The sequence below is a fragment of the Kitasatospora sp. SUK 42 genome, from assembly GCF_015776785.2.
Taxonomy (GTDB): domain Bacteria; phylum Actinomycetota; class Actinomycetes; order Streptomycetales; family Streptomycetaceae; genus Kitasatospora.
Genome location: NZ_LFMD02000003.1, coordinates 1129746 through 1176016, shown reverse-complemented (window position 1 = coordinate 1176016; position 46271 = coordinate 1129746). Strand labels below are relative to the sequence as shown.

The 46271-nt window shown below is 71.5% G+C and carries 48 protein-coding genes (1 of these 48 only partly in view); 29 read left to right on the top strand and 19 right to left on the bottom strand.

Translation table 11 applies throughout. From position 1 onward, the window contains the following. Positions 1 to 282: 282 nt before the first annotated feature. Positions 283 to 1452: a winged helix DNA-binding domain-containing protein gene (locus tag RZ50_RS14960; RefSeq protein WP_196951078.1), complete on the top strand. Its 1170-nt coding sequence runs from the start codon at positions 283 to 285 to the stop codon at positions 1450 to 1452. 67 nt (positions 1453 to 1519) lie between these two features. On the opposite strand, the gene RZ50_RS14955 is transcribed toward RZ50_RS14960, so the two are convergent. Further along, positions 1520 to 3850, bottom strand: coding sequence for a transglycosylase domain-containing protein (locus RZ50_RS14955; RefSeq protein ID WP_217680542.1), 2331 nt, complete (start codon positions 3848 to 3850; stop codon positions 1520 to 1522). Between the two features lie 269 nt (positions 3851 to 4119). Between RZ50_RS14955 and RZ50_RS14950 the strand changes: the two genes are divergently transcribed. The 11 genes from RZ50_RS14950 to RZ50_RS14900 all read left to right on the top strand — a co-directional run bounded on the left by RZ50_RS14950 (position 4120) and on the right by RZ50_RS14900 (position 15201). Then, positions 4120 to 4983, top strand: a complete 864-nt coding sequence (locus tag RZ50_RS14950) for an ABC-2 family transporter protein (protein ID WP_196950066.1) — start codon at positions 4120 to 4122, stop codon at positions 4981 to 4983. Beyond that, complete coding sequence (locus RZ50_RS14945) at positions 4976 to 5803, top strand: ABC-2 family transporter protein (RefSeq protein ID WP_308271641.1); 828 nt, start codon at positions 4976 to 4978, stop codon at positions 5801 to 5803. Before RZ50_RS14950 ends, RZ50_RS14945 begins: the two co-directional genes overlap by 8 nt. 26 nt (positions 5804 to 5829) lie before the next feature. Next, a complete protein-coding gene (locus tag RZ50_RS14940; RefSeq protein WP_374199918.1) occupies positions 5830 to 6789 on the top strand; it encodes an ATP-binding cassette domain-containing protein in 960 nt (319 codons plus the stop codon). Between the two features lie 214 nt (positions 6790 to 7003). After that, a complete protein-coding gene (locus RZ50_RS14935) occupies positions 7004 to 8230 on the top strand; it encodes a glycosyltransferase (RefSeq protein ID WP_196950067.1) in 1227 nt (408 codons plus the stop codon). A gap of 194 nt (positions 8231 to 8424) precedes the next feature. After that, complete coding sequence (locus RZ50_RS14930; RefSeq protein WP_308271640.1) at positions 8425 to 9720, top strand: DUF445 domain-containing protein; 1296 nt, start codon at positions 8425 to 8427, stop codon at positions 9718 to 9720. 241 nt (positions 9721 to 9961) lie between these two features. Further along, complete coding sequence (locus RZ50_RS14925) at positions 9962 to 10978, top strand: adenosine deaminase (protein ID WP_374199948.1); 1017 nt, start codon at positions 9962 to 9964, stop codon at positions 10976 to 10978. A gap of 155 nt (positions 10979 to 11133) precedes the next feature. After that, a complete protein-coding gene (locus RZ50_RS14920; protein ID WP_196950069.1) occupies positions 11134 to 11715 on the top strand; it encodes a toxin-antitoxin system HicB family antitoxin in 582 nt (193 codons plus the stop codon). A gap of 92 nt (positions 11716 to 11807) precedes the next feature. Continuing rightward, positions 11808 to 12647 carry a DUF4097 family beta strand repeat-containing protein gene (locus RZ50_RS14915; protein WP_196950070.1) on the top strand — a complete coding sequence of 280 codons (840 nt, stop codon included), beginning with the start codon at positions 11808 to 11810 and terminating at the stop codon, positions 12645 to 12647. Next, the gene (locus RZ50_RS14910; RefSeq protein ID WP_196950071.1) at positions 12647 to 13573 is read left to right on the top strand and encodes an ATP-binding cassette domain-containing protein; all 927 of its coding nucleotides are present in this window, start codon (positions 12647 to 12649) and stop codon (positions 13571 to 13573) included. Before RZ50_RS14915 ends, RZ50_RS14910 begins: the two co-directional genes overlap by 1 nt. Continuing rightward, positions 13570 to 14337 carry an ABC transporter permease gene (locus RZ50_RS14905; protein WP_196950072.1) on the top strand — a complete coding sequence of 256 codons (768 nt, stop codon included), beginning with the start codon at positions 13570 to 13572 and terminating at the stop codon, positions 14335 to 14337. The genes RZ50_RS14910 and RZ50_RS14905 overlap by 4 nt, the downstream gene beginning before the upstream one ends. Positions 14338 to 14607: 270 nt before the next feature. Then, the gene (locus tag RZ50_RS14900; protein ID WP_196950073.1) at positions 14608 to 15201 is read left to right on the top strand and encodes a hypothetical protein; all 594 of its coding nucleotides are present in this window, start codon (positions 14608 to 14610) and stop codon (positions 15199 to 15201) included. Between the two features lie 72 nt (positions 15202 to 15273). On the opposite strand, the gene RZ50_RS14895 is transcribed toward RZ50_RS14900, so the two are convergent. From RZ50_RS14895 to RZ50_RS14885, 3 genes are all read right to left on the bottom strand, one after another. Beyond that, complete coding sequence (locus RZ50_RS14895) at positions 15274 to 15657, bottom strand: VOC family protein (protein WP_196950074.1); 384 nt, start codon at positions 15655 to 15657, stop codon at positions 15274 to 15276. Positions 15658 to 15747: 90 nt separating this feature from the next. After that, complete coding sequence (locus RZ50_RS14890) at positions 15748 to 16920, bottom strand: serine hydrolase (protein ID WP_196950075.1); 1173 nt, start codon at positions 16918 to 16920, stop codon at positions 15748 to 15750. Between the two features lie 106 nt (positions 16921 to 17026). After that, entirely contained in the window at positions 17027 to 17428 is a 402-nt protein-coding gene (locus tag RZ50_RS14885; RefSeq protein ID WP_196950076.1) for a hypothetical protein, read from the bottom strand. Positions 17429 to 17773: 345 nt separating this feature from the next. Between RZ50_RS14885 and RZ50_RS14880 the strand changes: the two genes are divergently transcribed. Next, on the top strand, positions 17774 to 18271 hold the full coding sequence (locus RZ50_RS14880; RefSeq protein WP_196950077.1) for a ricin-type beta-trefoil lectin domain protein: 498 nt from the start codon (positions 17774 to 17776) through the stop codon (positions 18269 to 18271). 57 nt (positions 18272 to 18328) lie between these two features. Here RZ50_RS14880 and RZ50_RS29150 read toward each other — a convergent pair whose 3' ends face one another. After that, positions 18329 to 18514, bottom strand: a complete 186-nt coding sequence (locus tag RZ50_RS29150) for a DUF397 domain-containing protein (protein WP_196950078.1) — start codon at positions 18512 to 18514, stop codon at positions 18329 to 18331. Positions 18515 to 18517: 3 nt separating this feature from the next. Next, entirely contained in the window at positions 18518 to 19330 is an 813-nt protein-coding gene (locus tag RZ50_RS14870) for a DUF5753 domain-containing protein (RefSeq protein WP_196950079.1), read from the bottom strand. A 267-nt stretch (positions 19331 to 19597) separates the two neighbouring features. On the opposite strand from RZ50_RS14870, the gene RZ50_RS30130 reads away from it, so the two are divergent. The 4 genes from RZ50_RS30130 (at position 19598) to RZ50_RS14850 (ending at position 23584) form a co-directional block, all read left to right on the top strand. Beyond that, entirely contained in the window at positions 19598 to 19960 is a 363-nt protein-coding gene (locus tag RZ50_RS30130; protein WP_196950080.1) for an ATP-binding protein, read from the top strand. Continuing rightward, complete coding sequence (locus RZ50_RS14860; RefSeq protein ID WP_196950081.1) at positions 19957 to 20229, top strand: hypothetical protein; 273 nt, start codon at positions 19957 to 19959, stop codon at positions 20227 to 20229. The genes RZ50_RS30130 and RZ50_RS14860 overlap by 4 nt, the downstream gene beginning before the upstream one ends. 539 nt (positions 20230 to 20768) lie before the next feature. Then, the gene (locus tag RZ50_RS14855) at positions 20769 to 22607 is read left to right on the top strand and encodes an ABC transporter ATP-binding protein (RefSeq protein ID WP_196950082.1); all 1839 of its coding nucleotides are present in this window, start codon (positions 20769 to 20771) and stop codon (positions 22605 to 22607) included. 134 nt (positions 22608 to 22741) lie between these two features. Further along, entirely contained in the window at positions 22742 to 23584 is an 843-nt protein-coding gene (locus tag RZ50_RS14850; RefSeq protein ID WP_196950083.1) for a helix-turn-helix transcriptional regulator, read from the top strand. 103 nt (positions 23585 to 23687) lie between these two features. On the opposite strand, the gene RZ50_RS14845 is transcribed toward RZ50_RS14850, so the two are convergent. The 5 genes from RZ50_RS14845 to RZ50_RS14825 all read right to left on the bottom strand — a co-directional run bounded on the left by RZ50_RS14845 (position 23688) and on the right by RZ50_RS14825 (position 27029). Then, on the bottom strand, positions 23688 to 24239 hold the full coding sequence (locus RZ50_RS14845) for a YceI family protein (RefSeq protein ID WP_196950084.1): 552 nt from the start codon (positions 24237 to 24239) through the stop codon (positions 23688 to 23690). A 312-nt stretch (positions 24240 to 24551) separates the two neighbouring features. Then, the gene (locus RZ50_RS14840) at positions 24552 to 25388 is read right to left on the bottom strand and encodes an SDR family oxidoreductase (RefSeq protein WP_196950085.1); all 837 of its coding nucleotides are present in this window, start codon (positions 25386 to 25388) and stop codon (positions 24552 to 24554) included. A gap of 74 nt (positions 25389 to 25462) precedes the next feature. Continuing rightward, on the bottom strand, positions 25463 to 25756 hold the full coding sequence (locus tag RZ50_RS14835) for a hypothetical protein (RefSeq protein WP_196950086.1): 294 nt from the start codon (positions 25754 to 25756) through the stop codon (positions 25463 to 25465). A gap of 72 nt (positions 25757 to 25828) precedes the next feature. After that, positions 25829 to 26164, bottom strand: coding sequence for an alcohol dehydrogenase catalytic domain-containing protein (locus tag RZ50_RS29715; protein WP_308271639.1), 336 nt, complete (start codon positions 26162 to 26164; stop codon positions 25829 to 25831). Between the two features lie 97 nt (positions 26165 to 26261). Continuing rightward, on the bottom strand, positions 26262 to 27029 hold the full coding sequence (locus RZ50_RS14825) for a CDP-alcohol phosphatidyltransferase family protein (protein WP_196950087.1): 768 nt from the start codon (positions 27027 to 27029) through the stop codon (positions 26262 to 26264). A 265-nt stretch (positions 27030 to 27294) separates the two neighbouring features. On the opposite strand from RZ50_RS14825, the gene RZ50_RS14820 reads away from it, so the two are divergent. Together RZ50_RS14820 and RZ50_RS14815 are read left to right on the top strand one after the other, a co-directional pair. Continuing rightward, positions 27295 to 27861, top strand: a complete 567-nt coding sequence (locus tag RZ50_RS14820; protein ID WP_196950088.1) for an NUDIX hydrolase — start codon at positions 27295 to 27297, stop codon at positions 27859 to 27861. Between the two features lie 38 nt (positions 27862 to 27899). Then, positions 27900 to 28589: an HAD family hydrolase gene (locus tag RZ50_RS14815; RefSeq protein ID WP_196950089.1), complete on the top strand. Its 690-nt coding sequence runs from the start codon at positions 27900 to 27902 to the stop codon at positions 28587 to 28589. A gap of 29 nt (positions 28590 to 28618) precedes the next feature. Here the strand turns inward: RZ50_RS14815 and RZ50_RS14810 are convergent, their stop codons facing one another. Both RZ50_RS14810 and RZ50_RS14805 read right to left on the bottom strand, forming a co-directional pair. Next, positions 28619 to 29308 carry a YidC/Oxa1 family membrane protein insertase gene (locus RZ50_RS14810; RefSeq protein WP_196950090.1) on the bottom strand — a complete coding sequence of 230 codons (690 nt, stop codon included), beginning with the start codon at positions 29306 to 29308 and terminating at the stop codon, positions 28619 to 28621. A gap of 108 nt (positions 29309 to 29416) precedes the next feature. Then, positions 29417 to 29710: a DUF6412 domain-containing protein gene (locus RZ50_RS14805; protein WP_308271638.1), complete on the bottom strand. Its 294-nt coding sequence runs from the start codon at positions 29708 to 29710 to the stop codon at positions 29417 to 29419. Positions 29711 to 29904: 194 nt separating this feature from the next. On the opposite strand from RZ50_RS14805, the gene RZ50_RS14800 reads away from it, so the two are divergent. After that, on the top strand, positions 29905 to 30189 hold the full coding sequence (locus RZ50_RS14800; protein WP_196950091.1) for a type II toxin-antitoxin system Phd/YefM family antitoxin: 285 nt from the start codon (positions 29905 to 29907) through the stop codon (positions 30187 to 30189). After that, positions 30182 to 30604 carry a type II toxin-antitoxin system VapC family toxin gene (locus RZ50_RS14795; RefSeq protein ID WP_308271637.1) on the top strand — a complete coding sequence of 141 codons (423 nt, stop codon included), beginning with the start codon at positions 30182 to 30184 and terminating at the stop codon, positions 30602 to 30604. The genes RZ50_RS14800 and RZ50_RS14795 overlap by 8 nt, the downstream gene beginning before the upstream one ends. Before the next feature lie 16 nt (positions 30605 to 30620). Here RZ50_RS14795 and RZ50_RS14790 read toward each other — a convergent pair whose 3' ends face one another. Together RZ50_RS14790 and RZ50_RS14785 are read right to left on the bottom strand one after the other, a co-directional pair. Then, a complete protein-coding gene (locus RZ50_RS14790; protein WP_196950092.1) occupies positions 30621 to 31202 on the bottom strand; it encodes a hypothetical protein in 582 nt (193 codons plus the stop codon). 56 nt (positions 31203 to 31258) lie between these two features. After that, the gene (locus RZ50_RS14785) at positions 31259 to 32335 is read right to left on the bottom strand and encodes a Gfo/Idh/MocA family oxidoreductase (RefSeq protein ID WP_196950093.1); all 1077 of its coding nucleotides are present in this window, start codon (positions 32333 to 32335) and stop codon (positions 31259 to 31261) included. A gap of 161 nt (positions 32336 to 32496) precedes the next feature. Between RZ50_RS14785 and RZ50_RS14780 the strand changes: the two genes are divergently transcribed. The 3 genes from RZ50_RS14780 to RZ50_RS14770 all read left to right on the top strand — a co-directional run bounded on the left by RZ50_RS14780 (position 32497) and on the right by RZ50_RS14770 (position 35553). After that, positions 32497 to 33276: an HAD-IIA family hydrolase gene (locus RZ50_RS14780; protein WP_196950094.1), complete on the top strand. Its 780-nt coding sequence runs from the start codon at positions 32497 to 32499 to the stop codon at positions 33274 to 33276. 276 nt (positions 33277 to 33552) lie between these two features. Next, complete coding sequence (locus tag RZ50_RS14775; RefSeq protein ID WP_308271636.1) at positions 33553 to 34281, top strand: uracil-DNA glycosylase; 729 nt, start codon at positions 33553 to 33555, stop codon at positions 34279 to 34281. A gap of 231 nt (positions 34282 to 34512) precedes the next feature. Then, the gene (locus tag RZ50_RS14770; RefSeq protein ID WP_196950095.1) at positions 34513 to 35553 is read left to right on the top strand and encodes a glycoside hydrolase family 6 protein; all 1041 of its coding nucleotides are present in this window, start codon (positions 34513 to 34515) and stop codon (positions 35551 to 35553) included. Positions 35554 to 35602: 49 nt separating this feature from the next. Here the strand turns inward: RZ50_RS14770 and RZ50_RS14765 are convergent, their stop codons facing one another. The 4 genes from RZ50_RS14765 to RZ50_RS14750 all read right to left on the bottom strand — a co-directional run bounded on the left by RZ50_RS14765 (position 35603) and on the right by RZ50_RS14750 (position 41847). Next, a complete protein-coding gene (locus tag RZ50_RS14765; protein WP_374199917.1) occupies positions 35603 to 37534 on the bottom strand; it encodes a galactose oxidase-like domain-containing protein in 1932 nt (643 codons plus the stop codon). Between the two features lie 114 nt (positions 37535 to 37648). Then, positions 37649 to 39844, bottom strand: a complete 2196-nt coding sequence (locus tag RZ50_RS14760) for a glycosyltransferase family 2 protein (RefSeq protein ID WP_196950096.1) — start codon at positions 39842 to 39844, stop codon at positions 37649 to 37651. Between the two features lie 553 nt (positions 39845 to 40397). Continuing rightward, positions 40398 to 41081, bottom strand: coding sequence for a 3-oxoacid CoA-transferase subunit B (locus tag RZ50_RS14755; RefSeq protein ID WP_196950097.1), 684 nt, complete (start codon positions 41079 to 41081; stop codon positions 40398 to 40400). 4 nt (positions 41082 to 41085) lie between these two features. Next, positions 41086 to 41847 (bottom strand): CoA transferase subunit A, encoded by a 762-nt coding sequence (locus RZ50_RS14750; protein WP_196950098.1) that lies wholly within the window; start codon positions 41845 to 41847, stop codon positions 41086 to 41088. A 295-nt stretch (positions 41848 to 42142) separates the two neighbouring features. Between RZ50_RS14750 and RZ50_RS14745 the strand changes: the two genes are divergently transcribed. The 5 genes from RZ50_RS14745 to RZ50_RS14725 all read left to right on the top strand — a co-directional run. Next, the gene (locus tag RZ50_RS14745) at positions 42143 to 43417 is read left to right on the top strand and encodes a substrate-binding domain-containing protein (RefSeq protein WP_196950099.1); all 1275 of its coding nucleotides are present in this window, start codon (positions 42143 to 42145) and stop codon (positions 43415 to 43417) included. A gap of 95 nt (positions 43418 to 43512) precedes the next feature. Then, the gene (locus tag RZ50_RS14740; RefSeq protein ID WP_308271635.1) at positions 43513 to 44253 is read left to right on the top strand and encodes an ABC transporter ATP-binding protein; all 741 of its coding nucleotides are present in this window, start codon (positions 43513 to 43515) and stop codon (positions 44251 to 44253) included. 95 nt (positions 44254 to 44348) lie between these two features. Further along, on the top strand, positions 44349 to 45113 hold the full coding sequence (locus tag RZ50_RS14735; RefSeq protein ID WP_254802721.1) for an ABC transporter ATP-binding protein: 765 nt from the start codon (positions 44349 to 44351) through the stop codon (positions 45111 to 45113). Then, positions 45113 to 45979: a branched-chain amino acid ABC transporter permease gene (locus RZ50_RS14730; protein ID WP_196950101.1), complete on the top strand. Its 867-nt coding sequence runs from the start codon at positions 45113 to 45115 to the stop codon at positions 45977 to 45979. The genes RZ50_RS14735 and RZ50_RS14730 overlap by 1 nt, the downstream gene beginning before the upstream one ends. A gap of 209 nt (positions 45980 to 46188) precedes the next feature. Beyond that, on the top strand, positions 46189 to 46271 hold the beginning of the coding sequence (locus RZ50_RS14725) for a branched-chain amino acid ABC transporter permease (RefSeq protein WP_374199947.1). The gene runs 1045 nt beyond the window's last position; the window shows 83 of its 1128 coding nt (coding positions 1–83); the start codon lies at positions 46189 to 46191; its stop codon lies off the right edge, out of view.

Here is a 46271-nt window from a genome sequence, read left to right as displayed (position 1 = left end):
TGGCCCGCGGTGTGTCCGACGACCGCTGCTGTCATGCTGATGATGCCTTCCCTAGCCGGAGGTCGGCGCCGGCCGGGTGGAGCAGACAGGACATTGAAGGGGCTTCTGGACCAAGCTCCTATCAGGTCATGTTCCGCCCGGCCGGTGCCGTGAGAACAGGTCCCGGCGGCCGGACAGAACAACCCGAGGACAGTCCAGCAGGACGTCAGTCAGTGGCCGAGCCACGACCACCGGAACCTGAGTACCAGCATCAATGTCAGTGGTGGGCGCTAGGGTCCCGGCATGAGTGTGCCGGTGATCGGTGATGGGGAACGGCGGGCCCGGTTGGGCCGGCGGCAGCTGCTGGCGCCGTCGGTGCGGGCGGCGCGGGTGGAGGACGTGGCGGACGCGGTGGTCGGGCTGCACGCCACGGACGCGGGGACGGTGTACCTGTCGGCCTGCGCGCGGCTTGCGGTGCCTTCGGCGAAGGAGGTGGACCGGGCGCTGTACGAGGACGTCTCGCTGGTGAAGCTGCTGTCGATGCGGCGGACGATCTTCGCGGTGACGGAGGGCCTCGCCCCGTACGTGAGTTCGGCGGCGGCGCGGGCGATCGCGGCCAAGGAGCGGGCGACGCTGCTCAAGCACCTGCGGGACCACGCCGAGGGCTGGGACGAGGCCCGGCTGGCGGCGACCGAGCGGGAGGTGCTGGCCGCGCTGGCGGTGCGCAGGGAGGCGACGACCAGGGAACTGGCCGAGGACGTCCCGCAGTTGCGCGAGACGATGCTGATGTCGGCGGGCAAGGCGTACGAGAACCGGCAGAGCGTGGGCAGTCGGCTGCTGCGGCTGCTGGCGTCGGACGGGCACGTGCGGCGCTGCCGTCCGCGCGGTTCCTGGTTGAGCAGCAGCTATCCGTGGGCGCCGGTGCCGCAGTGGCCGGAGGTGCCGGTGCGGGAGGCGAAGGCGGAGGTGGTGCGGCGCTGGCTGGCCGGGTTCGGTCCGGCGACGGTCGAGGACGTGAAGTGGTGGACGGGCTGGACGCTGGGGGACGTCCGCAGGGCGCTGGCGGACGTGGACGCGCGGGAGGTGGCGTTGGCGGGCGGGGTGGCCGCCGTGGTGCTGCCGGGGGACGAGGCGCCGGTGGAGCAGCCGGAGCCGTGGGCGGCGCTGCTGCCGGCGCTGGATCCGGCGGTGATGGGCTGGCGCGGTCGGGACTGGTACCTGCGGCCGGAGGACGTGCCGGCGCTGTTCGACCGGGCGGGCAATGCCGGGCCGACGGTGTGGTGGTGCGGTGAGGTGGTCGGCGGTTGGGCGCAGCGCGCGGACGGTGAGGTGGTGTGGCGGCTGTTGCGGGACGTCGGGGCGGAGGCGGAGCGGGCGGTGGCGGCGGAGGCCGAGCGGTTGGCGGGCTGGCTGGGGGAGGTGCGGGTGACGCCGCGCTTCCGTACGCCGCTGGAGCGGGAGCTGGCGGTCTAGGACGGGCCCCCGGCCAGCCGGTCCAGCCTGTCCAACCAGTCCAACCAGCCCAGCCGGTCCAGCCGGTCTAACCCGTCGGCGCGGTGGCCGAGTTGGTGGGCCCGGCGCTGGCGGTGGGCTGGCTGGTGGGCCGGGTGGGCTTGGTCTGGGTGGGTTGGGCGGTGGGGCTGGGCTGTTCCTGGCTGGGGGTGGGCTGGGGGTTCTGGGGGCTGGGGCTGTCGGGGCCGGGGCCCGGGGCGGTGGGGGTGTTGGTGGCGGCGGGCCTGGTGGGGGCCTGGGTGGGGGCGTCGGGTTCGGTGGTGCTGGTGGCGGGGCCGCCGCCGGTGGGGGTGGCGGTGGCACTGGGGGTGGTGGTGCCGGTGGAGGTGGGCCAGTTGCCGGTGCCGGGGTTGTCGTGGCCGGTCTGGAGGTCGAACTCCTGGGTGGGGGTGCCGTCGAGGGCGGCGGTCATGTAGCTGGTCCAGATCCTGGTGGGGAAGGCGCCGCCGTTGATGCGGGTGAGGCCCGCGGTGCCGGCCAGGGGTTCCTTGGCGTGGGTTTTCGGGTTCTCGCGGAACAGGCCGACGGCGGTGGTGAGTTCGGGGGTGTATCCGGCGAACCAGGCGGAGAGGTTGGAGTCGGTGGTGCCGGTCTTGCCGGCGGCGGGGCGGTCGAGGTCGAGGGCGGCGGCGCCGGTGCCGCGGGGGCTGACGACGTCGCGCAGGACGTCGGTGACGGAGTCGGCGATGCCGCGGTCGACGGCTTCGGTGGCCTTGTGTTCGGGGGTCTTGGGGACGTCGACGGCGCCGCCGGCGTTGGCGCGTTCGAGTTTCAGGACGGACCAGGGGGTGTGCGCCTGGCCGTGGTTGGCGAGGGTGGCGTAGGCGCCGGCCAGGTCGAGAGCGCTGGGGGTGGCGGTGCCGAGGGTCATCGAGGTGTTGGCGGGGTCCATGCCGCGGACGCTGTCGGGGATGCCGAGTTTGACGGCGGTCTCGCGGACGCGGTCGAGTCCGGCGTCGACGCCTTCCTGGGCGTACACGGAGTTGACGGATTTGACCATGGCGTAGCGCAGGGTGATGTTGCCGTAGTCGATGTCGTCCTCGTTGGGCGGGGCGTAGGGGGTGGGGCCGCCGGTGACGGGGCGTTCGCTGGTGCCGTCGTAGCGGCTCTCGGTGGTGATCGGGCGGCCGTCGACGGTGTGCTGGGCGAGCAGGCCGGCGGCGAGGTCGATCGGTTTGAAGGTGGAGCCGATCTGGTTGTCCTGGCGGAGGGCGTCGTTGAAGGGCTGCTTGGCGTAGTCGGGGCCGCCGTAGACGGCGACGACGCGGCCGGTGGCGGGTTCGACGGAGGCGCCGGCGACGCGGACGTCGGTGTCGGTGGTGGGGCGGGCCTTGGGGTCGAGCTCGTCGGTGAGTTCGGTCTGGACGGCCTTGACGAAGGCGTCCTGTTTGGGCTTGTCGAAGGTGGTGGTGATGCGCCAGCCGCCGGCCTTGAGGGTGGGGGCGTCGAGGGTGCCGGAGGAGATGAGGTAGTCGTCGGCGACGCCGACCAGGTAGCCGGCCTGGCCGGCGAGGCCGGTGGCGGGCTGCGGGTCGATGGGGTCGGGGAAGGTGGTGGCGGCGCGGTCGGTGGCGGTGAGGAAGCCGAGCTGGACCATGCCGTCGAGGGCGTAGTTCCAGCGGGCGAGGGCCTTCTCGCGGTTGGCGGGGGTGGCGGTCTTGACGTCGTAGAGGCTGGGGGCCTGGAGGAGCGAGGCGAGGTAGGCGCCCTGGCCGAGGGTGAGCTGGGAGACGTCGACGCCGTAGTAGGCGTGGGCGGCGCTCTGGATGCCGTAGGCGCCGCGGCCGTAGTAGCTGCTGTTGAGGTAGCCGGCGAGGATCTCCCGCTTGTCGCGCTGCTGGTCGACCTTGAGGGCGATGAGGAGTTCGCGGCCCTTGCGCTCGATGGTCTGGTCCTGGGTCAGGTAGTAGTTCTTGACGTACTGCTGGGTGATGGTGGAGCCGCCCTGCATGCCCTTGCCGAGGAGGGTGTTCCAGCCGGCCCGGACCATGCCCTTCAGGTCGATGCCGCGGTTCTGGTAGAAGGTGCGGTCCTCGGCGGAGACGACGGCCTGCTGGGTCTGGAGCGGGATCTGGTCGATGGCGACGTCGGTGCGGTTGACGGCGCCGGTGCGGGCGATCTCGGTGGTGCCGTCGGAGTAGAGGTAGATGTTGTTCTGGGCGACGGCGTGGGCGTTGGGGTCGGGCACGGGGACGATGACGTAGAGCACGGCGAAGCCGCCGACGGCGAGCAGCAGGAGCGCGGTGAGGGTGCCGAGGGTGACCCGCCAGGTGGGCAGGAGCCGGCGCCAGAGGGGGAGGGCGCGTCGGGCCGCGCGTCGGGCGGCCCGTTTGGCCTGGCGCCGGGTGCTCAAGGTCATGCGGCGATTATGTGCTATTTGACGTTGGCTCAGTGCCGGTCGTGGGCCTCGGGTGCGGGGTTGTGCGAGGCCCTGGTGCGCTTCGAAAACCGGGTGCGGGCGGTGGGGGCCGGCGGTACGGTGAAAGGTGCGAACTCCATAGCGCTCTGACTTCTGGCAGCTCCGCTCGTCCGGCCCGGTACCCCCGGGTGCGGTCGGTCGGAGCCGCTGGGGCGTGCGCTGATGCCTGCCCGCATCCCTCTGCTCATATTTGTCGACAAGGAGACAAAATGCAGAACGCTGCACTGGTCGGGGCGAGGCCCCCTGATACCGGGACCTCCACCGGATCCGCCCTCGGGCTGTACGCCGCGGTCGCCCGCGGCGCCTTCCGCCGCTACTCCACCTACCGGGCCGCCACCCTGGCCGGCACCTTCACCAACACCGTCTTCGGCATCATCCTGGCCTCCTCCTTCCTCGCCCTCTGGCAGGCCCGCCCCAACCTCGGCGGCTACGACCAGAGCCAGGCCGTCACCTACATCTGGGTCAGCCAGGGCCTGCTGGTCACCGTCGCGGTCTGGGGCGGAGGCTTCCAGGACGACGTCCAGGACCGCTTCCGCAGCGGGGACATCGCCGTCGACCTCTACCGCCCGGTCGACTTCCAGGGCTGGTGGCTGGCCACCGACCTCGGCCGGGCCGCCTTCCAGGCGCTGGTCCGCGGCACCGTGCCGATGCTGGTGGGCGCGCTGGTGTTCCGCACCCGGATGCCCGAACACCCGCTGACCTGGGTGTTCTTCCTGCTCTCGGTGCTGCTCGCGCTGCTGGTCAGCTTCGGGGTGCGGTTCCTGGTCTCGATCACCGGCTTCTGGCTGCACGACTCCGAGGGGGTGCGCTCGGTGATGCTGGTGGTCTCGATGTTCTTCTCCGGGATGCTGCTGCCGATCGCGCTCTTCCCCGGCTGGCTCGGCGACCTCGGCCGGGTGCTGCCGTGGGCGTCGCTGGTCCAGGTGCCGACCGACGTCTTCCTGGAGCGCGCGAGCGGCGCCGGGCTGCTCGGCGCGTTCGGCTTCCAACTCGGCTGGGCGGTCGCGTTGCTCGCCGCCGGGCGGGGCGCGCAGTGGCTGGCGACCCGCAGGGTGGTGGTGCAGGGTGGCTGAGCCCCTCGCCGCGCGGACGTCCTGGGCGGTGCGCTCCTGGTGGCTGTGCGCCCGGATGTGGATGCGCTCGATGATGGCCTACCGCGCCTCCTTCGTGCTGAACCTGCTGGCCAGCCTGGTCACCCACTCCCTCGACTTCGTCGTGCTGGTGATCATGTTCCGGCACACCGACCAGCTCGGCGGCTGGAACCTGCCGGAGATCGCCTTCCTGTACGCCACCGCGACCTTCTCCCTCGGCATGGCCAACCTGCTGGTCGGTTCGGCCGACGGCCTGGGCGTGCGGATCATGAGCGGCTCGCTGGACACCATGCTGATCCGCCCCGCCCCCGCGCTCTCCCAGCTGTGCGCCGAACGCTTCAGCCTGCGCCGGCTCGGCCGCCCGCTCCAGGCCGCGATCGTGCTGGTCTGGTCGCTGGCCGCCCTGGACGTGCACTGGACCTGGGACCGGGTGCTGCTGGTGCCCGTCCTGCTGGTGTGCGGCACCGTCATCTTCGGCGCGATCTTCGTCGGCGGCGCCACCGTCCAGTTCTGGTGGGGCGAGTCCAAGGAGATCCAGAACTCCTTCACCTACGGCGGCGCGACCCTGCTGCACTACCCGCCGACCATCTTCGCCAAGGAGCTGGTGGCCGGGGCGGTCTTCGGCGTCCCGCTGGCCTTCGTCAACTGGCTGCCCTCCCTGCGCATCCTCGACCGGCCCGACCCGCTCGGTCTGCCCACCGCCTTCCAGTACGCCTCGCCGGTCGCCGCCGCGGTGTGCGTCGCCGCCGCCGGGTTCGCCTGGCGGGCCGGACTGCGCGCCTACCGCGGCACCGGCAGCTGAACCCCCCTCTCCCGTAAGGAATCACCGTGGCACTGATCGAACTCCAGGACGTCCGCCGCACCTTCACCGTGCGGGCCCGCACCGGCCGGTTCAGCCGCACCAGGCGCGAGGTGCGCGCGGTGGACGGGCTCAGCTTCACCGTCGAGGCCGGCGAGTGCGTCGGCTACATCGGGCCCAACGGCGCCGGCAAGTCGACCACCATCAAGATGCTCACCGGCATCCTCGTCCCCAGCGGCGGACGGCTGCGCGTCGCCGGGGTCGACCCGGCCCGCGAACGCGTCGCGCTGGCCCGCCGGATCGGCGTCGTCTTCGGCCAGCGCACCACCCTGTGGTGGGACCTCCCGCTGCGCGACTCCTTCGAACTCGCCCGCCGGATCTACCGCATCCCCGACCGGCGGTACCACGAGAACCTCGGCCGCTGTGTCGAACTCCTCGACCTGGAGGGCTTGTTGGACACCCCCGTGCGCCAGCTCTCGCTCGGCCAGCGGATGCGCGGCGACCTCGCGGCGGCGCTGCTGCACGACCCCCAGGTGCTCTACCTGGACGAGCCGACCATCGGCCTGGACGTGGTCAGCAAGGGCAGGGTGCGCGAGTTCCTGCGCGAGGTCAACCGGGACCGCGGCACCACGGTGCTGCTCACCACCCACGACCTCACCGACATCGAGCAGCTCTGCGAGCGGGTGATGGTGATCGACCACGGCCGGGTGGTCCACGACGGCGGGCTGGACGGCCTGCACGCCACCGGCGGCAGCGAGCGGACCCTGGTGGTCGACCTCGCCGAGGCCCGGCCCCCGATCGAGGTGGCCGGGGCGCGGGTGGTGAAGGTCGAGGGGCCGCGGCAGTGGCTGGCCTTCCCGGCGCGGGAGAGCGCGGCGCCGATCGTGGCGGCGGTGGCCGAGCGATACCCGCTGGTCGACCTCTCGGTGCGCGAGCCGGCCATCGAGGACGTGATCGCGCGGATGTACGCGGAGGTCGCCATCGGCTGACGCCCCGGGCGCGGATGTACGCGGAGGTCGCCATCGGCTGACGCCCCGGGCGCGGACGTGCGCGGAGGTCACGATCGGCTGACGCCCCGACCGCGCGTTCGGGGGCGGTCACCCGTCCGGGGAGGGCACGTGACTCCCGGACGGGTGGCCGAGTTGACCGTTCATCGCCCGGAGAACCGCACCGGCGAACCGCACCCCGGAGGCCCGCCGCCCGATGACCGTACCCGACGCGACCGTGGTGGTCGCGGTCCACAACACCATGCCGTACCTCACCGCCTGCCTGGACTCGCTGGTCGGCCAGTCCCTGGCGCCGGGGCGGCTGGAGGTGGTGGCCGTCGACGACGGCTCCACGGACGGTGGCGAGACGCTGCTCGACGAGTACGCCGCCCGCCACCCCGGGCTGTTCCGGGTGGTGCACCAGCCCAACTCGGGCGGCCCGGCGGCCCCCGCCAACCGCGGCCTGGCCATGGCCCGCGGCCGCTACGTGTTCTTCCTCGGCGCCGACGACCACCTCGGCCCGGAGGCGCTGGAGCGGCTGGTCACGGCCGCCGACACCTGGGGCTCGGACGTGGTGGTGCCCAGGCAGGTCGGGGTGAACGGGCGGCTGGTGCCGCAGGGCATCTTCCACGCGAACGCCGAGTCGGTCCGCTTCACCGACTCGGCGCTGGCCTGGGCGCTGTCCGACGCCAAGCTGTTCCGGCTCGACCTCGTCCGGCGCCACGGGCTGCGCCGCAACGAGGAGTTGACCGTCTTCTCGGACCAGCCGTTCACCCTGGAGGCCTGCCTGCGGGCGGGCCGGGTGTCCGTGCTCGCCGACTACGACTGCTACTTCCTGGTGCTGCGCGAGGACGGGGGCAACGTCACCGAGCGGGCCGGGGCGCTGGACCAGTTGCGCGGGATCGCCGCGCTCCAGCAGGTCGCCGTCGAACTCGCCGACCCCGGCGAGGAGCTGGACGCCCTCCGGACCCGCAGCTTCGCCTGGGACGTGCCCCGGCTGCTGGAGGGCGGCTTCCTGCTGCTGGACGACACGCTGCAGGAGCGGGTGTGCGTCGAGGTCCGCCAGCTGATCGAGCGCTTCGGCGCCCGCGCGGTCTACCCCCGGCTGCCGGCCGCCGTCCGGGTGCGGCTCGAACTCGCCGCCGCCGTCCGGCCGGAGGCGCTGCGCAACCAGATCCGCTACGAGTCCGCGCACGGCACGCCGCCGGTGGTGGTGGACGGGCGGCGGCACTACGCGGCCTACCCGGCGTTCCGGGACACCCGGCTCGGCCTGCCGGACACGCTGTTCCTGCTGCGCGAGGAGCCCGTCGTCGAGGCCGCCCCGCCGCTCAACCTCGCCCAGCAGCTGTGGCGCGGGCTCGTCCCGGAGCAGGTGCGGCGCGGGCTGCGGCGCCACCCGCTGTGGCGCCGGCTCGCCAACTCGGTGAACGGCGGTCGGGGCTGAGCCTGGACGCCTGGACGCCCGGACACCCGGACACCCGGGTGGCTGCGGCGGGGGCGCGACGGGCCGCGACGGGGGCGCGGCTGATCGTGCCGGGCGGGCACGAGCGGCCGGTACGCGGGGGCGTGCAGCGCCGCGGGAGCGCGTGATCGCGGGGCGCGCCCCCGCTCGCGTCGGGCAGCGGGCAGACTGGCGGGGTGAGTGACGAAGCCTTCAGCGGGACCGGCTCGGGAGTCCGCTTCACCGCGGCCGACGAGCAGAAGAGACGCGGCGTCCGCCGGATGAAGACCATCGCGACCGGCCTGCTGGCCTTCGCGACCCTGGTCTTCGCCCTCTCCACGTGGGCCAAGGCGGCCGGTGCCGGCGCCTGGGCCGGCTACGTGGCGGCCGCCGCCGAGGCCGGCATGGTCGGCGCGCTGGCCGACTGGTTCGCGGTGACGGCGCTGTTCCGCCGTCCCTTCGGCCTGCCGATCCCGCACACCGCGATCATCCCGACCAAGAAGGACGCCTTCGGGCGCTCGCTCGGCGATTTCGTCGGCGACAACTTCCTCGCCGGCCACGTGGTGCGGGGCCGGCTCGCGGCGCTCGGCATCGGCCGCCGGCTGGGGGAGTGGCTGGCCGCGCCGGGCAGCGCCGAGCGGGTCACCAAGGAGGCCTCGGCGGCGCTGCGCGGGGTGCTGGAGGTGCTCCGCGACGACGACGTGCGGGCGGTGGTCGCCGAGGCGGTGACCAGGCGGGCCGCCGCGACCTCGGTGGCCGAGCCGATGGGCCGGATGCTGGGCAAGGTGGTCGCGGACGGCGGGCACCACGGGGTGGTGGACCTGGTGGCCGTCCGGGCGCACGGCTGGCTGACCGCCAACCACGAGGACGTCGTCCGGAAGGTCACCCAGAAGACCCCGGGCTGGACGCCCCGGTTCATCGACCAGCAGGTCGGCGAGCGGGTCTACAAGGAGCTGATGCGCTTCGTCACCGACATCCGGGACGACCCGGACCACCCGGCCCGCGGCGCGATCGACAACTTCCTCATCGACTTCGCCACCGAGCTCCAGACCGACCCGGAGACCATCGCCAGGGTCGAGCGGGCCAAGGGCGAGCTGCTGGGCCGCCCCGAGGTCCAGGAGCTGATCAACTCGACCTGGTCGGCCGTGCGCACCCTGGTGATGGGCGCGGCCGAGGACGAGGACAGCGAACTGCGCCGGCGCATCCGCGACGGCGTGCGCCGCTTCGGCGGGCGCCTGGCCACGGACACCAGGCTCCAGGCCAAGGTGGACGGCTGGCTCCAGGACGCGGCCCAGTACCTGGTCGACACCTACCGGGCCGAGATCACCTCGCTGATCTCGGAGACGGTGGCGAGCTGGGACGCCGACGACGCCTCGCGCAAGATCGAGGCGAACGTGGGGCGCGACCTCCAGTTCATCCGGATCAACGGCACCGTGGTCGGCGCCCTGGCCGGGCTGCTGATCTACACGGTGTCGGTCGCGCTCGGCGGGTGACCACCGCGGGTGTGCGGGGTGGCCCCCGGGGCCCGGGGACTTCCGGTGCCCGGGGGGCCTCCGGTGCCCGGGTGGTTCCGGGTGCTCGGGGGATTCCCGCACGGACGGGCCGACTTGGGCCTATCCTGGGCCGATATTCGCGATACGCGCGTAGAAGGCACGGAGAAGGAAGAAGGGAACCACCGTGGTCCAGCCGGACGGAAGTCGGATCGGAAACCCCACTGGTACCACCGCCAACGGCATCGAGGCGTTCATCGCCGGCATGCCGAAGGCGGAACTGCACGTCCACCACGTCGGCTCGGCCTCGCCGCGCGTCGTCGCCGGGCTGGCCGCCCGCCACGCCGGGCGCACCGAGGTGCCGACCGACCCGGCGGCGCTCGCCGAGTACTTCACCTTCACCGACTTCCGGCACTTCATCGACGTCTACCTGAGCGTCGTGGACCTGGTCCGCGACGTCGAGGACGTCCGCGCGCTCACCTACGGCGTGGCCGAGGACATGGCCCGCCAGAACATCCGGTACGCCGAGCTGACCATCACCCCGTACTCCTCGGTCAAGCGGGGCATACCGGAGGTCGCCTTCATGGAGGCGATCGAGGACGCCCGGCTGCGCGCCGAGAAGGAGCTCGGCGTGGTGCTGCGCTGGTGCTTCGACATCCCGGGCGAGGCCGGCCTGGAGTCGGCCGAGATCACCGCCCGACTGGCCACCGACCTGGCCCCCGAAGGCCTGGTCAGCTTCGGCCTGGGTGGCCCGGAGGTCGGCGTGCCGCGGCCGCCGTTCAAGCCCTTCTTCGACCGGGCGCGGGCGGCCGGCCTGCACTCCGTCCCGCACGCGGGCGAGAGCACCGGGCCGGAGACGGTTTGGGACGCGATCCGCGAGCTCGGCGCCGAGCGCATCGGGCACGGCACCCAGGCGGTGAAGGACCCGGCGCTGCTCGACTACCTGGGCGAGCACCGGATCCCGCTGGAGGTCTGCCCGACTTCCAACATCGCCACCCGGGTGGTGGAGCGGATGGAGGACCACCCGATCAAGCGGATGGTGGACGCCGGGCTGCTGGTGACGGTCAACAGCGACGACCCGCCGATGTTCGGCACCGACCTCAACACCGAGTACGCGGTGGCGGCGCGGCTGCTGGAGCTGGACGAGGCGGGGGTGGCGGCGCTGGCGCGCAACGCCGTGGAGGCCTCGTTCCTGGACACGGCGGGCAAGGCGCGGCTGGTCGGCGAGATCGACTCGTACCTCGCGGGCTGGCGGGGCTGAGGCTCCCACCGCCGACGTTTTCCCTGGTGAACCGCCCCGTCGACTTCGGTCGGCGGGGCGGTTCCGTTGTCGGCGCCACCGCCGTCCGGGTGATGGTGCCAAAGTGGTGCCACAAATGGCTCGACATGGCACCACGGTCGTGCCATGCTCTAGCCATGGACCTCACGCCGTACGTCGAAAACCTCCGAAACGAGCTCGCGGTGGCCGCCGCCACCGGCGGGGACGAAGCCCGCGCGCTGGCCGATCGGCTGACGCTCCCGCTGGAGTCGGCCGTGCGGCTCACGCTGCTCAACGCGCTCTCGGCCGCCATGGGTGAAGTCACCCGCGACCTCGCCCCGGGCTCGGTGGACGTGCGGCTGCGCGGGCTCGATCCCGAGTTCGTGGTGACGGCACCGCCCGGCTCCGGCGACTTCCACGGCGACGTGCCACCCGTGGCGCCGTCGATGGTGCCACCGGCGGTGCCATCGGTGCCCGCCGCGTCGCCGGTGGCGCCACCAGTGGTGCCGGAGTCGGACGAGACGGGCACCGCCCGGATCAACCTGCGCCTGCCCGCCCACCTCAAGGCCCGGGCGGAAGAGGCCGCCGGGCAGGAGGGCCTCTCCCTCAACGCCTGGCTGGTCCGGGCCGTCGCCGGCGCGCTGGAGGGCGGCCAGCCGGTCCGCCGCTCGGCCGTCGACCTCGGCGGCCAGGTCCCGCGTAGTGCCGGCGGCCAGGGGTTCACCGGCTGGGTCCACTAGCGCTTCCGCACCATCCGATCTTCTGCCCCTTCAACGTCACCCCCGCTCCGACCAGCGGGAACACCCACACGAGTCAAGAGGACGGCACAGCCATGCCTACGTACGAGACCGACGGACCGATCTCCGTCGCCCTTGAGTTCGAGATCGGTTCGGTGCGGATCCGGGCGGGCAAGCGCACCGACGCGGTGGTCGAGGTCCGGCCCGCGAGCGCGAGCAGGGACGCGGACATCAAGGCCGCCGAGCTGACCCAGGTCGACTTCTCCGGCGGCCGGCTCACCCTCAAGGGCCCCAAGCAGCGCACCGTGTTCTCCAGCAAGAAGGGCTCGATCGAGATCACGGTCGAGCTGCCCTCCGGCTCCGAGGTGCACGTCGACTCCCCGATGGCGGACTTCGTCGCGGAGGGTCCGCTCGGCGACTGCCGGCTGAAGACCTCCGTGGGCCGGATCCAGCTCGACCGGGCCGAGAACGTGCGGCTCAAGACCGACATGGGGGACATCCGGCTCGGAACCGCCGCCGGGAACGCCGAGGTGTTCGGCTCCGGCCGGATCGAGGTCGGTTCCGTCGGGGGCCGGCTGACGGTCAAGAACAGCAACGGCGACACCGAGATCGACGAGGTGCGGGGCGAGCTGACGGCCAACGCCTCCAACGGCCGGATCCACGTCGGCCTCGCCGAGGCGGGCGTGGACGCCAAGACGGCGAACGGCCACATCCGGATCGGTCAGGTGGTCCGGGGCAAGGTCAGCCTGCAGGCCGGCGTCGGGGACGTGGAGGTCGGCATCGCGGAGGGCACGGCGGCCTGGCTGGACGTGCACAGCAAGTTCGGCGCGGTCCGCAACACCCTCGACACGGCGGAGGGCCCGGGCGACGCCCGGGAGACCGTCGAGGTCCGCGGCAGCACCCAGGTCGGCACCATCGTCATCCGGAGGGCCTGATGGGGGCGATCTCGGCGGTCGGGCTGACCAAGTCCTACGGGGACAAGGCGGTCTTACGGGGAATCGACCTGGACATCCCTGCGGGCAGCGTGTTCGCCCTGCTCGGGCCGAACGGCGCCGGCAAGACCACCACCGTGCAGATCCTCTCCACCCTGATCCCGGCCGACGGCGGCGCGGCCCAGGTGGCCGGGCACGACGTGGTCCGGCAGACCGACGGGGTGCGGAAGGCGATCGGGGTGACGGGCCAGTTCTCGGCGGTGGACAACCTGCTCACCGCCGAGGAGAACCTGATGCTGATGGCCGACCTCAACCACCTCCACCGTCGGGAGGGGCGGAGGCGGGCGGAGGAACTGCTGCGCCGTTTCGAACTCACCGAGGCCGCGCGCAAGCCCGTCGCGGCGTTCTCCGGGGGCATGCGGCGCAAGCTCGACCTGGCGATGACGCTCGTCGGCGACCCGAAGGTGATCTTCCTGGACGAGCCGACCACCGGGCTGGACCCGCGCAGCCGGCGCACCATGTGGGAGATCATCCGGGGCCTGGTCTCCGACCACGGGGTGACGATCTTCCTCACCACCCAGTACCTGGACGAGGCCGACCAACTCGCCGACCGGATCGCCGTCCTGGACGGCGGCCGGATCGTCGCCGAGGGCACGGCCGAGGAGCTCAAGCGCATCGTCCCGGGCGGGCTGATCCGGCTCCACTTCGCGGACGCCGCCCAACTGGGCGCCGCCGCCGGGCTGTTCGAATACGCCACGGCCGATGCCGACGCCCTGCGGCTGGACATCCCGGGGGACAACTCGGTGCTCACCGTGAAGGCCGTGCTGGACACGCTCGACAACGCCTCCGTGCGAGCCGAGTCGCTGGTCGTGGAGACGGCCGATCTGGACGACGTGTTCCTCACACTGACGGGGGAGGGTGCGCGATGAGCACGACGACCTATGCGGTCAGCGACTCGCTGACCATGCTGCGGCGCAACCTCAAGCGCGCGCAGCGGTATCCGGCGATGACCTTCTCGGTCGTGGTGATGCCGGTGATGATGCTGTTGCTCTTCAACTACGCCTTCGGGGGCGCGTTGGGGGCGGGGATCGGGGGCGGGAGCTACATCGACTACGTGACGCCGGGGATCGTGCTGATGACGGCGACGGCGGGGTCGGTCGCCACTGCGGTGGGCGTCTGCGTCGACATGACGGAGGGGATCGTCAACCGGTTCCGGACGATGGCGATATCGCGGGCGGCGTTCCTGACGGGGCACGTGGTCGGGAGCGTGATACAGACGGTGATCGCGCTGGTGGTGGTGATCGGCGCGGCCTTCGCCATGGGGTTCCGGTCGAGCGCGGGGCCGGTGGAGTGGCTGGCGGCCGCCGGGCTGCTGGTGTTCGTCACGCTGACGCTGACGTGGATCTCGGCGGGGATCGGGCTGGTCTCGAAGACGCCCGAGAGCGCGAGCAACACGCCGCTGCCGCTGACGTTCCTGCCCTTCATCGGCAGCGCCATCGTCCCGCCGGACTCCATGCCGACGGTGCTGCGGTGGTTCGCCGAGTACCAGCCCTTCACCCCCATCATCGAGACCCTGCGCGGCCTGCTGATGGGCACCGGGATCGGCAACAGCGGCTGGATCGCCCTCGCCTGGTGCACCGGTCTGACGCTGCTCGGCTACGTCTGGTCGCGGAGCGTCTTCCACCGGCGGTGACGGGGGTACTGCCGGTAACCGCACGGCCCGGGCGGCGGGGGGAGACCCTGCCGCCCGGGCCGTTGCGGCAGTGGCCCCGTATTCGCGGTGGCCCCGATTTCGCCGTGTCCCCGCATTCACCGTGGGCCCGGGCGGGATGGCGAAGTCCTGCTGGTGCCCTGATCGCGCTGCGTACGCCGGGTGTCCTGGGTCGCAGCAGGCGGTACGTCCCCCGTAGTAAAGTCCGCGCCAAAGCTCGGCAAAAGATCGCCTGGGGGGCGGATGGCGGCGATGGGTCGCAAGCGGATCGCGTGGGGGCTCAGAGCGGTGGCGCTGGCCGCACTCCTCGCGTACCTGGCGGGCCGGCACGCCTCCCGTTCGGGCGGGCTGGTGGTGGTCGAGGTCTGGCTCGACCGTCCACTCGTGCTGGTCGGGGCGGCGGTCGTGCTCATCGTGGTCTCGCTGATCATCGAGCTCGACTTCCGCACCAGGTGGTCGCAGATCGGCTGCGCGGTCGGCCTGGTGGCGCTCGTCTTCGGCGGGCTGCCGATCGCGGTCATGACGTACGTGTTCGGTGGCTACGGGGGGCGGGTCGACCGGTTCGTCAGCCCGAACCACGAGGACCGGGTGCTGACCGTCACCAACGTCGCCTTCTCCATCGACCCGATCTACCGGGTCGAGCTGGAGGTCGGCGACGGCTGGTCGACCCGCCACTGGAGCATGGGCGTCTGGGACACCCGGGGCGGTGACTTCGTCCGGATCGACTGGTCCGGCCCGGAGCAGATAACGATCACCGGCCAGAAGAAGCTCACGGTCTTCGACGTCGGCCCGGACGGCAGCCTGGGCGATCCCCGGGAGCTGCCCCTGGCCCCGCCGTTGCCCTGACGCGGGGCCGACGGGGCCGACGGGGCCGACGGGGCCCACGGGGGTGGGAGCTCCCAGGTGGGGAGCCCGGCGTCAGGACGTCATGGCGGCCTTGTCGGACTCGCTGCGCAGAACGCAGAACTCGTTGCCTTCGGGATCGGCGAGGACCGCCCAGCCGGAGCCGTCGGGATTGCGGCGATCGGCGACGAGGGTGGCGCCGAGATCCAGCAGTCGCTCCACCTCCTGCTCACGTGAGGTCTCCGGGCGCAGGCACAGATGGATCCGGTTCTTGATCGTCTTGGGCTCGGGCACCTGGCTGAAGTAGAGGACCGGGCCCTCCGCCAGCATCACCTGAACCTCCGGATCGCCCGGCTTGTCTCCCGGACCCAGCGGACGGCCCGTCACCCCGCTCCAGAAGCGGGCCAGCTCATAGGCGTCCGCACAGTCAATCGCCACGTTCTGCAATACCGAGACCATGCGCCCGAGCCTTCCCGATTTCCACCACGAACGCCACCGGGTTGCGTTCGGGCACTGAGGGTCAGCCCGCCGAGGGCCAGCCCGAGGTGGTCAGCCCGAGGTGGTCGGGCCGCCGCAGAGGGCCTTCTCCTCGAAGGCCCGGTAGAGCCGGTTGGACTTGGTGGAGTCGCTCTTGTCGTACTCGTTGTAGGAGATGGCGTACTGGCGGCCGCCGTCCCGGGTGCCGAGCAGGCCGGTCGAGTAGCCGGGGATCTCGCCGGGGTGGCCCCAGAACCGGCCGCAGGAGAGGTCGTAGCTGACCACGCCGAGCCCGTACTCGGCGTGGTCGGGAGCATCGGGGATGGGGACGGTGGTGGTCATCTCGGCGAGTTGGGCGGGGGAGAGCAGGCGGCCGCCGAACAGGGCCGCGTGGAAGCGGGCGAGGTCGTCGGTGGTGGAGATCCCCGCGCCGGCAGCGTCGGCGATGGTGGGGGAGAGCCGGGTGACGTCTCCCGGGCCCTCGGGGAACTTGAAGTAGCCGTGCGCGTGCGGGCCGGGGATCGCGGTGGAGTCGGTGGGCAGGGTGGTGTGGCGCAGGCCGAGGGGCTGAATGATCCGCGCCTCCACCTCGTCCCGCCAACTGTGGCCGGTCACTTGCTCGATGAGCATGCCGATGACGACGTAGTTGGTGTTGGAGTAGTGCCAGCCCTGGCCGGGGGCGAAGTACGGAGGCTTGGCGGTGCCGATGGCCAGCAGGTGCTGCGGGGTGTACTCGATCCAGCGGCCGGTGGCGAGGAACTCCCGGTTGCCCGCCTCGGTGGTGGAACGGACGTGCGGATCGTCCAGGTAGTTGTACAAGCCGCTGGTGTGGTTGAGGAGTTGGCGGACGGTGATGGCGCCGCCGTTCGGGATGGCGCCGGGCAGGTAGTGCTCGATCGGATCGTCGAGCCTGACCCGCCCTTCGTCGACCAGTTGCAGGGTGACGGTCGACACGAAGCTCTTGGTGGTGCTGGCGATGCGGAACCGTCCGTCGGCGGTGGCCGGTTGGCCGGTGGCCAGATCGGCGGTGCCGGCCGCGCCGCGCCAGACGACGCGCCCGTGGTCGCGGACCTCGGCGAGGGCGGCGGTGCTGGTGCCCTGCTCGACCAGGGTGTTCAGCTCGGGCTGCAAGTCGACGGTGGCGTATGGCGAGGCGGCGGAGCTGGGGGCGGCTACGGCGCTCGGTGCGAGCGTGAGGAGGGTGGCTGCGGCGAGGAGAGCGGCGGCGATGCGGGTTGTGGGCATGAGGGTCACGCTCGCATCGGGTGAGGGAGCGGTCCTCATCCCGGCGAAGGGCCCGGCCCTCCGTCTTCCGGAGGAGGGCCGGGCCCTTCGTGTCAGGGGCGCGGGGTCACCAGGTGTCGATGCCCATGGTCTTGGCCGCCTTGTGAATGGCGTCGTAGTGGGCGATCGACATGTCGGACTTCTTGTCCTTCGCGGGCAGGTTGCGGTCCGCCGCGCGGAACTCGTCCCGGGCCTCGGCGAGCAGGCTGGTGCCGTGGGAGACGGGGACGTCCTTCACACCGTGGGCCTCGTGGGTCTTCTCGGCCGTCTTGCTTCCCGCCTTGACCAGGATGCCTCGGGCGTTGTTGAAGTCGCCGGTCTTGATCCGACTGGGGTTGGCGGCCTGCTTCTGGGACGCGGTCGTCGCGGGCTGGACCTGCTCGACGGCCATGGCGGTGGGCGCGACGGCGGCGGTGAGGGCGCCGGTGATCGCGACGGTCGCGAGGGTGTTGCGGACGAGCCTGTGCATGAGACGAGTCCTTCCGGAAAGAAAGTGTCAAAGGTTCGCTTCCGTAGCGATCGCGATGGATCGTCAGGGCGCGAACGCCTCGGCACTACCCCGGTCCCCGGCGGCGGAAAACCGGCTTCCGCCAGGAGAGTTGGGAAGCGGTTGGATTCGGCCGTTTGTTGACGGATGAATGAAGCGCGCTCGAACGGGCTATCGGATTAGGCGGTTCGAGGTAATCGGCTTCGTGTGCGGACGCTGTTTGGATGACCTGGCGTTGCGGGCGGTTTGGTGGGGATGGTTCCCTCGCCCTCGTGGCCGGGCGAACGGTCACGAGAGTTCGAGGAATCACCTTAGAAGGAGAGATCCTTGTTCAACATCAAGAAGGCCGCGGTTGCGACGGTCGCCGTCCTGGCCGTCACCGGCGCCGTGACCGCTGCGGCCCCCGCCTCGGCCGGCAAGGTCCGTCAGGCGGGCGGGAACGTGCGCTTCTTCAACGAGGCCACGAACGGCTCGCTGGACGCCAACTCCGGTGGCAACGTGGCCATCACCTGGGAGCCCAACGGTACGGGGTTCCAGGACTGGATCATTCGTCCCCTCGGCCCGGTGTTCCTGATCGAGAGCGTGGCGAAGAGGGGTCAGTGTCTCCAGTCGCCGCCGAACCCCGGCGACGTGATCCGGGTGCTTCCGTGCAACCCCAACAACCCGACCCAGACCTGGCGGTTCGACCGGGTGGGTGACCAGTTCGTCATCGCCGAGGGGGTGGACGAGAACTTCGTCATCGAGGCCACCAGGACCACCCAGCCCGTGCTGAAGCAGTTCCGCGATGACAACCCGAACCAGCTGTGGGACGTGACGCCCTCCTGAGGCATTGGCAGTACGCCGCGCCCCGCCGGGTATGGACCCGGCGGGGCGCGGTGGCGCTCAGAGGTCGAACTCGCCGTTGCGGATGGCGGATACGAGGTCGCGCCATTCGTCGGGGGTGAGTTGGGCGACGGCGTCGGGCAGGAGGCTGCTGCGGACGTAGACCGTGCCGTCAGCTATGGCAACTTCCGGGCAGTTGTTAGCGTTGGCGCACGACGTGGGGCGCGTCCAGGCGAGATTGTTCACGAGCTAGATCTCCTTCTTGATCTTCGCGATGAGGTCGCGAGTACCTTCAACCGAAAGAGATCTATCAGTCATCCGCTCGATGATGTTGCGATAGGTTTTCAGATGCTCCGCCGTGTGGAGGAAGATCGGCCCGTCCACTGAGTCGTACTGGACAGTGTCGAGCCGGGGCACGGGGCCCTTCGCGTAGATGAGAGCCTGGCCGGATCCCTTGAAGCCGCCGGACTCGAACGTGACTACGCGAAGTGTCACATGTGGGCGCAGGGATAGTTCCAGCATCCACTCAAGCTGGTCCCTCGCGACATCGCGACCACCGAACTGCATTCGCAGTGCAGCCTCGTGGACGATGGCTGTATACGGATGAGCCCCTTCTATCATCAGCGCTTGTGATCGATGCATGCGCTGCTCGACGCGAGTCTCCACCATGCGTGGAGTCAGTGGCGGCTCAGCATCTTGAAAGACCGCGCGGCAGTATCGCTCAGACTGCATCAGTCCAGGAGGGTGGCTGATCTGGTAGGACTGCATGCCCATTGAGTAGTGCTCAAGCTCGCAGATGTCGAGAAAACCCTGCGGGACAAAGCCACGATATTCGTCCCACCAACCCTTGTGTCGCTCCTGGGCCATGGATGCGAGAGCCTCGACATACGCGCTGTCGACCTCGCCGAAGGCTTGCGCGAGTGCCCGAACTCGTTCGGCTGTGATCGGGTAGTGCCCCTTCTCGACCTGAGTGATCTTCGTTCGATCCAGGCCGAAAACGGCAGCGGCTTGAGCGGTTGTCTGGCCGGCGCTGTCTCGCATCTTCCGCAGCTCGATGCCCAAGCGTTCTTGCCTGGCCGTTGGGGTGGTGCGTGGTGGCATGGCCCAAGCATCTACGCCGCCTCGGCAACAGTCCAGCGGCTATCGGTGGACCATGTTTCTGGATTCGGTGGCACAGGTGAGCCGCAATGCCCTACAGTCTGTGATGCACCGATTACCGAACGGATCGTCAGTAACGCCGCTCGGGCACCGAAGAACACCCATGTCCAGTGGGCTTGTTCACGGCGACGTCTCCGCCGGTCTCACTCCTTCCCCTCCGGGAGCCCCCCTGTGCGCGACCTCAACTCCCCCTCCCTCACCCTCTCCCGCTCCGCCCTCACCGGAGCCCTCGCCCTCGTCGGGTGGCCCCCGCCCCTCATCGCGGACGCCGAGCTCGCCCTTGTCGAGCTCATCGTCAACGCCTGGCGCCACGGCGAGACCACCTCTCCCGCCGTCGTCATCCTCTTCCACGGAAACACCCTCCGGGTCACCGTCTCCGACCGCTCCTCCTCCCTCCCCGAGCCCCGCACCCCGTCCCCCCTCTCCGAGTGCGGCCGGGGCCTCCAGCTCGTCGCCGGCCTCACCCACCGCTGGGGTGTCGACCCCCAGAAGCTCGGCAAGCACGTCTGGTTCGAGCTGGACGGTGCCGTGTGATCGCCCACCAGCCGATCCGCCCGGCCGACCCGGCCCTGTTCCACCTGACTGCCCGTCAACTCACCGAACTGATCATCGACCTCCGCACGGAGGGACGGGAGTTCGGCCTCCTCTGGCCCTCCGCCAAGCCGGGCGAGGTGAACCTCCAGGGTCGCCCCCTCATCGACCTCGGCAACATTCCGGCCAGCACTCTGATCAACCTCCTCGCCCTCCTCCGCGAGTACAAGCGCAACCGCGACGGCGGTCACCGATGGTGCCCGGGCGCCTGACCGCCGCCCCCGCTTGACCGCACAACGGGTCGCACTCCGAACCCTCGGGGCGCGACCCGTGCAGTTCACACAGTGAAAGTGACAATCCGTTATCGCTTCAAGGGGTTAATGAATACCTATCCAATCCTCCTTGGTATTTCTGGGGTGAATGCTTTACTTGCGGCTGGACTGTTCTCAAGTACGTTGGGAGTAGCCCACGTGAAGGGAGAGAATCATGGGATTCTTCGACCGATGGAGTAGCTTCGGGGGCCACGGCGGTGGCGGCGGGGGCCGCGGAGGCCGCGGAGGCCGTGGTGGTTACGGAGGCTACGGAGGCTACGGGGGTTATGGAGGCCGTGGAGGCCGCGGAGGCCGTGGTGGCTATGGAGGCTACGGCGGACGCGGTGGGGGCTACGGCGGACGTGGTGGGGGCCGCGGTGGCGGTCGCTACTAGTTGATCCCCTTTGATCCGGCCATAGCCGGGCTTCGTGCCCGGCCGTGGCTGGTTCCGTGATGGACGACATGACGGACGACGCGGGGTGATGACCACGATTCGCTCCATGCGGTCGGCGATACGACGCCTGGTGACCGTCTCCCAGGATCCCGACGAGATCGTCGAGGCCGCGCCGCCGGTTCCGATGCGGGACCTCTTCCGGCGGTTCTGGCCGTACACGCGCGGTCGCCGGCGATGGCTCATCGTGATCTTCTTCATGATCGTGCTGGGTCCGGTGGTCGACACCGCCGAGATCTGGCTGCTCAAGATCGTGATCGACGACATGCTCGTCCCCCGCAACCTGGACCTCTTCCTGCCGATCGCGCTCGCCTTCGTCGGGCTCACGTTGTTCTCCGGCGTCATCGGCTTCACCGACGACGTCGTCTCCACGTGGGTCGGCGAACGGTTCCTGCTCAACCTGCGGTTCGACGTGTTCCGTCACCTCCAGCGGCTGTCCCTCGGATTCTTCGAGCGCCGGAGGCTCGGCGACATCCTGGCCCGTGTGACCGGCGACGTCGAAGCCGTCGAGACGTTCCTGCTCTCCGGCATCGCCGACGCCCTCTCGCACGTGGTGGAACTGGGGCTCTACCTCGCGGTGCTCTTCTACCTGCGGTGGGATCTGACCCTGCTGGCCCTGGTCATCGCCCCGCTGTTCTTTTTCGCTGCCCGGAAGTTCTCCGGCCTGATCAAGGCCGCTTCACGCGAACGGCGCCGGCGCAGCGGATCGATCAGCTCGACCGCCGAGGAGAGCCTCGGCAACATCGCGCTCATACAGGCGTACAACCGCCAGAGGTGGGGGCAGGAACGGTTCCAGCGCGAGAACCTCGGCCACTACCGCGCGACGATGACGTCGACCAGGATCGGCGCGCTGTTCGGACCGGTCGTGGACGTCATCGAGTTGATCGGCGCGCTGGTCGTCCTGGGCCTGGGGACCTGGGAACTCACCCAGGGCCGGCTCACCCTGGGCGGACTGATGATCTTCCTGACGCTGCTGAGCAGGCTCTACAGCCCGATCCGGGGCATGTCGCAGCTCAGCAACACCTTCTACTCCGCCTCCGCCTCCGCCGAGCGGATCGCCGAGCTGCTGGACCAGCGCCCCCAGGTCGCCGAGGTCGACCGTCCCCGCCGGCTGCGGCACGTCCAGGGGGCCGTCGAGTTCGATGCCGTTCACTTCCGCTACCCGGAGACGACCCGGTCGGCGCTCTCGGGCGTCTCCTTCGCGGCGGCCCCCGGCGAGACCGTGGCACTGGTCGGGACGAGTGGTGCCGGAAAGTCCACCGTCGCGAAACTGCTGCTGCGCTTCTACGACCCGGACCAGGGCGCCGTCCGCCTGGACGGGTACGACCTGCGCGGCCTCGGGCTCAAGGACCTGCGCGACCACGTCGCGGTCGTCCTCCAGGAGACCCTCGTTCTGCACGGCACGGTCCGCGAGAACATCGCCTTCGGCCGCCCGGGCGCCAGCGAGCAGGAGATCGTCGCGGCCGCCCGCGCCGCCGACGCCCACGACTTCGTCATGGCGCTCCCGCAGGGCTACGACACCGTCGTCGGCCAGCGCGGCCGGCTCCTCTCCGGCGGACAGCGCCAGCGCCTCGCCATCGCCCGCGCGATGATCCGCGACGCACCCGTCCTGGTCCTCGACGAACCCACCACCGGCCTCGACGCCGAATCCGGAGAACGCATCCTCCGGCCCCTGCGCCTGCTGATGAGCGGCCGTACGACGATTGTCATCTCGCACAACCTGCTCAGCGTCCGCGACGCCAGCCAGATCGTCTTCCTCGAACACGGCCGGGTCGCCGGGCTCGGCACCCATGAGGAGCTGCTCGCGAGCAGCCCGGGGTACGCCCGCCTCCAACTCCTGCACGGGCCGTCGAACGGCGCGTCCACGATCGACGAGTTCACGCCGTGAACGCTGCTGTCAGCCCTCTGTCACCCCTCGGGGTGCAGTTATGGGCATAGCTCCCCGCGACCAGCCCGTCGAACGGCATCCTGGTGCCCCATCGAGCGCGAGGGAGCGCCACCCATGAAGCCCAAGTTCCGAGCGTGAGCGCCGATTTCGAACACGCCCGGTTGTCCCTCGGCGCGCGGCTGCGGGAGTTGCGCACCGACGCGGGCGTGAACGGCCGCGATCTGGCCGCGCGCCTCGACTGGCCGGCGTCGAAGGTGTCGAAGCTGGAGCACGGGAAGCAGGCGCCCACCCCCGAGGAGCTCCAGGCCTGGGCCGAGGCGGTCGGGCGGCCGGAGGCGGCCGCCGAGTTGAAGCTGAGGTTGCAGGGCCTCGGAGTGCGCTACCGGACATGGACCCGGGTGCTGGCCGGAGGCCATCTCGGACGGCAGGAGGTCGGCGTCAGGCGCAGCCGCGCGACGACCGTGACCACCGGCTACGAACCCGCCGTCGTCCCGGGCATCTTCCAGATCGCCGGGTACGCCCGGCACGTGCTGACCCACGCGAGCAGCCTCCACGGCGGTCCCGGGGACATCGACGAAGGCGTACGCGCCCGGCTCAAGCGCCAGGACTGCCTCTACCACCCGACGAAGCGCTTCCGGTTCGTCATGTCCGAGGCCGCGCTCTACGTGCGGATCTGTCCTCCCGAGGTCCTGGCCGCCCAACTGGACCGCCTGGGCGGACTGCTCGGCCTCGACACGGTGGAGCTCGGAATCGTCCCCCTGGGCGCTCCGGTGACCGTCGTCCCCAAACACGGGTTCTGGATCTACGACAACAGGTTCGTGACCGTCGAGACCTGGAACGCCGAGATGTGGCTGGACCAGTCGTCCGACATCGAGCTCTACCGGAAGGTCTGGGAGAAGCAGCACGAGGCCGCCGTGTACGGCCACGCGGCACACCGCCTCATCGCCCGCGCCCGCTCGACGCTGGCGGCCGGCTGATCCTCGGCCCGGTCGTCCAGGTTGTCCCGCCGCCACGACACCGGCCTCCGGGCCCCGATCGCTCGATCAGGGCCCGGAGGCCGGTGCCGTGGCGAGGGCGCCGCTAGCCCTGCCGGATCGCGGAGATGTCGAACTCCAGGACGACCTTCTCGCCGACCAGGACGCCGCCGCCCTCCAGGGCCGCGTTCCAGCTCACCCCGAAGTCCTTGCGGTTGATGGTCACCGAGCCCTCCAGGCCGACCCGCAGGTTGCCGTACGGGTCGACGGCGTTGCCCGTGTACTCGAAGTCGATGCTGATCGGGCGGGTGATGTCCTTGATGGTGAGGTCGCCGGTGACCCTGTAGTCGATGCCTCCGAGCGCCTCCACGCCCGTGGCGCGGAAGGTGATGTCCGGGTAGTTCGGCGCGTCCAGGAAGTCGTTGGTGCGCAGGTGCTGGTCGCGCTGCTCGACCCCGGTGCTGATGCTGTCGACCTTGATCACCACCTGGGCGGTCGAGCGGGACGGGTCCTCGCCGTCCAGGTGGGCGGTGCCCTCGAAGTCGGCGAACGAGCCCCGGACCTTGGTCACCATGGCGTGGCGCGCCACGAAGCCGATCCGGGTGTGGGTGGGGTCGAGGACGTAGTCCCCGGTGAGCTTGGAGAGGTCGGTGGTCATGGTCGGGGTTCCTCCGTGGTCCCGGACCCGGCGGCGGTCCCGTCCGGGTCGCTTCCGATCGACGCTAGGGCGTCTCCGGTCCGCCTCACGGACGGACGCGCGGGGGGAGCGCCATGGTCACCACTCTCGGCGCACGGGCGGTTCGGCGCCACCGGTCGCCCGCCCCGTCCGCCCGTTCCGGCCATCCGCCGGGGCCGCTGGCCGGCCCGCCGCCTGCCGCCCGTCGGCCGGCTCCACGGCAAGGCGGTGCCGACCTTCGATGCTTTCGACGTCTGAACCGTGCGGTCTCCTCGGGGCTTCCCGGGAGGCCCGCTACCGGAAGTCCGCCGCGTGGTCCCGCACCCAGGAGCGGAAGCCGTGCGGCGGGCGGCCGAGCACCCGCTCCACGGTGTCCGTCACCCGCTCGGGCTCGCGGGTGAACGACTCCCAGGCCCGCAGCCGGGACTCCACGAACGCGGCGTGGCCCCAGGCCGCCGTCAGCCGCTCGCGGGCCGTCTCCGGCGCCAGCTCCTCCCAGCGCACCTCGGTGCCGAGCTCCTCGCCGATGATCCGCGCCAGCTCGGCGTGGGCGATCGACTCGGGCCCGGTGACCACGTACTTGGCACCCTCGTGCCCGTCCTCGGTGAGCGCCCTCACCGCCACGTCCGCGATGTCGCGCTCGTGGACCAGCGAGCGGCGGGCCTGCCCGTACGGCCAGCGGACGACGCCCTCGCGCACCTGGTCGGCCCAGCCGAGCATGTTGCCCGCGAAGTCGATCGCCCGCACGAAGGTCCAGCCCAGGCCGGAGTGCCGGATCAGCCGCTCGATCTCCTGATGGAAGATCACCGCCGGTTCGTCGTCCGCGAGATCGGCCACGTCCGCCGACAGGTACACCACCCGCTCGGCGTGCTCGGCGATCAGCTCCACCACCCGCGGCTGGACCGGGATCCCGGGCCACATCAGATAGACGGCGTCCACCCCGCCGCCCAGTGCGGCCGCCAGGCTCTCCGGATCCGCCAGGTCGCCCTCGACGGCCTCCACCCCCTCGGGCAGTACCGACGTGGCGCGGCTCCGCACCAACGCCCTTACATCGTGCCCGCCTTCGGCCAGCGCGGCCACGACGTGCCTGCCCACACTGCCGTTCGCGCCGATCGCCAGAATCCTGTTCATGGCCGGCCCAACAGCCGCCGCGTCCGGCCTATGCCCCCGCTGTCAGACGCCCCGCTCCACCGACGGAGCGTCGGTCACAGCTCGCAGTAGTGCACGCATTGCTCGTTGGGATACGTTCCGATCCATTCGCAGCAGTAGGGCCCGTGCAGATCGGTCTGGACCTCGTCCCGAGCACGGAACTCCGTCACCACCCGATCACCTTCGACATGGGACACGCCGACCTGCTTGTCGAAGTCGACCTTCAGGACTTCGGTCTCGTAGCGCAGGCATTTCACGGTGTACCTGCGCGCAGCGTCGGGATGACTGGCGAACACCGCAGCCAGATCCTTGAAGAACTCCGGATCTCTTTCGGGACCGCACAGGGCCATGGCAGCCTCCTCTGTCCGTGTCGTCCATGCCCATGGTCTCTCCGGCACTCGGGGAGGGCCACTTGTGAGGGATCAACCGGCCACCCGCACCACGTACTTGCCGGTGGCCCGCCCCTCCTGCATCGCGTCGTGCGCGGCCGGGACGGCCTCCAGGCCCGGCAGCTCGGTGAGCGGGATGCTCAGGCCGCCGCCCGCCTGGAGGTCCAGGGTGGTGCGGATGGCACGGGCCAGGCGTCCGGTGACGCCCTCGCCGAGCTCCCGGACCGTACCGGCCACCTCCTTGCCCGGCAGGTACGGCCACTCGGAGGTGTAGCCGCCGTCGCCCCGGCGGGTCATCACGTCCACGAAGTTCAGCCCGGCCCAGGCGACGTCGATCGCCACCTGCCCGGCGCCGGGGCGCGGCTCCACGCCCGGTCCTGTCCGGTCGGCCCCGCGCGCTGCCGTGACCCGGGTCGCATCCGCGCGGGGCCCCGCTCGGGGCGGCCTCAGGCCTCCAGGGCGCGCCTCAGCGCAGCCGGGAGGAGGACAGGATCGACGCCAGGTGCGCCACCACCATCCCCCAGGTGATCACCGTGATCGCGGCCAGCGCCCCCCGGGTCGCGTCCAGGTGGCCGAGCCAGGCGTCCAGCGCGGCAGCCGCCAGCAGCACCAGGGAGGCCTCGATGCCGTTGGTCACCCGGTGGATCTTGAAGATCGAGGCGAGCCGGCGGGCCGTCGCGATGCCCTGGGAGCGCGGCTGGGTCGATTCCTCGTCCGCCGGCGCCTGCCCGCTGCGGGCCCGGGCCACGTCCACCAGGTCCGTGGAGGCCTTGAGCAGCACCACGCCCAGCGCGGCCGCCAGACCCGCCGACACCCACAGCTCCGAACCGCCGCGCGCCGCCCGGACGCCCGCACCGATCATCAGCGCGGCGTCCGCCAGGTAGGCGCCGAGCCGGTCCACGTACACCCCGGCCATGCTGAACTGGCGCTTCCAGCGCGCCACTTCGCCGTCCACGCAGTCGAAGAGCAGGAACAGCTGGAACAGCACCGCCGCCAGCACCGCACCGGTCAGGCCCGGGATCAGCAGGGCCGCACCGCCGCCGACCCCGCACACCACCATCACCCAGGTGAGGGTGTTCGGCGACACCGAGGTCCGCACCAGCTGCCGGGTGGTCCGCAGCGAGATCCGCCGCATGTACAGCCGACCCGCCCAGTGCTCACCGTTGCGGCTCTGCAACTTGGCCTGCGGCTGGCACACCTCGCGCAGCTCGGCGAGCGCCGGAGCAGCCACCATGACGACATCCCTCCACCTGTCCCGAAACGATCACCACAGGCTACGGCCTCCCGGGGCGGCCGTGACCAGCCGGTACGCCCCCAGGAGGACCTCCGCGGACTCGGGGGAGCCCCTGCCGCGGGGAAAACGGGTGGGCCGCCCGACCGGCCCCGGGCTAGGCTTCGCGGGTTCGCCGGAACCGGAGGCCCCGGGCCCGATCACCCGCTCCCGCAAGCCGGTTGACGCGGTTCGAAGCGCCCCGGGCCGGAACGAGGAGCACAGACACATGGTGACCACGGGCGCCGCAGCGCAGAGCCCCGACCTGGCCCGACTCCTGGACGGGTACCACCCGCAGGGCCCGGCGGAGACCGCCGACCACGCCCGGGTCCGCTCCCTGACCGACGCCCCCGACGCCTGGGACCGCGGCACCCCGCTGCACTTCACCGCCTCCGCGCTGATCGTCCACCCGCCGACCCGCCGCGTCCTGCTGCGCTGGCACGTCCGCCAGCAGGCCTGGCTGCACGTCGGAGGCCACGGCGACCCGGGCGAGGCCCTGCCGCTGGACATCGCGCTGCGCGAGGGCCTGGAGGAGACCGGCCTGACCGACCTCGCCCCCTGGCCCGACGCCGCCCTCGTCCACCTCGCCGTGGTGCCCGTCCCGGCCTCGCCCGTCGAACCCGCCCACGAGCACGCCGACCTGCGCTTCCTGCTCGCCACCGACACCCCGGAGCTGGCCCGGCCGGAGAACCCGGCCTCCCCGCTGGAGTGGCTCACCGTCGAGGAGGCCAAGGCGCGGACCACCGAGGAGAACTTCCGCGAGACCCTTGACCGGGCCGCCCGCCTGCTGGCCTGACCCCCAGCCCGTACGATCCCCTGCTCGAAGGAACCCCGATGCACACCGACCAGACGCTCATCTTCGACGCCGACGACACGCTCTGGGAGAACAACGTCCTCTTCGAGCGCGTCATCGACGGCTTCCTGGACTGGGTCGCCGCCCCGGCCGAACGGGACGGCACCCGGGCCCTGCTCAACCGGATCGAGGCCGCCAACTCCGTCACCCTCGGCTACGGCGCCGCCGTCTTCCGGCAGAGCCTCGCGGACTGCCTGCGGCAGCTCAACGGCGACCGCGCCGTGACGGCGGCCGAGCTCGCCCGGATCGAGGACCTGCTCGTCCCGCTCACCGACCGCGGGGAGATCGAGCTGATCAACGGAGTCGCCGACACCCTCACCGCCCTCTCCGACCGGCACCACCTGCTGCTGCTCACCAAGGGCGACCAGGACGAGCAGCGGCGGAAGGTGACGGCCTCCACGATCGACCACCACTTCCGCGGCATCCACATCGTCGCCGAGAAGTCCGTCGACACCTACCGGCAGCTCACCGGCGACCTCGGCCTCGACCCCGGGCGGACCTGGATGATCGGCAACTCGCCCAAGTCCGACATCGCCCCTGCCCGCCGGGCCGGGCTGCGCACCGTGTTCATCCCGCACGAGCACACCTGGGTGCTGGAGCACGAGGAACTCGGCCCGGACGAGGCGACGCTGCAGCTCACGGCCTTCCCGGAGCTGCTGCGCCACTTCTGAGCCGCCACCAGGGGAGCGGGCCTCGTGGTTCAGACGGCGAGCGCGGTCGCCGGGGCCTGCGCCCCCCGGTGCAGCCAGGCCCGCTCGGCCGTCGACCACACGCTCGTCGTCACCAGGTACAGCGCGGCCGCCACCGGCACCAGCAGCGCGAACAGCACCGACCCGAACGACAGGTACGGCAGCAGCCGCGCGCCCGGCTGCGGGGTGGTCTGCGCGGCCGCCGCCCGCCGGGCCCGGCGGTAGTTGACGTACCCGACCGCCGCCAGCCCGGCGTACAGCACCACGAACACCGCCACCTGCGCGGCGCCGTGCGCGGCCCCGACGTGCAGGCCCAGCGGCACGCCGAACAGGGTGTGGTCCAGCAGGTCGTTCGGGGTGGTGAAGAGGCGGTACATCACCGAGAAGAACGGGATCTGGATCAGCATCGGCAGGCATCCGGCGAACGGCGATGCCTGCTCCTTCCGGTACAGCTCCGCCAGCGCCTCGCGCTGCTTCTCCGGGCGGTTCCGGTACTTGCGGTTCAGCTCGGCGACCTTCGGCGCGAGCTCCGCCCGCGCCTTCTCCCCGCGCGCGGCCGCCCGCGCCAGCGGGTGCAGGGCGAGCCGTACGCAGACGGTGAACAGGACGATCGCCAGCGCGGCCGGCAGAACGTGGGCGATGGCGGAGACAGCGTCGTGGGCGACGGTGACGGCCGGGTCGAGAACAGCGAGAACGGACATGGTGGAGCGAGCCCTCCGGGGTCTCGGGAACGAGGATCGGCGGAGGACGGCCGCGAAAGGGCGCGAAGAGGCGCGCAAAGGCGCGAAAAGGCTTCGGGCGATACGGAGTTACGCGGCCGCCGGGGCCGCGCCCGGTGCCCTGGGGCGTCGCCTGCCCCGGGCGTCCGGATCACGCTGCGGAAGGAACGCCGTACGGAACGCCCGGCGCCGCAGCACACCGCTGCGCACCGCCGCCGGCGCCCGCGCGCCCAGCAGCCGGGCCCCGGCCAGCGCCCCAGCGACCGCCCCGGCCACCAGCACCACGGCCGCCACGGCGGCGACGGACGCCAGCGTCCCGCCGTCGGTCACCATGTCCCCGGTCAGCACCCGGAGCAGGCCCAGCAGCATCGCGATCACGGTCACGGTGCGCTCCCCTCCCTCGGTGCTTCCGGCTCCCGGACGTTCAGGACGACGATCCTACGGTCCGTCGGGTTCCCGCCACGCGCGGAATCCTCGAACCGGGCTCGAACGCGGGTCTTCCGGGAGGCCTTCGAGGCGGCCTCGAATGCGGTGTCCGAGGCGTAGCCACGGGTGCTACGCGGGGCTACCGTGGAGGCATGAAGACGATTACCCAGCGGGAGTTCCGGAACAACTCCGCCGCGGTGATGGACGCGGTGGAGGCGGGGGAGACCTTCCACATCACCAGGAACGGGGTCGAGGTCGCGGAGCTGCGGCCGGTGTCCGGGCGGCGGCGGCTCACCGCGGAGGAGCTGGTGGCGCGGCACGTGAAGCTGCCGCGGGTGGACTACCAGCAGATGCGCAAGGAGTCCGAGGAGTACTTCGGCCCCGAGGAGCTGGTGGGGGACGAGGGCGACGACCCGTTCGAGCGGCGGCGTGGCTGAGCGCCGGAGGGCGCCCCGGCGGCGGCCGGCCGGGGTGCTGGACACCTGCGTGTACATCGACCTGGCGCTGCTGAGCCCAGCCGACCTTCCGGCCGTACCGGAGCTGACCGCGATCACCTTCGCCGAGCTGCAACAGGGCGTGTCGATGGCCCGCGACCCGGCCAGCCGGGCCGCCCGGCTGGAGGTGCTGGGCGCGGCGATGGCCGACTTCGACCCGCTGCCCTTCGACGCGGCCGCCGCCGCCCGCTACGGGACGCTGGTCACCCTGACGATCGCCGCCGGGCGGCAGCCGCGCCCGCGCCGGATAGACCTGATGATCGCCGCCGTGGCCTCCGCCCACGGGCTGCCGCTGTACACCCGCAACGTGGCGGACTTCCGGGGGCTGGGCTCGGCGGTGGAGATCATCGGGGTGTGAGGCGCCAGGGCGTGAGTCAGCGGGGTGTGAGCGCGGCTTCCCCGTCGCGCTCGACCTCGTCCGCCAGGGCCGCCGCGTACCGCAGGGCGTCCTGCCGGGCCTGGAAGCGCCGCAGCACCAGGTTGTTGCCGGAGGTGCCGACGTGCGGTCCGACCGCGGCCGCGACGGCCCAGCGGGGGCGGCCGAGCAGCCGGAGGACCGCCCAGCGGAGCGCGAAGTTCAGGCCGACCAGGGCGGCGAGGGGGATGAGCAGCAGGGCCCCGTCGCCGAACGCCTGGAAGCCTCGCAGCGGGTCGTAGTCGTTCAGCCGCTTGGACGTCGCCCGGAACCTGCCGAGCCACACCACCGCGAGCCGGACGCGCCGCCCGTCGGGCCCGGTGACGTCGAGGTAGCCGATGTTCCCGGCGCGCTCGCCCTTGGCCCAGGCCTCCCGCTCCTGGGCGACGCCCCGCTCGTACGATTCGGCCGCCGCGGCCTTCTGGCGCTGCTCGAACTCCGCGGTCCACGCCTTCTCGCGCTCCTTCTGGTCGGCGGACCACGCCCGCTCGCGCTCCTGCCGCTCCTCGACGCTGAGTTGCCGCCCCCGACGTGTGCTCATGCGGTCATCGTAGGAGGACGGTCAAGGAAGGGTAAAGCGAGCCGCGTGGCCGCCCGTCAGTCCAGCCGGACCGCCGTCCCCGTGGCCGCGGAGGCGCGGGCGGCCTCCAGGACGGTGAGGGTGGCCACCGCGTCGCGCGGGTCGACCGGGGGCGGGGTGCCCGGGGTGGCCAGGGCGGCGGCGATGCCGGCGTAGAACGCGGGGTAGTCGCCCGGGTCGGTGGGCAGGGAGATCGCCGACTCGTCGGTGCCCAGGGTGCCGTAGTGCGCGGGCACGTCGGCGCCCCACGGGTGGGTGCCGTCCGGGCGGTGGCCCGCCCGCAGCTCGGCCTCCTGCGGGTCCATGCCGAGCTTGACGTACCCGGCGGTGTCGCCGAGCACCCGCAGCCGGGGGCCGATCAGCGGGGTGATGGCGCTGGTCCACAGGTGCGAGCGGGTGCCGGAGGCGTGGGTGAGCGCGAGGAACGCGTCGTCGTCCACCACCGCGCCGTCGCGGCGCACGTCGATCTCCGCGTACACCGTCTCCACCGGCCCGAACAGGGTCAGCGCCTGGTCGACCAGGTGGCTGCCCAGGTCGTACAGCGTGCCGCCGACCTCCGCCGGATCGGCCAGCTCGCGCCAGCCCGGCTTCGGCTTCGGGCGGAAGCGCTCGAAGCGCGACTCGAAGCGGTGCACCCGGCCGAGCGCGCCACCGCGCACCAGCCGGCTCGCGGTGAGGAAGTCGCCGTCCCAGCGCCGGTTCTGGAACACCGAGAGCAGGGTGCCCCGGGCCTCGGCGAGCCGGCACAGCTCCAGTGCCTGGGCGGCGGTGCCGGCCAGCGGCTTGTCCACCACGGTCGCCAGGCCGGCCTGGAGGCAGGCGCGGGCCAGCGGGGCATGGGTGCGGTTGGGAGAGGCGATGACGACCAGGTCCAGCGCCTCCGGGTCGGCGAGCAGCTGCTCGGGGGTGTCCACGGCGCGGGCGTCGGGGTGCTCACGGCGCAGCTGCTCGCGGCGTTCGGGGTTGGCGGTGACCACGGCGTCCAGCCGCAGCCCGGGCGTGGTGGCGATGAGCGGGGCGTGGAAGGCGGAGCCGGCCAGGCCGTAACCGATCAGGCCGACGCGGAAGGGACGGGAGGCGGTCAGCGGGTTCATGCGCCCACTCAACCACGAGGTGCCCGGTTGCTCCCGGTTTCCGTCGGACGGCCGCCGTATCCCGTTGGGCGGGACGTTCTGTCCCCGACCACCCGTGCGGATTAGGCTGTGCCGCGTCAGGGCCCTACGCAAGACGTTGCAACACTTCGGGAGACACGCACGTGGCAGACCGCAAGCCCATCGAGTCCTGGCTGACCGACATGGACGGCGTCCTCATCCACGAGGGCACGCCGATCCCCGGCGCGGAGGAGTTCCTGCGCAGGCTCCGGGAGTCCGGCAAGCCGTTCCTGGTCCTCACCAACAACTCCATCTACACCCCGCGCGACCTCAGCGCCCGACTGGCCGGGATGGGCCTGGAGGTGCCCGAGGAGTGCATCTGGACCTCCGCCCTGGCCACCGCCAAGTTCCTCAAGAGCCAGCGGCCGAACGGCACCGCCTACGTGATCGGCGAGGCCGGCCTCACCACCGCGCTCTACCAGGCCGGGTACGTCCTGACCGACAACAACCCCGACTACGTCGTCCTCGGCGAGACCCGCACCTACTCCTTCGAGGCGCTCACCAAGGCGATCCGCCTGATCAACCAGGGCGCCCGGTTCATCTGCACCAACCCGGACGAGACCGGCCCCTCCACCGAGGGCGTGCTGCCGGCCACCGGCTCGGTCGCGGCCCTGATCACCAAGGCCACCGGCGTCGACCCGTACTTCGTCGGCAAGCCCAACCCGCTGATGATGCGCGAGGCGCTCAACACCGCCGGCGCCCACTCGGAGACCGCGGTGATGATCGGCGACCGGATGGACACCGACATCGTCGCGGGCATGGAGGCGGGCATGGAGACCATCCTGGTCCTCACCGGCCTGACCTCGGCCAATGACGTGGAGCGCTTCCCGTACCGGCCCAGCCGGGTGGTCAAGTCGATCGCGGACCTGGTCGAGCTGATCTAGCGTCCGCGGTGCTGTCGCGAGCCCCGTCCCGGCCGAGCGCCGGGGCGGGGCTCGCGCCTTGGGGCCGTGCTCGTGGTCCCGGGAGCGTGCCCGTGACTCGCGAGGGGCGGGACCCGGCCGAACTCGCCGCCGTGGCCGCCGCGTTCACCGTCTCGGCCGGGCCGTGGCGGCAGTTCTGCTCCGGCTCCCGTGGCGTGGGTTGTCGGTGGGGATGTGTAGCGTTCGGGGTGTAAGAGGGCAGGCGGCGCAGCAGCCGCGGTGTGGGAGGTAGATGTCGTGACGGACACGGTCGAGGCGGGCGTGGTCGAGGCCGGCGAGGGCGGCGGGCTGGACCTGCCCGAGTCCTGGCGCGAGGTGCTGGGCGAGGAGGCGGAGAAGCCGTACTTCGCCGAGCTGGCGGCCTTCGTGGCGGCCGAGCGCGCGGAGCACCAGGTGTTCCCGCCGAGCGGCCAGGAGTTCGCCGCACTGGAGGCCACTCCGTACGAGAAGGTCCGGGTGCTCGTCCTCGGTCAGGACCCGTACCACGACGACGGCCAGGCCCACGGCATGAGCTTCTCGGTGCTGCCCGGCACCAGGACGCCGCCCTCGCTGCGCAACATCTTCAAGGAGCTGGACGCCGACCTCGGCATCCCCGCCCCGGACAACGGCTACCTGATGCACTGGGCCGAGCAGGGCGTGCTGCTGCTCAACGCGGTGCTCACGGTCCGCGCGCACGAGGCCAACTCGCACAAGGCGAAGGGCTGGGAGAAGTTCACCGACGCGGTGATCAAGGCGGTGAGCGCGCGCGAGGAGCCGGTGGTCTTCGTGCTGTGGGGCAACTACGCGAAGAAGAAGCTGCCGCTGATCGACACCGAGAAGCACGTGGTGGTGCAGGGCGCCCACCCGTCGCCGCTGTCCGCCAAGCTGTTCTTCGGCAGCCGCCCGTTCTCGCAGATCAACGAGGCGCTGGACGGCTTCGGCGTCGAGCCGATCGACTGGCAGGTGCCGGACCTCAAGCAGGGCTGAGCACGGTCGGACGTGCGGGTGGCCGTGGGTGGACTTCCGTTCGCCCACGGCCACTTGCCGTTCACCGATGGGGGCCGTCGGCCGGGGCCGACTGTGCTTAGCTGGTGCCGACCGGTCGCCGGACCGGTCCTGGGGAGGGCCGGCTCGGAGGGGCGGTACGTGCGCGGGGTGGGGCGGAGAGGAACGTTTCGGGGGGCTGTTCCGGCCGGTGGTCTGCTACTGGCCGCTCTGATGCTGGCGGTCTCCGGTTGCAGCGGGACGGACGGCGGAGCGAGCGGCGGCGGCGCGGGGAACGGTGAGGCGGGGAGCGGTGGGGCGGCCGGTGCCACCGGTGCCACGGCCCCCGCCACCGCCGCGAGGACGCCGGACGGGCCCGGCGGACCGGCCCAGCTCCCCGGACAGGCCTTCTACGTCTCCGACCAGACCAACGCCGCCCGGCAGGTCGCCACGCTGCGCTCCCAGGGCCGCGCGGCCGAGGCCGACACCCTGCTGCGGATCGCCGCCCAGCCCTCCTCGCAGTGGCTCGGTGAGCAGGGGGCCAGGGAGATCGCCGAACAGGTGAGCCGCCGTGCCGCCGAGGCCGGCCGGACGGCCGTCTTCGTCGCGTACGACATCCCGCACCGCGACTGCGGCCAGTACTCGGCCGGCGGTGCCCCCGACGCCGCCGCCTACCGGGCCTGGATCACCGGCGTCGCGCAGGCCCTCGGCGACCGCAGGGCCTGGGTGGTGCTGGAGCCGGACGCCGTCGCGCACACCCTGGACTACTGCGGGATCAAGGGCGACCTCGCCGCCGAGCGGTACGGCCTCCTGGCCTTCGCCGTCCAGGAGTTGAAGAAGCAGCCGAACGTCCGGGTCTACCTGGACGCCGGCAACCCCGGCTGGGCCCAGGACCCGGACGAACTGGCCGCCGCCCTGCGCAAGTCGGGCATCGCGGCGGCGGACGGCTTCGCGGTGAACGTCGCCAACTTCTACCCCGTCGACCGGAACGTGGCGTACGGCAACCGGCTCTCCGCCGCCCTGGGCGGGAAGCACTTCGTCATCGACACCAGCCGCAGCGGCAACGGCTCGCTGGGCGCCGACTCCTGGTGCAACCCGCCCGGCCGGGCACTCGGCGAGCCGCCGACCACCGAGACCGGCAAGCCCGGGGTCGACGCCTACCTGTGGATCAAGAACCCGGGGGAGTCGGACGGCGAGTGCGGCCGTGGCGAGCCCCGGGCGGGCGAGTTCTGGCTGCCGTACGCGCTGGGGCTGGCGCAGGCGGCGATGCGCTGAGGCCCCGGGTGGTCCTGCTGGGGCTCCGGGTGTCCGCGGGGGCCCGGGTTCAGCCGGTCACCTGGATCCAGCGGGCGACCGACGGGGTGCCCGCGCTGTCCGTCAGGAACAGCATGTACCAGCCGGGCGGCAGCAGGTTGGGGTTGCCCGGGAGGGCGAGTGAGACCCCGTCCGCCGTCCGCCCGGTGATGTCCAGGGCCACCGAGCGCTGCTCGACGTCGGTCACGTGGGTCACCGAACTCGGCCGGATCAGCTTGGCGGTGGTCACCGCGTCCGGCCGGGAGGTGCCGACCTTGAGGCTGCCGCCGAGCTTCGCCGCCACCGGTGCGGCGGTCACCTGCGGGCGGTCGCCGTGGTACAGGTACGGCGGGGTGTAGATCTCGATGCGCTGCTCGAAGCCGCCCGGCTGGGTCTCGGCCTTGTCCGCGAAGAGCGGGTTGGAGCCGAGCACGGCGACCCGGCCGTCCGGCAGCAGCAGCGCCTCGGAGTGGTAGTCGCGGCCGACGACGGGCTCGGCGGCGGTGCTGAAGCTGTTGGAGTCCGGGTGGTACACCTGCGCCTTGAGCAGGTCGCTGTCGCCCCGGCCGCGGTAGCCGCTGGAGCCGCCGGTGGTGAAGACGGTGTCGTCCGGGAGGATCACGCTGTTGAGGTAGCGGGTGCCGCCGGCCGGCAGGTCCGGGCCCGGAGTGTAGGCGGGCTTGGCGGCGGACAGGTCGGCGATGTCGGTGCGGGCCGTGGACAGCGGGGACTCGCCCACCCCGCCGCCGCCGAGCACCATGACCTTCTGCGCCTGGGCGGGCGGCAGCAGCACCGAGGCGGAGGTCTCGGTGAGGCCCGGGTCGCGCAGGCCGGGGACCGGCTGGAAGGTGTTGTTCGACAGGTCCCACAGGCCGGGCTCGCGGCCCTTGTCGGCCGGGCCGTATCCGGCGTTGGAACCGGAGTAGAAGAGCTTGCCGGAGGCCGTCAGGAAGATCGACGGATAGGTCGGGAAGTAGCGGTCGGGGGCCTTGGCCCAGCTCTTCGTCTTCGGGTCGTAGACCTCGTTGTCGTTGCCGTTGAGGATCTGCCCGGTGTCGTCCAGCCCAGAGACGGTGACCACCCGGCCGTCGCCCAGCCCGGTCAGGGTCGGGTACCAGCGGGCGTGCGCCATGTCGGTGACCTGCTCGTAGAGCTCGGTGTCCGGGTTGAACTCGAAGGCGGCGCGGATGCCCTGGTAGTCCTGCTTGTCCAGGGTCAGCTTCTCGCTCTGCCCGTACAGGTTGTGCGAGTCGGCGCCGGTCAGGCCCTTGATCCGGTACTGGGCGGGCGAGCCGGCCACGTAGTCCGGGCCGTCGCCGACCGCCTCGACGAACACGTGCTGCTCGCCGGCGGTGACCACGGTCTGCTTGCCGGAGCCGGTCTTGGTCGCGGCGGGGACGGTCACCGGGGCGGTGGTGGCGTACTCGCGGCCGTTCGGGCCGACGAACACGGTGCCCTTGGGGAAGGTGCGGTCGCGCTCCGGACTCTCGTTGCGCACCCGCATCACGCCGGCGGCCTTCTTCACCGCGCCGTCCAGCTTCTCGTACCGCTGGGTGCCGCCGGCCACCAGCACCCGGCCGTCCGGCAGCGAGGTGTGGCCACCGCAGAACATGTCCGCGGGTGTGGGAATCAGCTTGTAGGTGTTCTTGGCCGGATCCCAGAGCAGGCTCTTGAAGGTGCCCGCGTTGAACTGCTTCTCGTCGTTGCCGGAACCGGCGACGATGAGCACCTTGCCGGTGCGCAACAGGGTGGCGTGGACGGCGTTGACCCGGAACTCGGCGGGCAGCGTCAGGGTCTGCCAGTGGCCGTACTGCGCCTTGTACTCGGGGCGGTTGATCACGTACTGGTGGTACTGCTCGCTGGCGAAGCCCAGGACAGCCGGGGCGTTCATTCCGGCGACGGTCAGCGCGACGGTGCTGCCGAGGGCGAAGCGCTTGGTGCGGCCGGTCTTGTGGATCTTCACGGTGGTTGGTCCCCTCGGGAGGTACGGGAGGCTCGTGGGGCGGGGCGGCTCGATGGGGGCTCTCAGTGGGTGCTCTCAGTGGGTGCTTTCGGTAGGGGCTGTCAGCGGGGGCTCTCAGTGGGGGGTGCTGTTCTCGGCCCGGTCGGGGGCGGAGGTGCCGAGGCGTAGCTGGAGGGTGGGGGAGTCCAGGCGGAGTTGGAGGGTGGGGGAGTCGAGCGCGGCGGGCGGGTTGCGGGCGTGGCGCGGGCGGCGCTTCTCCAGGAGGACCGTCGGGACCGCCGCCGGATCGCCCGTGACGGTGAGAGTGGCGGTGGGCCGGGTGCGGCGGCGGCGCACGGCGTCGCCGGCCGAGATCAGGACCGGCAGCAGGGTCAGGGCCAGGGCGATCCAGGCCCAGGTGCGCATCGCGACGTGGTCGTAGCCGGTGTGGAAGGAGGCGGCGATGGCGCCGCCGAACACCAGCGTCCAGAACAGGTGGTAGCGGAAGGTGCCGAGCCGGTCGGCGCTGGCCGAGCGGCCCTTGGGCGTCACCACGAAGCGGCTGCGGCGGCGGACCAGCGCCTGGAGCAGCGAGGCGGCGTAGACCGGGCCGCAGAGCGCCGACATCACCATGCCCGCGACCCCGGAGGAACCGGCCGGCTCGTGCGGGCTCACGTTGTGCTTGCGGTTCCAGGTGTAGAGCAGGAGTTGGAGTGCGGCGGCGTCGCTGTAGAGCATCATCCAGATCTCCGAGGAGACGTGGACGCCGGAGGCGCCGAAGCCCAGGTAGAGCACGCTGGACACGCCGCCGAGCAGCCAGGTGAGCGCCGCCATCGGATAGAAGCCCACCATCAGCGAGTAGTTGAGCGCTCGCCCGGGGGACAGTCGCCAGATCGCCCGCCAGTACTGGGTGAGCAGGGTCTCGTACGTTCCCCGGCTCCAGCGCAGTTGCTGGGAGAAGAAGTCGGTCCAGGAGGAGGGGCCCTCGCCCACCGCGAGCACGTCCGGGGTGTACACGGACTTCCAGCGTTCCCCGGTCTCCGGGTTTCGGCTCCGGTGGAACTCCAGGCCGGTCGCCATGTCCTCCGTGATGGAGTCGTACAACCCGCCGATCGACTGGAGCGCGCGGATTCTGACCGCGTTGTTGGTGCCGACGAACATCGGTGCGCCGTAACGGTTTCCGGCGCGCTGGATGAGGGCGTGGAAGAGGTACTGCTGGCTCTCGGAGAATTTGGTGACGGCCGAGCCCGAGCTGCGGTAGTTCCCGTACACCTGCGGCCCGACCACGAATGCGACGTCCGGATCGCGGAAGTAGCCGAGCATCCGCTCGCAGAAGTCGGGCAGTGGCGCGTGGTCGGTGTCGACGGACACCCAGAAGTCGTAGTCGTCGCCGTGCGCCTGGAGCCAGGCGTTGTAGTTGCCGTGCTTGGTCCCGGCGCGGAACCGCCCCTTCGGCCGGTTCCAGTGCGGACGACCGGAGCGGGTGAAGTGGTGCACGCCCAGCTCGGCGCAGAGGGCCCGCATCGCAGGATCGTTTCCCTCGTCCAACAGCCAGACGTCGTACGGTCCTTCGTGCCGGACGGCGCGGGCCGCGACCAGCGTGGCCCGGACCATCTCCGGGGGCTCCTTGCCCGGCACGCAGGTGGTGAGGAAGGCGACCCGGGTGCCCGGCTGCGGCGTCACGGGTATCGGGTCGCGGGCGACCAGGGTCGCGTGGGTGTTGGAGACCACGTTGACCAGCCGGAACACCTCGACCACGGCGATGATCCCGACCATCACCTTGTCGCCGAGCAGCACCAGGGTGTTGGTCTCGTCGAGGCGCTCCGGCCAGTGCTCGGGCAGCAGTAGCCAGATCAGCAACACCGCCTCCACCAGCGGGGCGGCCATCATCAGCAGCGCGGCCCGGATCCGGTGGGGTTCGTGGCGCAGCAGGCTGCGGTACTGGACGCGGTAGGGGGCGGAGGGGGCGGGTGCTGCCGCCGCGCCCGTGGCCTCCGCTCCTGTGGCCTCCGCTCCCACGGCCGTCGTCGCCCAGTCTCCCGGTTCGGGCCGGTAGACGCCGCCGCCGAGTTCCCGGTCCTCGTCCGGATCGACCGCCGGGCCGGCCAGGCGGCTGAAGTGGCCGTAGTCGTACGGGGCTTCGGGTGCGGGTATGGCGGCCAGGTCGGCCTCGTCGAACCGTCCGGTGCTGTCGGACCGTTCGGCCCTGCGGCCGCGCCCGTGGCGGGCCGTCGTTCCGACGGCGTTCCGTCGGGTGCCCGGTTGTCGGGCGTCCTGTTGTTGGGCGCCCGGTTGTCGGACGGCCCTCCGTCGCGAGGACGGCGTGGTCATAGCTGCTCCCCCCGGAGTATTGCGCCTTGCTTCGCTCGGCGGTGCCTCGCCTCGCTCCGAAGCCGTCCGGGCAGAACGCGGCCCGGTGAACTGCGGTCCTTGCCACAGTTTCCGGGCTGTCCGACACGTGAAGTGTGTGCGACCGGTTCAGTTGTGGGCCTGTGCGGCGGCTTCGAATGCGGGATCCCGGTGCACAATCCAGCTTCCCCTCCGGGGTGTGCGGAGATCCTTGGCTTCCTCAACTCTCCCGGAGCGCAACGGTGATCGCAACCATTCGGGAAAACGATCACCGCGCAAGCGTGAAGATGCTACGGTTCCGGCCGCGCCGGTCGGCGGCGGTGCTAATGCGGGGAATTCGGTGCCGGGGGGCGGGGTGGTGATGCCGCCGCTGCTGCGCGAACGGCATGCGAACGGCCGGACCGTTCCAGGGAGTTGCTCCTCGGAGGGGCGGTCCGGCCGTGGGTGGCGGATTCGGTTCTCTCGGTCCTGTTCGTTCTCCGGGTTCCTCGGGTTCCTCGGGTTCCGCCGGTTCCGTCCGTTCAGGCTGATTCCGTCAGAGCGGGGGTAGCAGGGTGGCGCCGGTGGCCGCCTGCACCTCGGCGAAGCTCACCCCCGGTGCCGTCTCCACCAGGCGCAGCCCCTCCGGGGTCACGTCGACCACGGCCAGATCGGTGACGATCCGGTCCACAACTGCCCTGCCGGTGGCGGGGAGTGAGAGCTCGCGGACGATCTTCGGGGAGCCGTCCCGAGCGGTGTGCTCCATCACGACGATCAGCCGGCGGGCGCCGTGCACCAGGTCCATCGCACCGCCCATGCCCTTGACCATCTTGCCGGGGATCATCCAGTTCGCGAGGTCCCCGGCGGCCGACACCTGCATCGCGCCGAGCACCGAGACGTCGATCCGGCCGGTCCGGATCATGCCGAAGGAGAAGGCGGAGTCGAAGTACGAGGCGCCGGGGGCGACCGTCACCGTCTCCTTGCCCGCGTTGATCAGATCGGCGTGCTCGGCACCCTCCACCGGGTACGGGCCCACGCCGAGGATGCCGTTCTCCGAGTGCAGCACCACCTGGACGCCGGGCGGAAGGTGATTGGGGATCAGGGTCGGCAGGCCGATGCCCAGGTTGACGTACTGCCCGTCGCGCAACTCCCGGGCGGCGCGGGCGGCCAGGGCGTTGCGCGGGTCGAGGCGAGGGGCCGGGCGCTCGGCGGTCTGTCCGGCAGTGGTCGGGGTGGGCATCGGTTCAGGCCTCCTGGAGGGCGGGGCGGACGGTCCGGCGCTCGACGCGGCGGTCCTCGGGGCCGGCGGCCACCACTCGGTCGACGTACACCCCGGGCAGGTGCACCGCGTCCGGGGCGAGCTCGCCCGGTTCGACGATCCGGTCCGCCTCGACCAGGGTGATTCGGCCCGCCGTCGCGCAGAGCGGGTTGAAGTTGCGGGCGGCGGCGTGGAACACGCAGTTCCCGTGCCGGTCCGCCACCTCGGCCCGGACCAATGCGAAGTCCGCCGTGATCGCCTCCTCCAGCAGGTACCGACGGCCGCCGAACTCCCGCACCTCCTTGGGCGGTGAGGCCAGGGCCACCGAGCCGTCCGCCGCGTAGCGCCAGGGCAGCCCGCCCTCCTCGACCTGGGTGCCGACCCCGGCCGGGGTGAAGAACGCCGGGATGCCGGCGCCGCCGGCACGCAGCCGCTCGGCCAGCGTGCCCTGCGGGGTCAGCTCGACCTCCAGCTCGCCGGAGAGGTACTGCCGGGCGAACTCCTTGTTCTCCCCGACGTACGAGGAGGTCATCCGGGCGATCCGGCCCGCCCGCAGCAGCAGGCCCAGCCCCCAGTCGTCGACCCCGCAGTTGTTCGAGACCACGCGCAGCCCGGAGGTGCCGGCCTCCACCAGGGCGCCGATCAGCGTGCTCGGAATGCCGCACAGGCCGAAGCCGCCAACGGCCAGCACCGCGCCGTCGGGGATGTCCCCGACGGCGTCGGCGGGGGAGTCCAGGACCTTGTCCAAGGGGTCACCTCGTGAGGGAGTGGGAGCGGTCGGGAGCCACGGTCGGACGGGCTCCGTGCCTTTCCACCGTCACCGGGCGCGGGCCGCCACAGCCATGGCGGCCACCACCATGGGCATGCACCAACCCGTGTTGGCAGACCACATGTGGCTGTTCGGTGAGCGGTGCCGACTCGGCGGTATGTCGATCGGAGCCACATCCAGAGGGGCTGATACGTCGCCCTGGCACATGTCGCCGATCCCACCGCACACCTACGGTTCCCGCATCCACCCGCCGCACCCTCAGGAGTCGGTCACCATGCGCAGCACCACAGTCCCCACCAGGACCGCCTCCGGCGCCCGCCCGGGCGAGGCCCTGACCGGCGGCCCGGCCCGGAAGCTCGCCGCCCTCGCGGCGTGCGTCCTGCTCGCCGCGGGCTGCGCCAAGGCCGGCACCGCCGGGACGGCCGCGGCGGACGGCGGTGGTACCAAGGCCCCGGTCAAGGTCGGCCTGGTGTACTCCAAGACCGGACCGCTGGCCGCCTACGGCAAGCAATACCTGGACGGCTTCAAGGCCGGACTGGGCTACGCGACCAAGGGCACCGGCGTGGTCGACGGGCACAAGATCGAGTTCGAGGAGCAGGACGACGCCGGTGACCCGGCCAAGGCGGTGTCCGCCGCCAAGGACCTGATCGGCAAGGGCTACAAGGTCCTGGCCGGCTCCACCGCCTCCGGCGTCGCCCTCCAGGTCGGACCGATCGCGGCCCAGAACAAGGTGCTCTTCATCAGCGGCCCGGCCGCCGCCGACAAGGTCACCGGCTTGAACAAGTACACCTTCCGTTCCGGCCGCCAGTCCTACCAGGACATCAGGACCGCGGCCTCGTTCATCGGTGACGCCAAGGGCAAGAAGGTCACCGTGCTCGCTCAGGACAACGCCTTCGGGCAGGCCAACGTGGCCGCCGTGAAGGCAGTGCTCGGCGCCCAGGGCGCGACGGTGGACCAGGTGCTCGCCCCGCCGAGCGCCACCGACCTCACCCCCTTCGCCACCCAGGCCAAGACCGCCAAGCCCGACCTGCTGTTCGTCGCCTGGGCGGGCGACACCGCGTCGGCCCTGTGGACGGCTCTCAACCAGCAGGACGTGTTCACCGACACCAAGGTCGTCACCGGGCTGGACGTGGCCGCCTCCTACCCGCTGTTCGGCCCGGCCGCCGAGAAGATCTCCTTCCTGAACCACTACTTCGACGGCGCCGCGGGCACCCCGGTGGAGAAGGCCATGACCGAGGCCGTCACCGCCGCCGGTGGAAAGCCCGACATCTTCACCCCCGACGGCTTCACTGCCGCCCAGATGATCGTGCACGCCGTCGAGGCCAACCATGGCTCCGCCGACGACACTTCGGCTCTGGTCAAGGCGCTGGAGGGGTGGAGCTTCGACGGTGTGAAGGGGGCGACCACGGTCCGCGCCGAGGACCACGCCCTCCTCCAGCCGATGTTCCAGGTCCGGCTGACCGGCACCGGGGCCGCTGCCAAGCCCTCGGTGGAGAAGGCCCTGACCGCGGACGAGGTCGCGCCGCCGGTCAGCCCGATGGCGGGCTGATCCCGATGTCGGCTCCTGCTGCCTCCACTTCGCCGTCCTCTTCTTCGCTGTCCTCCTCTTCTCCGCGTGCCTCCTCTCGGGGCTCCTCCTCGTCGGTGCTGCAACTGGACGGACTCGGCTGGTCCGTGCGCGGTGTGCCGATCGTCGAGGACGTCTCCTTCTCGGTCGGCGAAGGCGAGTTCATCGCCTTCATCGGGCCCAACGGGGCCGGTAAGACCTCCCTCTTCAACCTGATCTCCGGCATCTACCCGGCGAGCCACGGCAGCCTCCACCTCGACGGCGTGGACATCACCGCCGAGGCCGTGCACACCCGGGCGCGCCGCGGGCTCGGCCGCACCTTCCAGACCTCCTCCCTCTGGCCGGGGATGACGGTCGCCGACCATGTCCGCCTGGCCGCCCAGGCGGCGGCCGGGCCGGGTGCCTCGTACCGGCTCTGGCGCCGTGCCCACCGCTACCAGGAGCAGGTGGACGACACCCTGCACCGCACCGAACTCACCCACCGTGCCGACACCTTGGCGGCCTCGCTCTCGCACGGGGAGAAGCGCAAGCTGGAGCTGGCCGTCCTGCTCGTCTCCGACCCCCGGCTGATCCTGCTGGACGAGCCGATGGCGGGCGTCAGCGCGGAGGAGGTGCCGGCCCTCACCGAACTGATCCGCTCCGTCCACCGCGAGCTCGGCCGGACCGTCCTGATGGTCGAGCACCACATGGACGTCCTGCTCGGCCTGGCGGATCGCCTGGCGGTGATGCACCACGGCACCCTGCTCGCCCTGGACACCCCCGAGGCCGTGATGGCCGACCCGACCGTTCAGCAGGCCTACCTGGGTGAGGCGTTGTGACCACCTCCTCTCCGATCTCCTCGACGCCTTCGCCTTCCTCGCAGCCCTCCTCCTCTCGGCCGTCCGCTGTCGAACCCCTCCTCTCCGTCCGCGACCTGCGGGTGGTCATCGACGGGCTGCACATCCTGCACGGCGTCGACCTCGATGTCGCCCCCGCCGGGGTCACCGCCCTGCTGGGCCGCAACGGCGCCGGCAAGACCACCACCGTCAAGGCCGTCATGGGCCTGGTCCCGCGCACCGGGAGCATCCGCCTCGCCGGTGCCGAACTCTCCTACCTTCCCACTCACTTGGTGGTTCGACATGGCATCGGCTACGCGCCAGAGGACCGAGGGATCTTCGCGGGCCTGACGGTCGCCGAGAACCTTCGCCTCGCCGAGCGCGCCGCCCGGGACGGGGGCGAGCCGGACGAGCCGAACTACTCACTCGTCCACGAGCTCTTCCCTGAACTCAAGCAACGCTCAGGACAGTTGGCCGGGACGCTCTCCGGCGGCCAGCAGCAGATGGTGGCGATCGGCCGGACGCTGCTCAACCGCAACCGGTTGATCATCGCCGACGAGCCCACCAAGGGCCTGGCCCCGAAGATCGTCACCGAGGTGGCCGAGGTGCTGGCCCGCGCGGCCGAGGCCGTGCCCGTTCTCCTGGTCGAGCAGAACCTCGCCCTCGTCCGCCGGCTGGCCGGCACCTGCGCCGTCCTGGCCGACGGCCGGACCGCCCACCGGGGCGACACCGCCGAGCTGTTGGCCGACGAGGAGGCCGCCCGCCGCCTGCTCGGCGTCGGCTCCCGTCACCCGCTCGCCGGCGGGCCCCGGCCCGCCGCCTCCCCGGCCACCCCTGTCGTCACCGCGGAGGTGAAGCCCTGATGGACACCGTCGTTCTCCTTCTCTGTACTGGTCTCGGTCTCGGTGCGCTGTACTTCCTGGTCGCCTCCGGTCTGTCGTTGATCTTCGGATTGATGGACGTGCTCAACTTCGCGCACGGCGCCCTGCTCTCCATCGGCGCCTATGCCACCTGGTGGGCCGGCACCGAGGCTGGCTTCCCCTTCTGGCTCGCGGTGCCGTTCGGCACCCTGCTCGGGACGGCCGCCGCCGTCCTGCTGGAGCTCTTCCTGATCCGGCCGCTCTACAGCCGCCCGCGCGACCAGATCCTCGCCACCGTCGGGGTCGGGCTCGCCATACCCGCCCTGCTGATGGGGGTCTGGGGCGCGGACTCCCGCCCCTTCCCCCAGCCGGCCCTGCTGTCCGGCACCTGGCACGTGCTCGGTGCGACCGTCCCGGTCAACCGCTTCGTGCTCGTGGCCGCCGCCGCGCTGGTGCTGCTCACTCTTCGGTTGTTCCTGGCCCGTACCCGCTACGGGCTGATCGTCCGGGCCGGCGTCGAGGACCGGGCGATGGTCACGGCGCTCGGCATCGATGTCCGGAAGGCGTTCACCCTCGTCTTCGCCATCGGAGGGGCCGCCGCCGCTCTCGGTGGTGCCCTCGGCGGCCTCTACTTCGGTTCGGTCAGCCCTGGCCAGGGGACCGGCCTGCTCATCTTCGCTTTCGTCGTCGTGGTGATGGGCGGCATGGGCTCCGTGACCGGGGCCGCCGCCGCCTCGGTGGGCGTCGGCCTCGTCCAGCAGTTCGCCAACTACTACACCGGCGCCGGGCTCGGAGACCTCTCGGTCGTCGTCCTGCTCGCCGTGCTGCTTCTGGTCCGACCCCGTGGACTCACCGGGAGGCTCGCGTGAGCGCCGAAACACCGATCACGAGCACCGGTGGCCCCGCGGCCAACCGCAGCGCCGCCACCTCGGCAGGGGGGACTGACACCAGCCCTGCCATGACCGCCATACCAGCAGAGGGGACTGACACCAGCTCCGCCGACACCGCCATTGTGGAGAGGGGGACTGACACCGGCCTCGCCGAGACCCATTGTGAACACGGGGGCGAGCCCGGCGCCATCCCTCGAACGGGTGATTCAATCACTAACCGCTGGACAGGCGTGCACAGAGCGCTACGCTGGTGGCCGATCGCACTGCTGAT

What these genes read in the sequence shown, in the direction of transcription:
- RZ50_RS14820 (WP_196950088.1), top strand. Translation starts at nt 27,295, where the DNA reads ATGGTGACCACGGGCGCCGCAGCGCAGAGCCCCGACCTGGCCCGACTC.
- RZ50_RS14755 (WP_196950097.1), bottom strand. Translation starts at nt 41,081, where the DNA reads ATGCCCACCCCGACCACTGCCGGACAGACCGCCGAGCGCCCGGCCCCT.
- RZ50_RS14960 (WP_196951078.1), top strand. Translation starts at nt 283, where the DNA reads ATGAGTGTGCCGGTGATCGGTGATGGGGAACGGCGGGCCCGGTTGGGC.
- RZ50_RS14905 (WP_196950072.1), top strand. Translation starts at nt 13,570, where the DNA reads ATGAGCACGACGACCTATGCGGTCAGCGACTCGCTGACCATGCTGCGG.
- RZ50_RS14745 (WP_196950099.1), top strand. Translation starts at nt 42,143, where the DNA reads ATGCGCAGCACCACAGTCCCCACCAGGACCGCCTCCGGCGCCCGCCCG.
- RZ50_RS14825 (WP_196950087.1), bottom strand. Translation starts at nt 27,029, where the DNA reads ATGGTGGCTGCTCCGGCGCTCGCCGAGCTGCGCGAGGTGTGCCAGCCG.
- RZ50_RS14900 (WP_196950073.1), top strand. Translation starts at nt 14,608, where the DNA reads ATGGGTCGCAAGCGGATCGCGTGGGGGCTCAGAGCGGTGGCGCTGGCC.
- RZ50_RS14800 (WP_196950091.1), top strand. Translation starts at nt 29,905, where the DNA reads ATGAAGACGATTACCCAGCGGGAGTTCCGGAACAACTCCGCCGCGGTG.
- RZ50_RS14730 (WP_196950101.1), top strand. Translation starts at nt 45,113, where the DNA reads ATGGACACCGTCGTTCTCCTTCTCTGTACTGGTCTCGGTCTCGGTGCG.
- RZ50_RS14955 (WP_217680542.1), bottom strand. Translation starts at nt 3,850, where the DNA reads ATGACCTTGAGCACCCGGCGCCAGGCCAAACGGGCCGCCCGACGCGCG.
- RZ50_RS14890 (WP_196950075.1), bottom strand. Translation starts at nt 16,920, where the DNA reads ATGCCCACAACCCGCATCGCCGCCGCTCTCCTCGCCGCAGCCACCCTC.
- RZ50_RS14885 (WP_196950076.1), bottom strand. Translation starts at nt 17,428, where the DNA reads ATGCACAGGCTCGTCCGCAACACCCTCGCGACCGTCGCGATCACCGGC.
- RZ50_RS14770 (WP_196950095.1), top strand. Translation starts at nt 34,513, where the DNA reads ATGCTGGCGGTCTCCGGTTGCAGCGGGACGGACGGCGGAGCGAGCGGC.
- RZ50_RS14790 (WP_196950092.1), bottom strand. Translation starts at nt 31,202, where the DNA reads ATGAGCACACGTCGGGGGCGGCAACTCAGCGTCGAGGAGCGGCAGGAG.
- RZ50_RS14935 (WP_196950067.1), top strand. Translation starts at nt 7,004, where the DNA reads ATGACCGTACCCGACGCGACCGTGGTGGTCGCGGTCCACAACACCATG.
- RZ50_RS14895 (WP_196950074.1), bottom strand. Translation starts at nt 15,657, where the DNA reads ATGGTCTCGGTATTGCAGAACGTGGCGATTGACTGTGCGGACGCCTAT.
- RZ50_RS14760 (WP_196950096.1), bottom strand. Translation starts at nt 39,844, where the DNA reads ATGACCACGCCGTCCTCGCGACGGAGGGCCGTCCGACAACCGGGCGCC.
- RZ50_RS14855 (WP_196950082.1), top strand. Translation starts at nt 20,769, where the DNA reads ATGCGGTCGGCGATACGACGCCTGGTGACCGTCTCCCAGGATCCCGAC.
- RZ50_RS14915 (WP_196950070.1), top strand. Translation starts at nt 11,808, where the DNA reads ATGCCTACGTACGAGACCGACGGACCGATCTCCGTCGCCCTTGAGTTC.
- RZ50_RS14785 (WP_196950093.1), bottom strand. Translation starts at nt 32,335, where the DNA reads ATGAACCCGCTGACCGCCTCCCGTCCCTTCCGCGTCGGCCTGATCGGT.
- RZ50_RS14910 (WP_196950071.1), top strand. Translation starts at nt 12,647, where the DNA reads ATGGGGGCGATCTCGGCGGTCGGGCTGACCAAGTCCTACGGGGACAAG.
- RZ50_RS14835 (WP_196950086.1), bottom strand. Translation starts at nt 25,756, where the DNA reads ATGGCCCTGTGCGGTCCCGAAAGAGATCCGGAGTTCTTCAAGGATCTG.
- RZ50_RS14920 (WP_196950069.1), top strand. Translation starts at nt 11,134, where the DNA reads ATGGACCTCACGCCGTACGTCGAAAACCTCCGAAACGAGCTCGCGGTG.
- RZ50_RS14815 (WP_196950089.1), top strand. Translation starts at nt 27,900, where the DNA reads ATGCACACCGACCAGACGCTCATCTTCGACGCCGACGACACGCTCTGG.
- RZ50_RS14810 (WP_196950090.1), bottom strand. Translation starts at nt 29,308, where the DNA reads ATGTCCGTTCTCGCTGTTCTCGACCCGGCCGTCACCGTCGCCCACGAC.
- RZ50_RS14845 (WP_196950084.1), bottom strand. Translation starts at nt 24,239, where the DNA reads ATGACCACCGACCTCTCCAAGCTCACCGGGGACTACGTCCTCGACCCC.
- RZ50_RS14950 (WP_196950066.1), top strand. Translation starts at nt 4,120, where the DNA reads ATGCAGAACGCTGCACTGGTCGGGGCGAGGCCCCCTGATACCGGGACC.
- RZ50_RS14840 (WP_196950085.1), bottom strand. Translation starts at nt 25,388, where the DNA reads ATGAACAGGATTCTGGCGATCGGCGCGAACGGCAGTGTGGGCAGGCAC.